This window comes from Streptomyces sp. NPDC098101 (assembly GCF_044760185.1).
Classification (GTDB): domain Bacteria; phylum Actinomycetota; class Actinomycetes; order Streptomycetales; family Streptomycetaceae; genus Streptomyces.
The window spans coordinates 112,085-167,368 of record NZ_JBIWAS010000006.1; the positions used below are offsets into that span (position 1 = coordinate 112,085).

General features: G+C 73.3%; 52 protein-coding genes and 1 tRNA gene (2 of these 53 only partly in view). 26 read left to right on the plus strand and 27 right to left on the minus strand.

What is annotated here, in order from left to right; all coding sequences use genetic code 11:
* Nucleotides 1-511: the beginning of a S8 family peptidase gene (locus ACIQVI_RS25975; RefSeq protein WP_403600014.1), read on the minus strand. 974 nt of this gene lie to the left of the window's left edge; only the first 511 of its 1,485 coding nucleotides appear in the window; the start codon lies at nucleotides 509-511; its stop codon lies off the left edge, out of view.
* Between the two features lie 1,151 nt (nucleotides 512-1,662).
* Between ACIQVI_RS25975 and ACIQVI_RS25980 the strand changes: the two genes are divergently transcribed.
* Entirely contained in the window at nucleotides 1,663-4,629 is a 2,967-nt protein-coding gene (locus ACIQVI_RS25980; RefSeq protein WP_403600017.1) for a LuxR C-terminal-related transcriptional regulator, read from the plus strand.
* Nucleotides 4,630-4,637: 8 nt separating this feature from the next.
* Here ACIQVI_RS25980 and ACIQVI_RS25985 read toward each other — a convergent pair whose 3' ends face one another.
* Nucleotides 4,638-4,946 carry a hypothetical protein gene (locus ACIQVI_RS25985; RefSeq protein ID WP_403600020.1) on the minus strand — a complete coding sequence of 103 codons (309 nt, stop codon included), beginning with the start codon at nucleotides 4,944-4,946 and terminating at the stop codon, nucleotides 4,638-4,640.
* A 501-nt stretch (nucleotides 4,947-5,447) separates the two neighbouring features.
* Between ACIQVI_RS25985 and ACIQVI_RS25990 the strand changes: the two genes are divergently transcribed.
* Entirely contained in the window at nucleotides 5,448-6,653 is a 1,206-nt protein-coding gene (locus tag ACIQVI_RS25990; RefSeq protein ID WP_403600023.1) for a S1 family peptidase, read from the plus strand.
* A gap of 169 nt (nucleotides 6,654-6,822) precedes the next feature.
* Nucleotides 6,823-7,734 carry a hypothetical protein gene (locus ACIQVI_RS25995; RefSeq protein ID WP_351973621.1) on the plus strand — a complete coding sequence of 304 codons (912 nt, stop codon included), beginning with the start codon at nucleotides 6,823-6,825 and terminating at the stop codon, nucleotides 7,732-7,734.
* Between the two features lie 70 nt (nucleotides 7,735-7,804).
* Here the strand turns inward: ACIQVI_RS25995 and ACIQVI_RS26000 are convergent, their stop codons facing one another.
* Nucleotides 7,805-8,500, minus strand: coding sequence for an ArsR/SmtB family transcription factor (locus ACIQVI_RS26000; protein WP_403600027.1), 696 nt, complete (start codon nucleotides 8,498-8,500; stop codon nucleotides 7,805-7,807).
* Between the two features lie 18 nt (nucleotides 8,501-8,518).
* On the minus strand, nucleotides 8,519-9,193 hold the full coding sequence (locus ACIQVI_RS26005) for a TetR/AcrR family transcriptional regulator (RefSeq protein ID WP_351973623.1): 675 nt from the start codon (nucleotides 9,191-9,193) through the stop codon (nucleotides 8,519-8,521).
* Between the two features lie 79 nt (nucleotides 9,194-9,272).
* On the opposite strand from ACIQVI_RS26005, the gene ACIQVI_RS26010 reads away from it, so the two are divergent.
* From ACIQVI_RS26010 to ACIQVI_RS26020, 3 genes are all read left to right on the plus strand, one after another.
* Nucleotides 9,273-10,424: an acyl-CoA dehydrogenase family protein gene (locus ACIQVI_RS26010; protein WP_403600030.1), complete on the plus strand. Its 1,152-nt coding sequence runs from the start codon at nucleotides 9,273-9,275 to the stop codon at nucleotides 10,422-10,424.
* 84 nt (nucleotides 10,425-10,508) lie between these two features.
* Nucleotides 10,509-10,796 (plus strand): YiaA/YiaB family inner membrane protein, encoded by a 288-nt coding sequence (locus tag ACIQVI_RS26015; RefSeq protein ID WP_351973625.1) that lies wholly within the window; start codon nucleotides 10,509-10,511, stop codon nucleotides 10,794-10,796.
* 100 nt (nucleotides 10,797-10,896) lie between these two features.
* Nucleotides 10,897-11,523 (plus strand): TetR/AcrR family transcriptional regulator, encoded by a 627-nt coding sequence (locus tag ACIQVI_RS26020; protein WP_351973626.1) that lies wholly within the window; start codon nucleotides 10,897-10,899, stop codon nucleotides 11,521-11,523.
* Here ACIQVI_RS26020 and ACIQVI_RS26025 read toward each other — a convergent pair.
* On the minus strand, nucleotides 11,514-11,975 hold the full coding sequence (locus ACIQVI_RS26025) for a MaoC family dehydratase (protein ID WP_351973627.1): 462 nt from the start codon (nucleotides 11,973-11,975) through the stop codon (nucleotides 11,514-11,516). The two genes, ACIQVI_RS26020 and ACIQVI_RS26025, sit on opposite strands and share 10 nt — an antisense overlap.
* Nucleotides 11,976-12,120: 145 nt before the next feature.
* On the opposite strand from ACIQVI_RS26025, the gene soxR reads away from it, so the two are divergent.
* The gene (gene soxR / locus ACIQVI_RS26030) at nucleotides 12,121-12,603 is read left to right on the plus strand and encodes a redox-sensitive transcriptional activator SoxR (RefSeq protein WP_121833435.1); all 483 of its coding nucleotides are present in this window, start codon (nucleotides 12,121-12,123) and stop codon (nucleotides 12,601-12,603) included.
* A gap of 51 nt (nucleotides 12,604-12,654) precedes the next feature.
* Here the strand turns inward: soxR and ACIQVI_RS26035 are convergent, their stop codons facing one another.
* The 3 genes from ACIQVI_RS26035 to ACIQVI_RS26045 all read right to left on the minus strand — a co-directional run bounded on the left by ACIQVI_RS26035 (nucleotide 12,655) and on the right by ACIQVI_RS26045 (nucleotide 16,196).
* Entirely contained in the window at nucleotides 12,655-13,269 is a 615-nt protein-coding gene (locus ACIQVI_RS26035; RefSeq protein ID WP_351973628.1) for a hypothetical protein, read from the minus strand.
* Between the two features lie 167 nt (nucleotides 13,270-13,436).
* Nucleotides 13,437-14,807, minus strand: coding sequence for an erythromycin esterase family protein (locus ACIQVI_RS26040; RefSeq protein ID WP_403600035.1), 1,371 nt, complete (start codon nucleotides 14,805-14,807; stop codon nucleotides 13,437-13,439).
* 111 nt (nucleotides 14,808-14,918) lie between these two features.
* Entirely contained in the window at nucleotides 14,919-16,196 is a 1,278-nt protein-coding gene (locus ACIQVI_RS26045) for an exo-beta-N-acetylmuramidase NamZ domain-containing protein (RefSeq protein ID WP_403600038.1), read from the minus strand.
* A gap of 229 nt (nucleotides 16,197-16,425) precedes the next feature.
* Between ACIQVI_RS26045 and ACIQVI_RS26050 the strand changes: the two genes are divergently transcribed.
* Nucleotides 16,426-17,310 (plus strand): SDR family oxidoreductase, encoded by an 885-nt coding sequence (locus ACIQVI_RS26050; RefSeq protein WP_403600041.1) that lies wholly within the window; start codon nucleotides 16,426-16,428, stop codon nucleotides 17,308-17,310.
* Between the two features lie 90 nt (nucleotides 17,311-17,400).
* Nucleotides 17,401-17,994, plus strand: coding sequence for a TetR/AcrR family transcriptional regulator (locus ACIQVI_RS26055; RefSeq protein ID WP_351971018.1), 594 nt, complete (start codon nucleotides 17,401-17,403; stop codon nucleotides 17,992-17,994).
* Nucleotides 17,995-18,030: 36 nt separating this feature from the next.
* On the opposite strand, the gene ACIQVI_RS26060 is transcribed toward ACIQVI_RS26055, so the two are convergent.
* From ACIQVI_RS26060 to ACIQVI_RS26090, 7 genes are all read right to left on the minus strand, one after another.
* A complete protein-coding gene (locus tag ACIQVI_RS26060; RefSeq protein ID WP_403600044.1) occupies nucleotides 18,031-19,245 on the minus strand; it encodes an acyl-CoA dehydrogenase family protein in 1,215 nt (404 codons plus the stop codon).
* Between the two features lie 5 nt (nucleotides 19,246-19,250).
* Nucleotides 19,251-20,309, minus strand: a complete 1,059-nt coding sequence (locus ACIQVI_RS26065) for a phosphotransferase family protein (protein ID WP_403600047.1) — start codon at nucleotides 20,307-20,309, stop codon at nucleotides 19,251-19,253.
* A gap of 205 nt (nucleotides 20,310-20,514) precedes the next feature.
* Nucleotides 20,515-21,426 carry an MBL fold metallo-hydrolase gene (locus ACIQVI_RS26070; protein WP_403600050.1) on the minus strand — a complete coding sequence of 304 codons (912 nt, stop codon included), beginning with the start codon at nucleotides 21,424-21,426 and terminating at the stop codon, nucleotides 20,515-20,517.
* Between the two features lie 93 nt (nucleotides 21,427-21,519).
* Complete coding sequence (locus tag ACIQVI_RS26075) at nucleotides 21,520-21,816, minus strand: hypothetical protein (protein WP_161373503.1); 297 nt, start codon at nucleotides 21,814-21,816, stop codon at nucleotides 21,520-21,522.
* Nucleotides 21,817-21,962: 146 nt separating this feature from the next.
* Nucleotides 21,963-22,265, minus strand: coding sequence for a DUF202 domain-containing protein (locus tag ACIQVI_RS26080; protein WP_403600053.1), 303 nt, complete (start codon nucleotides 22,263-22,265; stop codon nucleotides 21,963-21,965).
* A 23-nt stretch (nucleotides 22,266-22,288) separates the two neighbouring features.
* A complete protein-coding gene (locus ACIQVI_RS26085) occupies nucleotides 22,289-22,681 on the minus strand; it encodes a DUF202 domain-containing protein (protein ID WP_351971012.1) in 393 nt (130 codons plus the stop codon).
* 395 nt (nucleotides 22,682-23,076) lie between these two features.
* On the minus strand, nucleotides 23,077-23,598 hold the full coding sequence (locus ACIQVI_RS26090; protein WP_403600056.1) for an NUDIX domain-containing protein: 522 nt from the start codon (nucleotides 23,596-23,598) through the stop codon (nucleotides 23,077-23,079).
* Nucleotides 23,599-23,681: 83 nt separating this feature from the next.
* Between ACIQVI_RS26090 and ACIQVI_RS26095 the strand changes: the two genes are divergently transcribed.
* The 3 genes from ACIQVI_RS26095 to ACIQVI_RS26105 all read left to right on the plus strand — a co-directional run bounded on the left by ACIQVI_RS26095 (nucleotide 23,682) and on the right by ACIQVI_RS26105 (nucleotide 29,151).
* Entirely contained in the window at nucleotides 23,682-25,337 is a 1,656-nt protein-coding gene (locus ACIQVI_RS26095; RefSeq protein WP_403600058.1) for an FAD-binding dehydrogenase, read from the plus strand.
* Nucleotides 25,338-25,369: 32 nt separating this feature from the next.
* Complete coding sequence (locus ACIQVI_RS26100; protein WP_403600061.1) at nucleotides 25,370-25,792, plus strand: hypothetical protein; 423 nt, start codon at nucleotides 25,370-25,372, stop codon at nucleotides 25,790-25,792.
* 113 nt (nucleotides 25,793-25,905) lie between these two features.
* Entirely contained in the window at nucleotides 25,906-29,151 is a 3,246-nt protein-coding gene (locus ACIQVI_RS26105) for a HEAT repeat domain-containing protein (RefSeq protein ID WP_403600065.1), read from the plus strand.
* Here ACIQVI_RS26105 and ACIQVI_RS26110 read toward each other — a convergent pair.
* From ACIQVI_RS26110 to ACIQVI_RS26120, 3 genes are all read right to left on the minus strand, one after another.
* Nucleotides 29,139-29,570 (minus strand): ASCH domain-containing protein, encoded by a 432-nt coding sequence (locus tag ACIQVI_RS26110; protein ID WP_403600068.1) that lies wholly within the window; start codon nucleotides 29,568-29,570, stop codon nucleotides 29,139-29,141. The two genes, ACIQVI_RS26105 and ACIQVI_RS26110, sit on opposite strands and share 13 nt — an antisense overlap.
* Nucleotides 29,571-29,622: 52 nt before the next feature.
* Nucleotides 29,623-31,020: a gluconate:H+ symporter gene (locus ACIQVI_RS26115; protein WP_403600071.1), complete on the minus strand. Its 1,398-nt coding sequence runs from the start codon at nucleotides 31,018-31,020 to the stop codon at nucleotides 29,623-29,625.
* Between the two features lie 65 nt (nucleotides 31,021-31,085).
* Nucleotides 31,086-31,607, minus strand: coding sequence for a gluconokinase (locus ACIQVI_RS26120; protein WP_403600075.1), 522 nt, complete (start codon nucleotides 31,605-31,607; stop codon nucleotides 31,086-31,088).
* 189 nt (nucleotides 31,608-31,796) lie between these two features.
* On the opposite strand from ACIQVI_RS26120, the gene ACIQVI_RS26125 reads away from it, so the two are divergent.
* From ACIQVI_RS26125 to ACIQVI_RS26140, 4 genes are all read left to right on the plus strand, one after another.
* Entirely contained in the window at nucleotides 31,797-32,498 is a 702-nt protein-coding gene (locus tag ACIQVI_RS26125; RefSeq protein WP_351971004.1) for an FCD domain-containing protein, read from the plus strand.
* A gap of 187 nt (nucleotides 32,499-32,685) precedes the next feature.
* Entirely contained in the window at nucleotides 32,686-34,158 is a 1,473-nt protein-coding gene (locus ACIQVI_RS26130; RefSeq protein WP_351971003.1) for an amino acid permease, read from the plus strand.
* 112 nt (nucleotides 34,159-34,270) lie between these two features.
* Nucleotides 34,271-35,356 carry an S-(hydroxymethyl)mycothiol dehydrogenase gene (locus ACIQVI_RS26135; RefSeq protein WP_351971002.1) on the plus strand — a complete coding sequence of 362 codons (1,086 nt, stop codon included), beginning with the start codon at nucleotides 34,271-34,273 and terminating at the stop codon, nucleotides 35,354-35,356.
* Nucleotides 35,356-35,985 carry an MBL fold metallo-hydrolase gene (locus ACIQVI_RS26140; protein ID WP_389666930.1) on the plus strand — a complete coding sequence of 210 codons (630 nt, stop codon included), beginning with the start codon at nucleotides 35,356-35,358 and terminating at the stop codon, nucleotides 35,983-35,985. Before ACIQVI_RS26135 ends, ACIQVI_RS26140 begins: the two co-directional genes overlap by 1 nt.
* On the opposite strand, the gene ACIQVI_RS26145 is transcribed toward ACIQVI_RS26140, so the two are convergent.
* Entirely contained in the window at nucleotides 35,969-36,895 is a 927-nt protein-coding gene (locus tag ACIQVI_RS26145) for a pseudouridine synthase (protein ID WP_351971000.1), read from the minus strand. The two genes, ACIQVI_RS26140 and ACIQVI_RS26145, sit on opposite strands and share 17 nt — an antisense overlap.
* An 88-nt stretch (nucleotides 36,896-36,983) precedes the next feature.
* A tRNA-Leu gene (locus tag ACIQVI_RS26150) sits at nucleotides 36,984-37,071 on the minus strand.
* Between the two features lie 217 nt (nucleotides 37,072-37,288).
* On the opposite strand from ACIQVI_RS26150, the gene ACIQVI_RS26155 reads away from it, so the two are divergent.
* From ACIQVI_RS26155 to ACIQVI_RS26165, 3 genes are all read left to right on the plus strand, one after another.
* Entirely contained in the window at nucleotides 37,289-38,614 is a 1,326-nt protein-coding gene (locus ACIQVI_RS26155) for a M20/M25/M40 family metallo-hydrolase (protein ID WP_403600081.1), read from the plus strand.
* Nucleotides 38,615-38,806: 192 nt separating this feature from the next.
* Nucleotides 38,807-39,040 carry a chaplin ChpH gene (chpH, locus tag ACIQVI_RS26160; RefSeq protein WP_030218232.1) on the plus strand — a complete coding sequence of 78 codons (234 nt, stop codon included), beginning with the start codon at nucleotides 38,807-38,809 and terminating at the stop codon, nucleotides 39,038-39,040.
* A 140-nt stretch (nucleotides 39,041-39,180) separates the two neighbouring features.
* Nucleotides 39,181-39,879: a chaplin gene (locus ACIQVI_RS26165; protein ID WP_351970998.1), complete on the plus strand. Its 699-nt coding sequence runs from the start codon at nucleotides 39,181-39,183 to the stop codon at nucleotides 39,877-39,879.
* 138 nt (nucleotides 39,880-40,017) lie between these two features.
* Here the strand turns inward: ACIQVI_RS26165 and ACIQVI_RS26170 are convergent, their stop codons facing one another.
* The gene (locus ACIQVI_RS26170; RefSeq protein WP_015032473.1) at nucleotides 40,018-40,206 is read right to left on the minus strand and encodes a DUF5703 family protein; all 189 of its coding nucleotides are present in this window, start codon (nucleotides 40,204-40,206) and stop codon (nucleotides 40,018-40,020) included.
* Nucleotides 40,207-40,253: 47 nt separating this feature from the next.
* Between ACIQVI_RS26170 and ACIQVI_RS26175 the strand changes: the two genes are divergently transcribed.
* A complete protein-coding gene (locus ACIQVI_RS26175; protein WP_403600085.1) occupies nucleotides 40,254-40,940 on the plus strand; it encodes a hypothetical protein in 687 nt (228 codons plus the stop codon).
* Nucleotides 40,941-41,042: 102 nt separating this feature from the next.
* Here ACIQVI_RS26175 and ACIQVI_RS26180 read toward each other — a convergent pair whose 3' ends face one another.
* Both ACIQVI_RS26180 and ACIQVI_RS26185 read right to left on the minus strand, forming a co-directional pair.
* On the minus strand, nucleotides 41,043-43,310 hold the full coding sequence (locus tag ACIQVI_RS26180) for a helix-hairpin-helix domain-containing protein (protein WP_403600088.1): 2,268 nt from the start codon (nucleotides 43,308-43,310) through the stop codon (nucleotides 41,043-41,045).
* Entirely contained in the window at nucleotides 43,307-44,284 is a 978-nt protein-coding gene (locus tag ACIQVI_RS26185; protein ID WP_121828641.1) for an aldo/keto reductase, read from the minus strand. The genes ACIQVI_RS26180 and ACIQVI_RS26185 overlap by 4 nt, the downstream gene beginning before the upstream one ends.
* A 129-nt stretch (nucleotides 44,285-44,413) precedes the next feature.
* On the opposite strand from ACIQVI_RS26185, the gene ACIQVI_RS26190 reads away from it, so the two are divergent.
* Together ACIQVI_RS26190 and ACIQVI_RS26195 are read left to right on the plus strand one after the other, a co-directional pair.
* Nucleotides 44,414-45,463, plus strand: a complete 1,050-nt coding sequence (locus ACIQVI_RS26190; protein ID WP_121828642.1) for an LLM class F420-dependent oxidoreductase — start codon at nucleotides 44,414-44,416, stop codon at nucleotides 45,461-45,463.
* 272 nt (nucleotides 45,464-45,735) lie between these two features.
* The gene (locus ACIQVI_RS26195) at nucleotides 45,736-46,521 is read left to right on the plus strand and encodes a ferritin-like domain-containing protein (protein WP_403600092.1); all 786 of its coding nucleotides are present in this window, start codon (nucleotides 45,736-45,738) and stop codon (nucleotides 46,519-46,521) included.
* 28 nt (nucleotides 46,522-46,549) lie between these two features.
* Here ACIQVI_RS26195 and corA read toward each other — a convergent pair whose 3' ends face one another.
* A complete protein-coding gene (gene corA, locus ACIQVI_RS26200) occupies nucleotides 46,550-47,545 on the minus strand; it encodes a magnesium/cobalt transporter CorA (protein ID WP_351970832.1) in 996 nt (331 codons plus the stop codon).
* A gap of 187 nt (nucleotides 47,546-47,732) precedes the next feature.
* On the opposite strand from corA, the gene ACIQVI_RS26205 reads away from it, so the two are divergent.
* The 4 genes from ACIQVI_RS26205 (at nucleotide 47,733) to mshC (ending at nucleotide 51,317) form a co-directional block, all read left to right on the plus strand.
* Nucleotides 47,733-48,422, plus strand: coding sequence for a histidine phosphatase family protein (locus ACIQVI_RS26205; RefSeq protein ID WP_403600095.1), 690 nt, complete (start codon nucleotides 47,733-47,735; stop codon nucleotides 48,420-48,422).
* A gap of 66 nt (nucleotides 48,423-48,488) precedes the next feature.
* The gene (locus tag ACIQVI_RS26210; RefSeq protein WP_351970830.1) at nucleotides 48,489-49,079 is read left to right on the plus strand and encodes a DUF3090 domain-containing protein; all 591 of its coding nucleotides are present in this window, start codon (nucleotides 48,489-48,491) and stop codon (nucleotides 49,077-49,079) included.
* A complete protein-coding gene (locus ACIQVI_RS26215; protein WP_403600098.1) occupies nucleotides 49,076-49,882 on the plus strand; it encodes an SCO1664 family protein in 807 nt (268 codons plus the stop codon). The genes ACIQVI_RS26210 and ACIQVI_RS26215 overlap by 4 nt, the downstream gene beginning before the upstream one ends.
* 205 nt (nucleotides 49,883-50,087) lie before the next feature.
* A complete protein-coding gene (gene mshC / locus ACIQVI_RS26220) occupies nucleotides 50,088-51,317 on the plus strand; it encodes a cysteine--1-D-myo-inosityl 2-amino-2-deoxy-alpha-D-glucopyranoside ligase (protein WP_403600101.1) in 1,230 nt (409 codons plus the stop codon).
* A gap of 84 nt (nucleotides 51,318-51,401) precedes the next feature.
* Here the strand turns inward: mshC and ACIQVI_RS26225 are convergent, their stop codons facing one another.
* The 3 genes from ACIQVI_RS26225 to ACIQVI_RS26235 form a co-directional block, all read right to left on the minus strand.
* A complete protein-coding gene (locus ACIQVI_RS26225) occupies nucleotides 51,402-52,616 on the minus strand; it encodes a PAC2 family protein (protein ID WP_403600104.1) in 1,215 nt (404 codons plus the stop codon).
* Between the two features lie 141 nt (nucleotides 52,617-52,757).
* Nucleotides 52,758-53,819, minus strand: a complete 1,062-nt coding sequence (locus ACIQVI_RS26230; RefSeq protein WP_351970826.1) for an LLM class flavin-dependent oxidoreductase — start codon at nucleotides 53,817-53,819, stop codon at nucleotides 52,758-52,760.
* Between the two features lie 99 nt (nucleotides 53,820-53,918).
* Nucleotides 53,919-55,284: the 3' portion of a glycerol-3-phosphate dehydrogenase/oxidase gene (locus tag ACIQVI_RS26235; protein ID WP_161372153.1), read on the minus strand. The gene runs 239 nt beyond the window's last position; the window shows 1,366 of its 1,605 coding nt (coding positions 240-1,605); its start codon lies off the right edge, out of view — the gene reads right to left on this strand; it ends in the stop codon at nucleotides 53,919-53,921.

The window sequence follows — 55,284 nt, forward strand, 5'->3', positions numbered from 1 at the left end:
GGGGGACGTTCATGCCGGCCGTGGACTCGTACAGGTCCCACTGGTAGGAGTACTCGGCGGGGTCGACCGCGGTGGCGTGCACCCGGCGGTCGGGGACGACGTAGGCGACGTCGGGGTCGGCCAGGAAGGCCGCCGCGACCTTCTGCGCGTCCCTGGCCTCGTCGGCCTCGGGCAGGTCGACCAGGGCGGCGCCCGTGCCGAGGCGCCGCTCGAACGAGACCGGCTCGCCCGCCTCGTCGGCCTTGGCCCGGGCGTCCTTCGCGACCGCCGTGTTCGAACCGGCCTCTTCCGCGCGGGACTTGTAGCCGACGATGAGGCCCTGGACGAGCTCGGTGGCGCCGGTGACGTCGGCGGCCACGGGGGCGGCGGCCCGGCCGGGGGCGGCGGTGCGGGTCGTCTCGGCGGGGCGGGCGGTGTCGGAGGAGCCGCCGGCGAAGGCGACGCCGGTGCCCATCACCGCGGCGGCGGTCGCGACCGCGAGGGATATTCGGAGGGGGGTAAAACCGCGCACTGTGGTTCCTTTCGGTCCGATCGGGCGGCTGGTCCGCCGTCACGGAAGGGGACAAACAGGGGGGTTGGGACCCACGGACGCGCAAGCGCGTCCGTGGGTCCGGTTCCTGCTCTCCGGATGCCGTCCGTTCTTCTGTGGGGGGTCGGCAGCGGTGCGCACGAAGGGCGGCGGGGCCGGTATGCCCGTGGCCCCTCGTGATGCGGCCGATCGCCAGTGGGTGGCGAGTGATCGACCGGTGAGCGGAAACCTACGAACAGGGGGCTCCGGGCGACCATCCGGAGCCCCCTCTATACGGACACCTATTTATTTCGGGCGCCGTTCACCGCACCGTGGTTTCGCCGGAATCGCGGCGAAACCGGAAGGATTCGTTCGCGAGCCGGTGCGGGGCGGAATCCCTTCGGCGGGACGGTCGCCGCGCGGAAGGCGTCCCCTGGCGAGACGGGCGAACGCCCCGCGGCCTCCCGTGCCCGAACGCCCCGCGGCCTCCCGCGCCCGAACGGCCTCCGGCGGGAGGGGCCCGGCAGGGCGATGAGAGGCACCGGCGCGCCCCCGTACCGCCCCCGGAAGGTTGATTGCGTATCCGTGGAACCGGCGCCCCGGATGTTCGGGAGCGAAACGGAGCCATAGCTTCGGGGCCCGGTCGACCGGACTCGCGGAGTCGTGCGCCAGCCGTACGGGATCCGTCCGGCCTCGGTCGGCCGGCACGTGCACGGGCGTGCGGAACGAGCTGTGCGCACCGCTTTCGGGCAGTCCCGGCCGGATGGCACCGCGCCCCGCTTTTCCGCGGTCGGCGGGATGCGCTCCGCGGTGCGCCTTCCCACCGAAAGCTCTTCCGCGCGCCCGGGCACCCGTGCCCGCCGAATGCCGGGGGAGAAGGCGGGAATACGCGCGACCATCCACGCGATCCGCGCCGCCCACCGCCTTCGATTCGCCTCGTGCGGCCTCCGGGGAATTCACGGAGGGGAACGGGGAAAATGCCGTTCCGTATCTGTGTTCTCGCGTCGCCGCCTTGGTACGGTGCGGGAATCGCACCGCGCGCAACGGTGAGCCGGAAGCGGAATCCGTCGCGCGCGGGCCTGTCGCGGGGGCGGTGCCGACTCCGCGCGCGATGTGCCGGGGCCGCCCGGAAGAAGGAGAGCGAGGAGGCCGGCGTGATCGAGACGCGTGGTTCCGCTCTGCGGCCCCTGGCGCGCGCCCTCGCCGACGAGCGCGCCGAACCGGTGCTGCTCTTCGTCGAAGGCGCCGCGGGCCAGGGCAAGACCCGTCTGCTCCGGGAGCTGGCCGACCTGCCCGGGACGGCGGACGCAGCCCGCGTGTGGTGGCGGTGCGGAGCCGACGCCGGCCCGCCGGACGAGGACGAGCACCGGCGGGGCCCGACCCTCTGGCTGGTGGACGACGTCCACCGGGCGAACGGGGACGAACTCCGGCGGCTGCGCCGGGTCCTCGAAGGCTTGGGGCCGGGCTCGGCCGCCGCCGTGACCTGTCGCCCCGAGGAACTCCCCGCGCCCGGCCTGCCGCTCGGCGCCCCGCCGCCCGCGTACCCCTCCCGGCTGACGGTGCTCCGGCACCGCCTCGCGCCCTGGGACGAGGAGCGCGTCCGCCGGGCCGCCGCGGAGGCGCTGGGCGAGGACTGCACGGCCGAGGCCGCGCGCAGGCTGCGCGAGCTCACCGGCGGGGTCCCCCGGGTGGTCGTCGACCTCCTCGCCGTACTGGGCGAACAGCGGCCGCCGTTCACCGGCACGGCCGCCGAGGTGGAGGCGGCCGACGTGCCCGCCCGGCTCGCGGAGCTGGCGCTGAGCCGTACGCACGCGCTGTCCCCGGCGCACCGGCCGGTGGTCTGGGCGGCCGCCGTCCTCGCCGGGCCCGTCGGCCGCGACGAGCTGATCGCGGTGTCGGGACTCGGAGCCGCCATCGGGAACGAGGCACTGCTGCGGGCCCTGGAGGGAGCCGCCCTGTCCGAGCCCGCCGAGGGCCGTTACGGCTTCGCCGTCCCGCTGGCCGCACGGGCCGTACGGGCCGCCGTGCCCGGCCCCGTCCGCCAGGACCTGCACGGGCGGGCGGCGGCCGTACTGAGCCGCAGACAGCCCGTGCCCTGGGCCGATGTGGCCGAGCACCACAGGGCGGCCGGCGAGACCCGCGGATGGCTCAGGGCGGTGGAGAAGGCGGCCGGGTCCGCCGCGGAGTCCGGCCGGCACCAGGAGGCCGTCACCCTCCTCGAACGGACCCTGGCCACGCCCGGCCTGCCCCCGCGCAGCCGGGCCCGCCTCGCACCGCTCCTCGCCCGCAGCGCGGTGACCGGACTGCGCTCGGACCAGACCGTGGAGGTCCTCGCGCAGATCGTGCGGGACGCGGACCTCCCCCCAGCCGTGCGCGGCGAGCTGCGGCTCGACCTCGGACTGATGCTGTGCAACCAGATGGGCCGGTTCCCCGAGGGATGGCGGGTCCTGGAGACCGCCGCCGCCGAACTGCGCGAGGTCCGGCCCGGCCTGGCCGCGCGCGCCATGGCGGCCCTTTCCAGCCCCTACTGGCCGGGCAGCACCCTCGACGTCCACCGGCGCTGGCTGGCCGAGGCCACCGTCGCGGCGGACGCCAGCGGGGACGAGCCCATGCGCACGGCGGTCCTGGCCGGCCGGACGGGACTCGCCATGAGCTGCGCCGAGCCGGAGGCGTGGGACCTGGTGAAGGAGCTGCCCGCGAAGGACACGGACCCCGCGTGCGCCCGGCAGGCGGCGCGCGGCCTGTGCAACGCCGCGGACTTCGCGGTCTGGCTCGGCTTCTACGAGCGGGCGGAGGACCTGCTGACGGCCGGGGGCGAGCTGTCCGCGCGGAGCGGCGCGCCCTACATCGAGTACAACGCGCTGGGGACGCGGCTGCTCCGGGACTGGTGGACCGGGCGGTGGCCGGGGCTCGCCGAGCGGTGCGAGGAGTTCGTCGCCGCGACCGCCGACATGCCGTTCATCGCCTCCGACGCCCACGTCGTGCGGGGCCTGCTCGCCCTCGCCCGGGGGGACTGGGGCGAGGCGGCCTCCTGGCTGTCCCAGCGGGGAACGATCGGCACCGAGGAGCTGCCCGTTCCCCTGGCCGCGACGACGGCCGGCGCCGTGATCCGCCTCGCCCTGGCCCGCCAGGAGGTGGAGGCCGCGGCGGATCAGGCACGCGCCGCCTGGACGGCGGTCGCCGCGAAGGGGGTGTGGCCGTGGGCCGCGGAACTCGCGCCGTGGGCCGTGGAGGCGCTGGCCCGCGCGGGGGACAGGGCCGGGGCCCGCAGCGTGATCCGGGACTTCTCCCGGGGCCTCGGCCGGCTCGACGCGCCCGCCGCCCGGGCCGCGCTGGTGTGGAGCAGGGCCGTACTCGCCGAGGCGGAGGCCACGGACCGGGAGCGGGACCGGGAGCGGCGGGGCGGACTGCTGCGGGCGGCCGAGCTGTACCGGGAGACCGCGGCGGTCTACGCGGCGATGCCCCGCCCCTACGCCCGGGCCCTGGCCATGGAGGGCGCCGCCCGCTGCGTACTGGCGGCGGACCCCGACCCGGCCACGGAGCCGGGGGACACCGCCACGCCGACGGACCCGGCGTCCGGCCCCTCCACCGCCCCGACGGACCCGGCGTCCAGTCGTCCCTCGACCGCCCCGACGGACCCGGTGTCCGGTCAGCCCTCCACTGCCCCGGCCGATTCGGCCTCCGGTCGTCCCTCCGGCGTGGCGGCGGACACCGCGGCGGACGCCGACCCGGACGCGAAGACCGGGGACACCACCGCCCCGCCCGCCCCGGCCTCCGACCCCTCCTCCCCCCTGGCGGCGGTCGCCGAGCTGGAGTCCTGTGCCCGGCGCTTCGGCGAACTGGGCGCCGTCTGGGACGCGGCGCGGGCCAGGGCCCTGCTGCGCACGCGGCAGCCGGTGAAGAAGGGCCGCCCTCCCGGCCGCCCCTCGCACGCCGACGAGCTGTCCCCCCGGGAGGCGGAGGTGGCCCAGCTCGCGGTCTCCGGCCTGACCAACCGGGAGATCGCCACGACCCTGCACCTCTCGCCCCGGACGGTGGAGCAGCACATCGCCCGCGCCATGCGCAAGACCGGGGCGCTCTCCCGCCGTGACCTCACCCACCGCCTGGGCCGCACCCCCTAAGGGGCCGCCTACCAGGGGAACGGGGAGGTCCCGCCGGTCCGGAACATCCCGTCGTGCTCCCAGGCGTCCACGGTCGCGGCCGTCCAGTCGAACACCCAGCCGGGCCGCAGTCCGCGCGCTCCCCAGCCGTCCGGGCGCCGGCGGGGGATCGGGAAGCCCGCCCGCTGCGCGGCGGCCGCCGTGTCGCAGGTCTCGCGCGCGATGCGGAGGGCCTCCGACCAGCTGTCGGCCGGCCCGGTGAGGATGTGCAGCCCGTACCGTCCGGGCTGCACGGAGCTCCTTATGGGGACATTGACCTGGAAATAGACCTTGGTCATGACGCCGTCTCCTCGGTTCTGCGCTTTCCCGCTCTGCCGGCGCGGACCGCGGTGGATTCACCCGGCGGGCCGCGCGCCCTCACGGCCGCGCCCCTTCGTGTCCGCTCGGCCGCCGATCCGATCGCACCACCCTACGAACCCGGCCGGGCCCTGAATATCCGGAAACGGTCCATCACCTATACGTATCCCGGTCGCACCGCGCCGGCGTGCCGCAGGGCGAGTGAACCGACGTCTTCCGCACCCCCTCGCGACCACGCTCCCATTCCTCGGAAAAGACCACCCGGTTCCCGTTTTCCCGTTCAACAGAGAAGCCGTTATTTCTGTTGAAAACTGCCCGCCGCACGCGTCTTGAAATTCATTCGGCCGCTGGGTGATAGTTCGGGTCGCGGCGAGTCCCCGACTCCCCGTCAGACAGGAACCGCCTTTCGCCGGTGCGTTGTTGGCGCATTCCGGCGATACACCCCCCATCGGGTTCCTGGCTGTCGTCCGGAAGGAATCAACGTGCGCAACTCTCGTAAGTACCGCCTGGCCGCGATGGGCCTCGTGCTCTCGGCCTCGGCGGTCCTGGGCACCCAGACCCTGGCGCAGGCGCAGGACACGGAGTCCACCCCCCGCTACCAGCCCGAGATGGTACGGGCGTTGGCCGCTTCGCTCGGCGTGAGCGAGAAGGCCGCGGCCGACCGCCTGGACCGCCAGGACGCCCAGCAGGCCAGGCTCGCCGAGCTGAGGAGGAGCGGGACGGCCGGCGACGGCGCCTTCTTCGACGCCTCCGGCACGCTGACCGTCAACGCCGGCGGCAAGGCCGAGGCGGCCAGGATCGAGAAGGCCGGCCTCGCCGCCCGGGTGCCCGCCCGCGGCCAGGCCGTGCTCGACGGGATCAAGGCCGAACTCGACGCCCTCGCGGCGAAGAAGGTCCCCTCCGGAGTCGTCGGATGGTCCGTGGACCTGGCCTCCGACAAGGTGACCGTCAAGGTCAACAACGAGCGGGGCGCCGCCGCCCGAGCGTTCCTCGCCGCGGCCGCGAAGCACGGCTCCGCCGTCGAGATCGTGCGGGGCCAGCAGGAGTTCGCCGCCCAGGCGGCGATCTACCCCGGCAGCAAGATGACGTTCAACAACACCAGCAACTACTGTTCCGTCGGCTACGGCGCCCGCGACAGCTCCGGCAAGCAGTACCTGGTGACCGCCGGGCACTGCGTCACCAACACCCTGCGCTACGACGGGACGGCCTTCGCCCAGGGCTACAAGACCCGTTACGCGCTCGGCACCCGCAGCGTCGACATGGGCGTCCTGACCGTCAACTCCGGTCACTCGATCGTCACCGCCGTCGGCACCTGGGGCCAGGGCAGCACCAGCACGGTCGCCGTCAAGGGCGGCAGCCGCGCCTCGTCCGGCGCGGCGATCTGCAAGTCCGGCGCCACCACCGGCTGGACCTGCGGCACGATCGGCTCCTACAACAACACCGTCACCTACAAGGACCTGAACGGCGGCCCCGACACGGTCGTCACCGGTCTGGCCACCTCCAGCGTCTGCACCGAGGGCGGCGACAGCGGCGGCGCGTACATCTCCGGGAACCAGGCCCAGGGCATGACCTCCGGCGGCCCGATCGGCCAGAAGTGCACCGGCGGGGTCAACTCCCGCGGCACCTCGCACTTCCAGCCGCTCGACGACGCCCTGCGCTACTACGGGCTGACGCTCAACACCAACTGAACGCGTCCGTAGAAGGACCGGCCGGGGGTCGCTCGCGGAACGAGGCGAGCGGCCCCCCGGTCGTGCGCCGACGGAGCTCCGGCCGCTCTCCGCCGGAGCCCCGCGTCCCGCCCGTCCGCCGTCCCCGTCCGCCGTTCCCGTCCGCCGTCCCCGTCCGCTGGAAGACGCCATGCCGAACACCCCCCACGACGACGGCACGGACGCGATGTTCGCGGCCGTGCTCAGAGAGGCCCTGCGGCGGCGGGGCCTGCCGCTGGACCGCGTGCGCGACCACCTGGAGTCCTGCGGGATCACCCTCAGCCTCGCCACCCTCAGCTACTGGCAGAGCGGCCGCAGCCTGCCCGAGAGGCCCCAGTCCCTGCGCGCCGTCGACGCCCTGGAGCCCTTCCTCGGCCTTCCGCGCGGCGCCCTGCGCTCCCTGCTCAGGCGCCGGCCGCGCGGCTGGGTCCCGCAGCACGACCCGGCCGCCGTCCGCGGCGTCTACGGCGAGGACTCCGACCTGGAAAGGGTCCTCGGCGACACCTTTCCGCACTTCAACGCCGGTCTGCGGCGCCTGGTCGTCCACGAGGCGGTGCGCGTGAACGAGCGCCGGCTCATCGACGAGATCCGCGTCACCGTCGCGGTCAGGGCCGTCCGCGACGACGCGCGGCACCTGACGGTCATGCACACCCTGGACTCGGCGGAGGCCGCCGCGGTCGACCTCACCGTCCCCCACGGGCCGCCCCCGGCCGTCCGGTCGCAGCCTGAGCCGAACTGCGTGGTCGCCGAGATCCCGCTCGGCCGTCGGCTGGCCAGGAACGAGACCGCCGTCGTCGAGTACACGCTCCGCTGCACCGCCACCGCGGGCGTCTCCCACCACTATGAACGCCGTGTCACCACACCTCTGCGGACCTATCTGCTCCAGGTCCGCTTCCATCCCTCGGCGGTGCCGTCGACGTGTCGGCACTACTACCGCGCGCGGCTCGGCGCCGAGCCCCGGAACCGGCAGCTCGCGCCCCTGGATGCCTCCCACACGGCGCACCTGCTGCCCATGAAGTGCCCGCCGGGCGCGTACGGCGTCGAGTGGCAGTGGGCGGACTGAAGGACTGAGGGGGGCTGAGGGGACCGAGGAGACCGAGGCCCGGCGGAGCTCCGCGCGGCGGCCGGAACCGTCACTGCAGCGCCCCCGGCGCGATCCCCAGCAGGGTTCGCAGCGCGTCCTCGCCCGCCGGGGTCACCTTCACGGCCCGCCCGGACCCGATCCGCACGCACCATCCGGCGTCGAGCGCGTGGCGGCAGAGCGCGGCGCCCGCGACCCCCGCCAGGTGCGGCCGGCGCTCGGTCCAGTCGAGGCAGCCGCGCGCGACGGGCCGCCGCCCCTTCCGTACGAGGGCGATGCCCTGCTCGCCGAACCACGCCAGGCCCCGGTCCGTGAGCGCGAACCCGGCGTCCTGGCACAGCAGTCCCCGCGCCGTCAGCGCCTCGGTGATCGCGATGCCGAGCCGCCCGGCGAGGTGGTCGTAGCAGGTCCGGCCGCGGGCCATCGCCTCCCCGGCGCTCGCCTCCCGCAGCGAGCGGGGCCGTGCGGGCACCGCGGGACCGGACCGGGCGGCCAGCTCCTCGACCAGGTGCGCGATCCCGGGACCGGCGAGCCGCACGTACCGGTGCCTGCCCTGCCGCTCCTCCGTGAGCAGCCCGCCCCCGATCAGCTTCCCGAGATGCTCGCTCGCGGTGGACGGCGCCACCCCGGCGTGCCGGGCGAGCTCCCCGGCGGTCCAGGCCCGCCCGTCGAGCAGGGCGAGCAGGAAAGCGGCGCGGCTCTCGTCCGCGAAGAGCGCCGCGAACGCGGCGAGGTCACTGGCTGCCATGCCCCCAGGCTGCCGCACTCACCCTTCGGCGGCGGCCGAAGCGTCACGGGTTCCGGCCACCCGGGACGCGTACTGCCCGGCGAGGCCGTCGAGGAGCGCCCGCAGGCCCGTCTCGAAGGCGCCCTCGTCGACCTGCCGGCGGCGCTCCGCGAGCAGGTGGGCCTGGCCGAGGTGGGGGTACGCGGCGGGGTCGTAGGCCGTCTCGTCGTCGACGAAGCCGCGGGCGAAGGAGCCGAGCGCGGAGCCGGTGACGAAGTACCGCATCAGGGCGCCGATGTACGTCGCCTGGGCCGGGGGCCAGCCCGCGCGGACCATCGCGCCGAAGACGGCGTCCGCGACCCGCAGACCGGCCGGGCGGCGGCCGGGGCCCTGGGCGAGGACCGGGACGATGTGCGGGTGGTCGGCGAGGGCGGCCCGGTAGGAGACCGCCCAGTCGTGCAGCGCCGTCCGCCAGTCGCGGGGGTCGTCCGCCGCGAACATCGACAGGTCGATCTTCGCGCTCACCGCGTCCGCGACCGCGTCGAGGATCTCGTCCTTGGTGCGGAAGTGGTTGTAGAGGGAGGGCCCGCTCACCCCGAGCTCGGCCGCGAGCCTGCGGGTGGAGAGCGCGGCGAGGCCCTCCGCGTCGACCAGCGCGCCCGCCGTCTCGACGATGCGGTCTCGGCTGAGCAGGGGCTTGCGCGGTCGGGCCATGGCGCACATAGTAGGCCTGCGCTTCGAAAACTAGCAGTGGTAATTAAAGTGGCCGCGGTCGGACGGGTGAGGTGGCACGGTGGATCTGGCGCTGAGCGAGGAGCAGGAGGCCGTACGGCGGCTCGCCGAGGACTTCGTCGCCCGGGAGGTGACCCCGCACGCCACCGCGTGGGACCGCGCGGAGGAGGTGGACCGGGGGATCGTGAAGAAGCTCGGCGCCGTCGGCTTCCTCGGCCTGACGATCCCCGAGGAGTACGGCGGTTCGGGCGGCGACCACCTCGCGTACTGCCTGGTGACCGAGGAGCTGGGGCGCGGCGACTCCTCCGTGCGCGGCATCGTCTCCGTCTCCCTCGGCCTGGTCGCCAAGACGATCGCCTCCTGGGGGAGCGAGGAGCAGAAGCGGGCGTGGCTGCCCCGGCTCGCCTCCGGCGAGGCGCTCGGCTGCTTCGGCCTCACCGAGCCCGGCACCGGCTCCGACGCCGGGAACCTGGCCACCCGGGCCGTCCGGGACGGCGACGACTACGTCGTCAACGGCACCAAGATGTTCATCACCAACGGCACCTGGGCCGACGTCGTCCTGCTCTTCGCCCGCACGAACGACACCCCCGGCCACCAGGGCGTCTCCGCCTTCCTCGTCCCCGCCGACGCCCCCGGCCTCACCCGCCGCCCCGTCCACGGCAAGCTCGGCCTGCGCGGCCAGGCCACCGCCGAACTGGTCCTGGAGGACGTCCGCGTCCCGGCCGCCGCGATGCTCGGCCCCGAGGGCAAGGGCTTCGCCGTCGCCATGTCCGCCCTCGCCAAGGGGCGCATGTCGGTCGCCGCCGGCTGCGTCGGCATCGCGCAGGCCGCCCTCGACGCGGCCCTGCGGTACGCCGGAGAGCGCGAGCAGTTCGGAAAGCCGATCGCCTCGTACCAGCTGGTGCAGGAGCTGATCAGCGACATCTCCGTCGACGTGGAGGCCGCCCGGCTGCTCACCTGGCGGGTCGCCGACCTGATCGACCGCGGCCGGGACTTCGCCACCGCCGCCTCCCGGGCGAAGCTGTTCGCCTCCGAGGCCGCCGTCCGCGCCGCCAACAACGCCCTCCAGGTCTTCGGCGGCTACGGCTACATCGACGAGTACCCGGTCGGCAAGCTGGTCCGCGACGCCCGCGTCATGACCCTGTACGAGGGCACCAGCCAGATCCAGAAGCTCATCATCGGCCGGGCGCTCACCGGGATCTCGGCCTTCTGAGTTCCCGGGCCCGAGTCCCTGAGTACGGGGAATGAGTACGCGGACGGATGTGGCGGGGGCCACATCCGTCCGATGCTTTCGGGCATGAGCGACACACCGGTCAAGCAGCAGAACACCGCCGCCTACTACATGCAGGCCGTCATCTCCTTCGGGATCGCGATCGCGGCCGTGTCCATCGGCGTCTACCAGCTCGACGCCAGCGCCTGGGTGCGCGCCTTCCTCGCGGTCTCGGTCCTCTACCTGACGACCTCGGCCTTCACCCTCGCCAAGGTCGTCCGCGACCGCCAGGAGGCCGGCCAGATCGTCAGCCGCGTCGACCAGGCCCGCCTGGAGAAGCTCCTCGCCGAGCACGACCCCTTCCAGAAGCTCTGAACCCGGGCCCGGACCCGTCCGCCGCCCCCGGTGGATCTAAGCGCTTGCTCACCCTCGTTGTATGGTGTCCGTGCTGACGGGGACCGAAGAGGAGTGTGGGATGAGCGCGGCGGAGGAGACGCCCGGGGGCGAGGACGTGCCCTGGGGCGAGGTCACGCCCGAGGCGGCGCGGCGGCTGCTGGTAGCCGCCGTCGAGGCGTTCGCCGAGCGCGGCTACCACGCCACCACCACCCGGGACATCGCCGGCCGCGCCGGGATGAGCCCGGCCGCGCTCTACATCCACTACAAGACCAAGGAAGAGCTGCTCCACCGGATCAGCCGGATCGGCCACGACAGGGCCCTGGAGATCCTCCGGGCCGCCGCCGACGGCGGGGGCACGGCGGCCGAGCGGCTCGCCGACGCCGTCCGCTCCTTCGTCCGCTGGCACGCCGAGCGCCACACGACCGCCCGCGTCGTCCAGTACGAGCTCGACGCCCTCGGCCCCGAGCACCGCGCCGAGATCGTGGAGCTGCGCCGCGAGTCCGACGCGGCCGTGCGCCGGATCATCAACGAGGGCGTGGCGGCCGGGGAGTTCGACGTCCCCGACGTGCCCGGCACCACGGTCGCCGTGCTGTCCCTCTGCATCGACGTCTCGCGCTGGTTCACCACCCAGGGCCGCCGGACGCCCGACGAGGTCGGCGCGCTCTACGCCGGCCTCGTCCTCAGGATGGTCGGCGCTCAGAAGTAGTAGCGGGAGACCGACTCGGCCACGCAGACCGGCTTCTCGGAGCCCTCGCGCTCCACGGTCACCGCCGCCGTCACCTGCACGCCGCCGGACACCTCCTCGACCTTCGCCAGGACGGCCGTGGCGCGCAGCCGCGAGCCGACCGGCACGGGGGCCGGGAAACGCACCTTCTCCGTGCCGTAGTTGATGCCCATCCTCACGCCCTCGACGGCCAGGATCTGCGGCACGAACACCGGCAGCAGCGACAGCGTCAGATAGCCGTGCGCGATGGTCGTGCCGAACGGCCCTGCGGCCGCGCGCTCCGGGTCGACGTGGATCCACTGGTGGTCGCCGGTGGCCTCCGCGAAGAGGTCGATCCGCTTCTGGTCGACCTCCAGCCAGTCGCTGTGCCCCAGCTGCTCGCCGACCCCCGCGCGCAGCTCCTCGGCGGAGGTGAAGATCCTCGGCTCGGCCATGTCCCTGCTCCCTCTCGTCACGCCTTACCCGGACGCCCCCGCACGCGCCGGTCGCGCTGTCCAAGCGCTTGCTCAGCTTTGTGGTGCGGACGGTCCGCTGTCAACGCCCGGCCGGACGGCGGGACGGTTCCCGTAGGGTCGCGGAGTGCCGCAGATTCCAGAGAAGATCCACGAGCTCACCGTCGGCCAGCTCTCCGCCCGCAGCGGGGCCGCCGTCTCCGCCCTGCACTTCTACGAGTCCAAGGGCCTCATCAACAGCCGCCGCACCAGCGGGAACCAGCGCCGCTACGGCCGCGACACCCTCCGCAGGGTCGCCTTCGTCCGTGCCGCGCAGCGGGTCGGGATCCCCCTGGCCACCATCCGCGAGGCGCTCGCCCGGCTCCCCGAGGAGCGCACGCCCACCAACGAGGACTGGGCCCGCCTCTCGGCGGCCTGGCGCACCGAACTCGACGCGCGCATCCAGCAGCTCGGCCGCCTCCGCGACCATCTGACGGACTGCATCGGCTGCGGCTGCCTCTCCCTGGAGACCTGCGTCCTGTCCAACCCGGACGACGTCTTCGGCGAGCGGATGGCGGGCTCCCGCCTCCTCCCGGTCCGCCGCCCGGCACCGGAGGAGGACGAGGCGTAGGGGCCGTACGGGGCGCTTCGGGGGCCTCCCGGTCCCCGCCGCCCCGGAGGGTCACGCCGCCGACGCCAGCCGGCGGCCCCGGTCGGCGCGGGCCCGGGCCAGGGCGCCCGAGGTGAGCACCGTCCGCGGGACGCCCACGCCGCAGTCGGCGCACACCGGGCCGTGCCACGGCTCGTACCGGTCGCCGGGCCCCGCCCACTCGATCCTGGGCCCCGCGCACACCGGACACGCCTCGCCCGGACCGCGCTCCAGGGCCGTGATCAGCCGCCGCAGCACCTCGGGCAGCGGGTCCGAGGGATGCACCTCGGGATCCCCGCACCGCACCACGCCGTTGCCGCCCCAGACCCGCCGGTGCCAGTCGTCGAGCGCGCCGGGCCGGCGCAGCCCCTCGTGCTTCTCGCGCCGCCGCCGGGCGGCGAACCTCTCCTCGTACGCGAGCCACACGGCCCGCGCCTCCTCCAGTTCGTCGAGCGCCGCCACGAGGCGCCCCGGGTCGAGCTCCCGGTCCTCGGGCCCGAACCTGTGCCTGCGGCACAGATGGTCCCAGGTCGCGCGGTGCCCGTACGGGGCGAACCGCTCCAGGCACTTGCGCAGGGAGTACCTGCGCAGCGCCGTGTCGCACCCCGGATCGCGCACCTGTCTCGCGAGACTCCGGAAACCGGCCATCTCCCGCCACCTCCGTCGCTGGTCCTTCCGCGGTATCAGAGGGACGAACGGGAGGCCCTCTGTGTTCCATCGAAATGCGGATGGCAGCCATCAGCGGGGCGGGAGGGACTCCCGGGACGGAGCGGAACCGTCACCTCCGGCGGTTCCCGGACCCGGCGGCGCGGGGATCAGCGCAGTCGCGCCGCCGAGACCCGGGGGAAGTGGACCAGCAGGTCGTACGAGGCGGAGAGCCGGAGGGGCACGACGGCGCTGGGCCAGGGGTAGGCGGTGCCGATGTGCCGTGTCTGCCGGGGCGTCCCCAGCCAGTCGCGGGCCGTCGGGGTCGTCCGCCGCAGGTCCAGGTAGAACGGCTCGTCCGCGACCCGGTCCAGGGTGTGGGCGCCGCTGTCCGGCCCGAGCGGCCCGACGGTGAAGACCCGCAGCGGCTCGCCCGGGGCCCCGGTGTCGTGCGCGTTGAAGGCCCCCCGCCCGAAGGAGGCGCCCACGCTCACGTAGTCCCGGCCGAGCGCGTCCCGCAGGAAGGCGCCCTGGAGGCGCGGGTACTGGTCCGGCTTCGGCGTCACGTACCCCACGTGCCCGTTGTGCGCGGAGAGCAGGATGCGGTGCCCGGTCCTGCGCTGCCACCACACGGTGTTCTCCGCCATGACCCGGTCGCGGTAGAGCATGGCCGCCGCGACCCCTTCGGGCGTCGCCGCGTCGTGCGCGTACTCGGTACCGACCTGGGCGATCGCGCGTGCGTGCTGCACGGCCCAGGCGTGCGCCTCCCGCGCCCCGGTGCCCCCGCCGGGGCGCTGCCGCTCCAGGAGGGCGAGGGCCCGGTTCACGTCGCCGGCCATCCGCCGCCGCTCGGCGAGCGGCCGGCCCAGGTACCCCTTCATCCACTCCTCGACCCCGCCGACGGGCCGCGACTTCCGGTACAGCTCCCGGAAGCGGGGCAGGAGCGCCGGGCGGGTGCGGGAGACGTACGCGGTGACGGCGTCGAAGAGGTTCGGGCCCGCGTACCCGAGGTCGTTCCCCATGAAGCGGACCTGGCGGTCGGGGTGGAGCCGGTTGTACTCCCGCATCCAGCGGAACAGGTCGAGGTACTCCTCGGTGTTCCAGAGGCGGTACGACTCCTGGAACTCGTCCCGCATGATCGCCTCGATGTCGCCCCGGCCGGTGCGCACCCACGCGTCGATCAGGAGGCCCGTGGACCAGTTGGCCTCCAGGGCGAAGGTGGTGAACCCCTTCTCCTCCACCAGATGTTCGAAGATCCGGTGCTTGGCGGTGAAGAACTCCGCCGAGCTGTGGGTGGCCTCGCCGACGCCGACGACCGTGGCGGAGCCGATCATCCGGTCGAGCGGCCGCAGATCGGCCAGGGGGCGCGCGGAACGGGCGAGTTCGCGCGCCGGGTCGGTGACGGATGCCGGAGCGGTGGCGCCCGGGGGAGCCGCGCCCGCCGGGGCCGGGGCGAGGCCGCCGAGACAGACGGCGAGCAGCAGCCCGGCGACGGAGAGGCGGCGCCGTAAGGACGACTTCGGAAGGGTGACGGTACGCATGGGACCAGCGTGGTCGGCGGGACGCCACCGGGACATCCCGCCCGCCCCCTTCCCCGGCCTCCCGCCCGCCCCCTCGGGACACGGGGGACACCCCCCTTCCCGGGGCGGCCCTCAGCGGTACAGCAGGTACTCCTTCCGCACCGCCCGGAAGGCCTTCAGGTCCGCCTGCCACGCCCCGACGACCTCGTCCGTGTCCGCGCCCGCGTCGATCAGGGTCCGCACCCGCGTCGAGCCGGTCAGCTTGTCGATCCAGTGGTCCGGCCGCCAGGCGAAGCCGGACCACGAGCGGCGGGCGGTGACCAGGAGCCCGATCCCGGTCCGTACCGGATCGAAGGACTCCCGGTCGTGGACGTGCAGTTGCACCCCGCCCACCGTCTTCCCCTGGAACTTGGAGAAGGTCGGCGCGAAGTAGGCCTCGCGGAAGCGGACCCCGGGCAGGCCGAGCGCGTTCGCCGCCTCCGCCCACCGGCGGTCGATCCCCTCGGCGCCGAGGAGTTCGAAGGGGCGGGTGGTGCCCCGGCCCTCGGAGAGGTTCGTGCCCTCGAAGAGACAGGTGCCGGAGTAGACGAGCGCGGTCTCCGGCGTCGGCATGTTCGGGCTCGGCGGCACCCAGGGCAGCCCCGTCGAGTCGAAGAAGTCCGTCCGCCGCCACCCCGTCATCCGCACGGTCTCCAGGGCGACGGGCGCGGCCAGGAACTCGCCGTTGAAGAGCAGCGCCAGCTCGGCCACCGTCATGCCGTGCGCCTGCGCGATCGGCTCGCGCCCGACGAAGGTGGCGAACGCCCGGTCCAGGACGGGCCCGAGGGCCGCGCGCCCGGTCACCGGGTTCGGCCGGTCCAGGACCACGAACCGCTTCCCGGCGAGGGCGGCGGCCTCCATGCAGTCGTACAGCGTCCAGATGTAGGTGTAGAAGCGCGCGCCGGCGTCCTGGATGTCGAAGACGACCGTGTCCACCCCGGAGGCGGTGAAGACGTCCGCGAGCGGTCGCCCGCTCTTCAGGTACGTGTCGTAGACGGGCAGTCCGGTCGCCGGGTCGTCGTACCGGCCCTCCGAGCCGCCCGCCTGGGCGGTGCCCCGGAAGCCGTGCTCGGGGCCGAAGACGGCGGTCAGGTCCACCCGCTCGTCGGCGTGCATCACGTCCACGAGGTGGCGGGCGTCCGGGGTCACCCCGGTCGGGTTGGTGACGACGCCGACCCGCTGCCCGGCGAGCGGCGCGTACCCGTCCGCCGCGAGCCGCTCGAAGCCGGTCCGCACCCGGCGCCGCCCGTCCTCCCGGCCCGCAGCCCCCGGCTCCCGGCCCGGTGTCCCGGCGGTGGCGGGGGACGCGGTCGCCGCCACCGCCCCCAGGGCGCCTCCGGCGGCCAGCAGACTCCGTCGCGACAGACCCATGCGCGAACCTCCTCGATCGCGGCCCCGGCCGGGGCGCATGACAGGGGCACGCACGCTAGCGCTCCCGGTGGCCCGGGGGAACGAGGCGTGCGGGCGGGTCCCTCCGCCGCCGGCCCTCCGCCGACCCTTCCCACCCGGCATACCGACCGGTTAGTCTGCCGAGGTCGCCGTCCCGGGAAGGCCGGGAAGGCCGGGGAAGCCGGAGAGTCGCGGAGAGGTGGGTCCAGACATGGGCGCGGACACGGGCACGGGTACCGGCACGAACGCGGACGCGGACGCGGACACGAGTACGGGTACGGACGTGGACGCGGATACGGCTCCGAGCGCGGGGGCGGCGAAGGCCGCGGCCGTCCTCCGGGGCGCCGGCGTCGTCGTCACCGGCGCGGGCGGCGGCATCGGCGCCGCCCTCGCCCGCCGCTTCGCCGCCGAGGGCGCCCGCGTCGTCGTCAACGACCTCGACGCCGACCGCGCGAAGGCGGTCGCCGCCGAGATCGGCGCCGTCGCCGTCCCCGGCGACGCCTCCGCCGTCGTCGACGAGGCCCGCGCGGCCCTCGGCGGCACCGTCGACGTCTGGTGCGCCAACGCCGGGCTCTCCTCGCCCGGCGACGCCTTCGCCGACGAGGACGTCTGGGCCGCCGCCTGGGACGTCAACGTCATGGCCCACGTCCGCGCGGCCCGCGCCCTGCTCCCGGAGTGGCTGGAGCGCGGCAGCGGCCGCTTCGTCTCCACCGTCTCCGCCGCCGGACTCCTCACCATGATCGGCGCGGCGCCGTACAGCGTCTCCAAGCACGGCGCGTACGCCTTCGCCGAGTGGCTCTCCCTCACCTACCGGCACCGCGGCCTCTCCGTCCACGCCATCTGCCCGCAGGGCGTCCGCACGGACATGCTCACCGCCGCCGGGAGCGCGGGCGAGCTGGTCCTCGCCCCCACCGCCATCGAGCCCGAGGACGTCGCGGACGCCCTGATCGATGCCGTCGGGGCCGACCGCTTCCTCGTGCTGCCGCACCCCGAGGTCGCCGGCTACTACCGCAACCGGGCCACCGATCCCGAGCGCTGGCTCGACACCATGAACCACGTCCAGCGGACCTGGGAGACGGGCTCCCGTCAGCCGTAGTCCCCGGCGGATGGGAAGATCTACCTGGCGGGAACGCGTTCCCGCGACCGAAAACGATCACCGGAGCAGGACGAAGGAAGGCGGCGGAGCATGGCCAGGACGACGGACGGGAGCGGCACCCCCGTCCCCCAGAGGCTCCTCGCCGCCGCCACCCGGCTCTTCGCGGAGCAGGGCTACGACCGCACCTCCGTCCAGGAGATCGTCGAGGCCGCCGGGGTCACCAAGGGCGCCCTCTACCACTACTTCGGCTCCAAGGAGGACCTCCTCCAGGAGGTCTACTCCCGGGTCCTGCGCCTCCAGCAGGAGCGGCTCGACGCCTTCGCCGACGCCGACGCGCCCGTGGAGGAGCGGCTGCGCGCCGCCGCCGCCGACGTCGTCGTCACCACCATCGAGAACCTCGACGACGCCTCGATCTTCTTCCGCTCCATGCACCACCTGAGCCCGGAGAAGAACAAGCGGGTGCGGGCCGAGCGCCGCCGCTACCACGAGCGGTTCCGGGCCCTGATCGAGGAGGGCCAGAAGTCCGGGGTGTTCTCCTCCGCGACCCCGGCCGACCTGGTGGTCGACTACCACTTCGGGTCCGTGCACCACCTGTCCACCTGGTACCGCCCGGACGGCCCCCTCAGCCCCCAGCAGGTCGCGGGACACCTCGCCGACCTGCTGCTCCGGGCCCTGCGCCCCTGACCGCACCCCCTGCGGGGTGCGGTCCGCCGCGACGGCTTACAGGTACTTCTTCAGCTCCCGGTGCGCCAGCGACCGCTGGTGCACCTCGTCCGGCCCGTCCGCCAGCTTCAGCGTCCGCGCCGCCGCCCACAGCTCGGCCAGCGGGAAGTCCTGCGACACCCCGCCCGCGCCGTGCAGCTGCACGGCCTTGTCGATGATGTCGACGACCGCGCGCGGGGTCGCGATCTTGATCGCCTGGATCTCGGTGTGCGCGCCCCGGTTGCCGACGGTGTCCATGAGCCACGCCGTCTTGAGGACCAGCAGCCGCAGCTGCTCGATCGTCACCCGGGCGTCCGCGATCCAGTTCTGCACGACGCCCTGCCGGGCGAGCGCCTTGCCGAAGGCGGTACGGGAGGCCGCGCGCCGGCACATCAGCTCCACGGCCCGCTCCGCCATGCCGATCAGCCTCATGCAGTGGTGGATGCGGCCGGGGCCGAGCCGGGCCTGCGCGATGGCGAAGCCGCCGCCCTCCTCGCCCACCAGGTTCGCGGCCGGGACGCGCACGCCGTCGAAGACCACCTCGGCGTGGCCGCCGTGGTAGTGGTCCTCGTACCCGTACACCCGCATCGCGCGCCGGACCTCGACGCCCGGGGTGTCGCGCGGCACCAGGACCATCGACTGCTGGCGGCGGAGGTCGGTGCCGTCGGGGTCGGTCTTGCCCATGACGATGAAGACCTTGCAGTCGGGGTTCATCGCCCCGGAGATGTACCACTTGCGCCCGTCGATCACGTACGCGTCGCCGTCCCGCCGGATCCGGGTCTCGATGTTGGTGGCGTCGGAGGAGGCGACCTCGGGCTCGGTCATCGCGAACGCCGAGCGGATCTCGCCCGCGAGCAGCGGCTCCAGCCACTGCTTCTTCTGGGCCTCGTCGCCGAACTGGGCGAGCAGCTCCATGTTCCCGGTGTCCGGGGCCGCGCAGTTGAGGGCGGTCGGGGCCAGCTGGGGGCTGCGGCCGGTGATCTCGGCGAGCGGCGCGTACTGGAGGTTGGTGAGGCCCGCCCCGTACTCGGCGTCGGGAAGGAAGAGGTTCCACAGGCCCTGCCGCTTGGCCTCGGCCTTCAGCTCCTCGACCACCGCCGGGGTGTCCCACGGGGAGGCGAGCAGCGCCCGCTGCTCCTCGGCGACGGCCTCGGCCGGGTGGACGTGCTCGTCCATGAAGGCGAGCAGCTTCGCGCGCAGCTCCTCAGTGCGGGCGTCGTAGGCGAAGTCCATGGGGGTCAGCCCTCCTGAAGGGTGGTCAGGCCGTGCTCGATGAAGACGGGGACGAGTTCGCCGATGCGGTCGAACCCGGCGCCGACCGTCTGGCCGAGGGTGTAGCGGTAGTGGATGCCCTCCAGGATCACGGCGAGCTTGAACCAGGCGAAGGCCGTGTACCAGGCGAGGGCGGAGGTGTCGCGGCCCGAGCGGGCCGCGTAGCGCTCGACCAGCTCGGCGGCGCTCGGGTGCCCGGCGGCCGTGGCGGTCGTGGAGAGGGGGGAGCCCGGCAGGTCCAGCGGGGTGCTGTACATGACGAGGAGGCCGAGGTCGGTGAGCGGGTCGCCGAGCGTGGACATCTCCCAGTCCAGGACGGCCCGGATCCGGTCGTCGGGGCCGACGAGGACGTTGTCGAGCCGGTAGTCGCCGTGGATCACGGTGGGCGGGGGAGACGTCGGCAGCTCCCGGCCGAGGGCGGCGTGCAGCTCGTCGATCCCGGCCAGCTCGCGGCCGCGCGAGGCGTCGAGCTGCTTGCCCCAGCGCCGCAGCTGCCGGTCGAGGAAGCCCTCGGGCCGCCCGAAGTCCCCGAGCCCGACCGCGTCGGGGTCCACGGCGTGCAGGTCGACCAGGGTGTCGACCAGGCCGAGGACGGCGGCGCGGGTGCGCTCGGGGCCCAGCGGGGCGAGCTCGCGGGCCGAGCGGTACGGGGTCCCCTCCACGAACTCCATGACGTAGAACGGCGCGCCGAGCACCGACTCGTCCTCGCAGAGCAGGACCGTCCCGGGCACGGGCACGTCCGTCGCGTCCAGGGCGCTGATCACCCGGTGCTCGCGCCGCATGTCGTGGGCGGTGGCCAGGACGTGGCCGAGCGGGGGCCTGCGGACGACCCAGCGGCCGGCGGGGGTGCCGTCGGTCACCGCGTACGTCAGGTTCGACCGGCCGCCCTCGATCAGCCGGGCTTCGAGGGGACCGGCCACCAGGCCGGGCCGCTCGCGGTCGAGGAAGCGGCGCAGCCGCTCGGGGTCGAGACCCGGCGGGGTCGCCTCCCGCGTCGTCGCCTGCGGGTCAGGGGCGGAGCTCATCGGGCGTACCTCCGGGTCGGCTGCGGTCGGTCCTCATGATGACCGACCAGTCGGTATGTCGTCCAGAGGGGTGTCCGCCACACTCCCGGGCGCGGTCGCCGGACGCGCGGAAGGCGTACGCCGAGGGCGCGCCCCGGCGCGCGCCCTCCGCGCGGAGGAGGAGCCGGGAGGGCCGGTCGGCCCCGGCGCGCGCTCCCCGTACGGCTCAGGCGTGGCAGGCCACCGGCACCCCGCCGTTCATCGCCGCCATGTCGCCGAAGACCGCCACCGGGTCGAGCGGGTGCCCCTCCGGCAGGCCCGCCAGCTCCGCGTGGGCCCGGTGCAGGTTCGCCACCAGGCGCTCGCTCTCCCGCCACGCGGCGAACTCGCCGGGCTCCGCCCGCCGCGCCGTCTCCAGGGGCGTCTCCCCCTTCGCGTACCCCTCGGCGGCCAGCTCCCGCACCCACAGCAGGTACCGCTCCGTCGCGTCGTACGCGGAGGGGTCGGTCACCCGCCCGTGCCCCGGCACCACCGTCGGCGCGTCGAGCGAGCGCAGCAGGGCGAGCGCGCGCAGCGAACCGGCGAGCGAGCCCATCGGCAGGAACGGCGTCCCGCCGTGGAAGACCAGATCGCCCGTGAAGACCACCCCCTGCTCCGGGAGGTGCACGATCGAGTCGCCCGTGGTGTGCGCGGCGCCCGGGTGGATCACCCGCACCTCGATCCCGCCGACGTGCAGCGTCAGCCGGTCGGTGTAGGTGACGGACGGCGGCAGGACGTCGATCCGGCCGAAGTCGGTCCGCGGCCAGATCAGATGGAGCTGGTGTCCGGCCGCGAGCTGTTCGGTCCGGCAGTTCTCGTGCCCCACGATCCGCGCCCCGGGGGCGAACACCCCGTTCCCGTAGGTGTGGTCCCCGTGGTGGTGGGTGGAGACGACGGTCCCCGGCAGCGGAAGCCCGGCGGCGAGGACGGCCTCGCGCAGCAGCAGGGCCCGCCGTTCGGTGGCGGCGGTGTCGACGAGCAGCGACTCGCCCGCGTCGCCGAGGAAACCGGCGTTGTTCAGGCACCAGCCCCCGTCGGGCTGGACGAAGGCGTGGACGTTCGGGGCGAGGGTGACTACGTAGGGGTCGGTGGAAGACAAGGGATTCCCCCGGGTGAGAGCCGGACCTGACAGGGGGGAAGCGTGTCAGTCGGCCCCGGGCCGGGGGAAGGAGGAGCGGGTCCGTTCACCGGATCAGTGGTCGTCCCAGTGTCCGTCGTGCGCCGCGTGCCGGTGTCCGTCGTGCACGTAGTCGAGGTGGTCGCCGTGCGTCACCGACGGGTGGCCGCAGTCGGGCCCGTGCTCGTGCGCGTGCGCCTCGTGGGAGACGTGACCGGCCGGCTCGCACTCGTCCCAGTGGCCCGAGTGCTCGCGGTGCAGGTGCCCGTCGTGCGCGTAGTCGACGTGGTCCCCGTGGTCCACCGCCCGGTGGCCGCAGTCCGGACCGTGGGCGTGGGCGTGCGTGGGGTGTTCGTGGTGGAGAACGGTCATCACATGGCCTCTGTGAGGGAGCGGCTGACCTTTCCAGGCTAGTCCGATACGCCCCTATCGTCCTGATTCGAAAGGCCCGCCGTGTCCGTGTCCTCTCCTCCGCTGCGTCTTCCCCGACGTCTTCCCTTACGGGGATCCCGCCGGGCTCACCAGATCAGCGCCGCCCCGAAGAAGGCGAGCCCGATCGTGCACAGGGCGGCGAGCAGCGCGCCCCGGTGGGTGAGCGGGTGCGGCCGGGCCGCGTCCAGGGAGCGGATCCGGCGGTGGGCCACCACCAGGAACAGGATCCACGCGAGCGCGGAGAGGGCGAGTCCGGCCAGACCCCTGGGCGTGGTCTCGTCCTGGACGGCCAGCTTGACGGCGAGCACCGCCACGACCGTGCAGGAGAGCGTGGTGCGCCGCCAGGCGAGCCGGGTCCGCTCCGGCTGGAGCCCGGGGTCCCGGGTCACCACCGCGTCCGGCGGACCCCCCACTACCCGGCCCAGCCGAAGAGCACGACCACCACCATCGCCAGCGCCACCACGGCCACCGCGAGGCTGAGCACCGCCGGGAACCGGGACACCGGAAGGTCCTCGCCGCGCCGCATCGCGCGCTCGCAGCGGATCCAGTGGTTCACCGCGCGCAGGGCGCACAGCACCCCGGCGGCGAGCAGCGCGAGCGCGAGCCCGACCCGCACCCCCCACCGCAGGTCGGGAAGGAACTGGTCGACGGCGAAGCCGCCGCCGACCAGGGCGAGCGCGGTCCGGATCCAGGCGAGGAAGGTCCGTTCGTTGGCCAGGGAGAAGCGGTAGTCGGGGGTGTCCCCCTCGTCCCGGATCCGCTGCGGCGCGAACCAGAGCCGCAGACTCTGCACGAAATCGCTCACACGTGCACCCTAACGGCCTGATCATCACACCGCCCGACACCCGAAGCCCCCTGGGGTGCCGGCCCCGGGCCCTCCGCTCTGCCGCACCCGCAGCCGCTCGTACGAACGAAACCGAGCCTTCGGCCTCGACCCCACCACATCTGCCCGCAGCCACTCGCACACACGGGACCGGACTCTCGGCCGCACCCTGCCGAGTCCGCCCGTACCTGCTCGTACGCGCGGAACCGGACCCCCGGGCCCCGCCCCCACCGCGTCCGCCCGCAGCCGCTCGTACGCGCAAGACCAGGCGCGCGGCCCCACCCCACCGCCTCCACCCACAGCCGCTCGTACGAGCAGGACCGCACGCGCGGAACCGGCCCCCCGGGCCCCCGGCCTCGACCCCCGGCCCTGACCCCTCAGCCCCGCCCCTCGCCCTCCGCCCGCAGGCGCTCGTACGCGGCGAGTCCGTCCGGCACCCACTCCCACTCGCCCAGTCGCGCGGCCAGCTCGTCCTCCGTCAGGAAGGCGTGCCAGGCGACCTCCTCCGCCTGCGGGTCCACCGGCAGCTCGCAGCGGACCTCGTACACCGCCGACCACCACTTCCCGGCCACGCCCCCGGAGTCGTACAGGAAGCGCAGCACCGGCTCGGGGCGGGGGAGCCCCCGTACCCCCAGCTCCTCCTCGGCCTCGCGCAGCGCGGCCTCGTCGTAGGACTCGCCGGCGCCGACGACACCGCCGACGAACATGTCGTACATCGAGGGGAAGACCAGCTTCGTGGGCGTCCTGCGGTGCACGAAGACCCTGCCCCCGGCGTCCCGGACCCGGACGAAGACGCAGCGGTGGATCAGCCCCCGCGCGTACACCTCGCCGCGCGGGGCCCGCCCGATCACCCGGTCCTGCTCGTCGACGACGTCGAGAATCTCTTCAGCGGAACTCATGCGGCCATCCAAACAAACCCGCCCGGCGAAACCGCGCGTCCGAACGGTTGACTCGATACACCGGTGTATCCAAGATGCGGTCCATGTCCTATGACGCTGATGTGATCGTGATCGGGGCCGGTCTCGCCGGACTCGTCGCCACCGCCGAGCTGGTCGACGCCGGCCGCACCGTGATCCTCCTCGACCAGGAGCCCGAGCAGTCCCTCGGAGGCCAGGCCCACTGGTCCTTCGGCGGCCTGTTCCTGGTCGACTCGCCCGAACAGCGCCGGATGCGCGTCAAGGACAGCCACGCCCTCGCCCTCCAGGACTGGTACGGCACCGCCGGCTTCGACCGGACCGAGGACCACTGGCCGAGGAAGTGGGCCGAGGCGTACGTCGACTTCGCGGCCGGCGAGAAGCGCGCCTGGCTCCACGCGCGCGGGGTGCGGTTCTTCCCCGTCGTCGGCTGGGCCGAGCGCGGCGGCTACGACGCCACCGGGCACGGCAACTCCGTCCCCCGCTTCCACATCACCTGGGGTACGGGCCCCGGCCTCGTCGCCCCCTTCGAGCGGAAGGTCCGCGAGGGCGTCGCCCGGGGCCTCGTCCAGCTCCGCTTCCGCCACCGCGTCACCGGCCTCGGCCGCACCGCCGGGGCCGTCGACACCGTCACCGGCGAGATCCTGGAACCCTCCACCGCCGCCCGGGGCACCGCGAGCGGACGCGGGATCGCCGGCTCCTTCGAGCTGCGCGCCCAGGCCGTGATCGTCACCACCGGCGGCATCGGCGGCAACCACGACCTCGTCCGCGCCCAGTGGCCCGCCCGCCTCGGCACCCCGCCCGCCAAGCTGCTCTCCGGCGTCCCCGCACACGTCGACGGCCTCATGCTCGGCATCGCGGAGAAGGCCGGCGCCCGTCACATCAACCGCGACCGGATGTGGCACTACACCGAGGGCATCGAGAACTGGAACCCCATCTGGGCCCGCCACGGCATCCGCATCCTGCCCGGCCCGTCCTCCCTCTGGCTCGACGCCACCGGCAAGCGGCTGCCCGTGCCGCTCTTCCCCGGCTTCGACACCCTCGGCACCCTCGAACACATCACGCGGACCGGGTACGACCACACCTGGTTCGTGCTCGACAAGAAGATCATCGGCAAGGAATTCGCCCTCTCGGGCTCCGAGCAGAACCCGGACCTGACCGGCAAGTCGGTCCGCGACGTCATCGGACGCGCGCGGGCGGACGTGCCCGGCCCCGTCCAGGCCTTCATGGACAAGGGCGTCGACTTCGTCGTGGAGAAGGACCTCTCCGCCCTCGTCCGGGGCATGAACGCGCTCACCGAGGAGCCGCTGATCGACGAGGCCGCCCTGCGCCGCGAGATCACCGCCCGCGACCGCGAGATCGCCAACCCCTTCACCAAGGACCTCCAGGTCACGGCGATCCGGGGCGCCCGCAAGTACCTGGGCGACAAGCTCATCCGTACGGCGACCCCGCACCGCATCCTGGACCCCGGCGCGGGCCCGCTGATCGCCGTCCGCCTCAACATCCTCACCCGCAAGTCCCTCGGTGGCCTGGAGACCGACCTCGACTCCCGCGTCCTCACGGAGGGCGGCACCCCCCTGGAGGGCGTCTACGCGGCGGGCGAGGCGGCCGGCTTCGGCGGCGGCGGCGTCCACGGCTACCGCTCCCTCGAAGGCACCTTCCTCGGCGGCTGCATCTTCTCGGGCCGCGCGGCGGGGAGGGCGGCGGCGAGGGCGGTGAGCTGACGGGGAGTCCCGTACCGGGGCAAGATGACGGTGTGACAAAACGTGTACTGCTGATGCTCGTCGGCGGCGTCGCGGCCCTCGGTGGCCTCGCGACCTTCCTGGTACTCCAGGGCCTGGACGCCGCCGACAAGTGGAGCAGCGTCCTCAGCCTGTTCTTCACGGTGGCGGGGTTCGCCCTGGCTCTGGTGGGCCTCTTCTCCCGGGGCTCCCAGCAGTCGGCGGACCACGCGGTCACCGGCGGCTCCCTCCACCAGGTCAGGAACGTCACGGGCGACGTCGTCATCACGGCAGGGAGCGGCGGCGGTACGGCCGCCCCGCCCACGGCCGCCTCCGCCGAGGGCCAGGGCGGCGGAACGCAGTCGGCCCACGGAGCCCGTACGGCGGGGGACCTGCACCAGATCGACGGGGTGGGCGGTTCGGTCCGCGTCGAGCCGCCGGCGCCCCCCACGCCGTGAGGGGGTTCTTCAGGCGCCGGAAGGCGCCGCAGACGGCGTCCGGAGCCTCCGTCCAGGGGCCCCTCACCCAGATCAGCGGGGTCCGGGGCGACGTCCACGTCACCGTCGGATCCGTGCCGCCCCAGCCGGCCGCGCCGGAGGTCGAGTCCGCCCGCCAGGCCTATGCCACCCGCGTCCGCCAGCGCTACGGCCGCCTCGACCTGGAGGTCCTCACCCCGCTCCGCGAACAGGACGAACACCCGGTCCTCCAGCTGCGGGACGTCTTCGTCCCCCAGTCCGTACGCGCCGACCCGCCGCCCGTGGAACTTCCGCAGGAACTCCTGCGCCGCCTCATGGACCCGGCCGAGGCGGAGCTCCACGACCTGCCGCCCGGCATCGACCGGGAGACGGTCGACCGCGTCCGCCGCGCGTACCAGGAGCGGCCACCGCTCCCCGTACTCGACGTCCTGACCGCGCCCGAGCACGACCGCGTCGTCCTGCTCGGCCACCCGGGCTCGGGCAAGTCCACCCTGGCCCGCTACCTGGCGCTCACCCTCACCTCTCCCGAACCTCCGGCGGGCCTCCAGGCGCTCCACGGCAGCCTCCCCCTGATCGTCGAACTCCGCGAGTACGCGCAACCCGCCTGGCGCGAGCGGACCTTCGAGGACTTCCTCGCCCACCAGCACGCGACGGAGGGCCTCGGGCTTCCGCCGGAGACGCTCGCCGCTCTGCTCGCCGGGGAGGGCCCGTACACGGCCCTGGTGGTCTTCGACGGTCTGGACGAACTCTTCGAGAAGGACGTCAGGGACGCGGTCGCCCGCCGCATCGCGGGCTTCGCCGCCCGCCACTCCCGGGCCCGGATCGTCGTCACCTCACGCGGCTACGGCTACCAGCGGGCCGTCCTGGACGGCGCCGGCTTCACCAACTTCATGCTCCAGGACCTGGACCGGGAGCAGATCGGCGCGTTCGCGGAGCAGTGGTTCTCGCTCGCGTGCCCCGACGACCCGACCCGGGCGCGGAAGCTGATCGAACGCGTCACGACGGCCGTGGACGCCTCCACCTCGGTCCGCGAACTCGCGGGCAACCCGCTCATCCTCACGATCCTCGCCATCATCGGCCGCCGCCGCGAACTCCCGCGCGACCGGCGCACGGTGTACGAGCACGCCGTCGACGTCCTGGTGGAGCACTGGGACCCCAGCAAGTACCTCAAGGACCGTCAGGTCGAGGAGCACCTTCCGTACCTCGGCCCCGAGGACAAGCGCGAACTCCTGCGCCTCATCGCCCGGCAGATGCAGGAGGGGCACGGCGGCATCTCCGGCAACCACATCGCGGGCCCCGACCTCCTCAAGAGCTTCGAGGAGTACCTGAAGGACCGCTACGCCCTCCCACCGGACCGCGCGGCACCGGCGGCCCGCGTGATGCTGGACCAGTTCCGCCACCGCAACTTCATCCTCAGCCGCTACGGCGGCGAGATCTACGGCTTCGTCCACCGCACGTTCCTGGAATACCTGGCGGCGACGGACCTGGCCCACCGCTTCAACCAGGAACGCAGCCTCTCGGAACAGGACCTCCAGGACCTCTTCGCGGACAAGGTCCACGACCCGACGTGGCACGAGATCCTGCTGTTGCTGGTGGGGCTGCTGGACGAGCGGTTCGTGGCGGGGGTGATCGACCGGTTGCTGGGGCCGAGGACGATCGCCGTTCCCCTCGGGAACGAAGAGGACCAGGCGTTCGCCGCAGTGGTCTTCGTGGCCCGTTGCCTGGGAGAGGCGCGCCGCATCGGTGTGCTGGCCCCGCAGAGCAGGGCGATGATGCGGCAGATCGTCCGACTCTTCCGACTGGCCGGGCTGCTGGAGGTGACCTCCTTCTCTCCCCCGTGCGACATCGTGGAGTCGCTGTTCCCGGCGATTGCGGCACTGGGAGAGAACTGGGAGGGCGGGGACGACTACCTGTCGTGGTGGGAGCGATGGCGTCGTGCCGAAGGACACGGCGACGAAGTCCCCCCGTCCGGCTCTGTCCGACAGTTCGCCGCGGACCTCGCCATGCTCCTCCGGGGGAGGAGAAGTACCGGCGATGCCGTGCGTACGGTGGAAGAGGCCCTGATCGGCGACGACGCCGCGGCACGGATCGGAGCGTTTCGTATGCTCCTCCGTCGTCCGGGCCGCGACCCCGGACTCCTGGAGGTGTTCGAGCGCTGCGTACGGGAGGAAAGAGACCCCGCCGTACGGGCGCTGTTTCTTCGGGAAGCGGCATACAGCAGCGACATCGATCCCCACTGGATCCCCCGCATCGCGGCTGAGAGGCTGGCCCACGACACCGTCCCGGAGGTACGCCTGGCCGCGATCGACGGTCTGTCGGACCGAGAAATCGACATCGCGGACACATACGCGGCGCTCGACATCGCTCTCAACGACCCCGTCCAGCTGGTCCGCCTGGGCGGAACGTGTTGGCTCATCGCTTACGGAGAAGACAGGGCGAGGGCGATGTCGCTGCTGCGGGAAGGGCTGCGCGACAAAGAGCCCGAGGTGCGGGCCACCGTCCTGGTCGGCGTGGACATGGGGACGGACGACGGGCCGGCCGTCCGCGCGCTCGTCCGCGAGCGGCTGAGGGACGACGAGAGCGCCGCGGTCGTGGCCGCCGCCATCCGCGCCGCCCGGTCGATCGGGGACGACGATCCCGAGACGCTGGCGTTGCTGCGCACCCTGCACGACCATGACAGTCCCATGGTCCGGAGGGCTGTTCTCCGATACCTTGCCGAGATCCGGACGGGGGACGAGGACCTTACCGGGCTGCTCTTCCAGTATGTGCTGCACGACGAGGAGCAGGAGATCCGGGTGGCTGCGCTGGCCTCCCTCAAGCGCTTCGACCGGAACACCACGGCACTGTGCGACGAGCTTCTCGACCGTGCCGTACGGGCCTCGGATCTCCAAGCCCAGGACGAGGCCCTGGCCATGCTCGTGGAGCTGGCCCCCGACCGCGCGCGGGACCTGGTCATCGACCGGGCCGGGAACCACGCCGACGAAAACATCAGGGCAGGGTCGCTTTTCAGTCTGATCGCGGATTACCGGAACGACGCCGAGGCGATGCGTGTGGTCCTCGACCGAGCAGCGGAGGACAGCATGGGGATACGGCTCTCCATCCTCCAGGATTTCATCCAGCACGGCGTTGAGGGCCCGGAGTGCCTGGACCTCGCCCAGGACCGCTTCGACCACGATCCCGACCCGATCGTCCGGCTTGCCGCTCTCGGCATCCTCGTCGACCTCCGTCGCGACGACCCGGAGTTCCTGTTCCTGCTCCGCCGCGCGATCAAGGACGAGGCGCCGAAGATCCGTGACCTCGCCACCGCGGCCCTGGCCGTCCTCGCTCCTCAGGACGCCTGACCCACCTCCACCACCCGGAACCACTCCACCACCAGCATCGTGTCCTCATCCACCACGAACCCCGGGTCCCCCAGCGCCTCCCGCATCTCCTCGCCGTGCCAGAAGTCCTCGTGGCCCGCGCGCCACTCCGCGACCGAGCGGTAGCCCTCGCCCTCGCCGAGGGCCAGGCGGAGGTCCGCGTCGCGCAGGGGGAGGACCTGGACCTCCGTGATCTCCACGACCGCCACCTCGCGGCCGTCCGAGTCGATGACCGCCGAGCGTTCGCCGACCTCGGGCAGCTCCTCGTTCTCGGCCTCGTACTCCAGGAGGAGCCCGGTCGTGGCGGTCTTCTCGCCGGAGAGGACCGCCGCGACGAGCCGGTCCCGCAGGGGGCCGGGGAAGGCGAGCAGGAAGGGCTTGAGCGCGTGAGGGCCGGTCATGGCCGACAGTCTGTCAGCCGTGACCGGCCCTCACCGTTCGTTTTCAGCGGTGCTACAACACCAGCGACAGCAGCAGCACGAACACGATGCCCACGACCGAGATGATCGTCTCCATCACCGACCAGGTCTTGATCGTCTGGCCGACGTTCATGCCGAAGTACTCCTTCACCAGCCAGAACCCGGCGTCATTGACGTGGCTGAAGAAGAGCGAACCGGCACCGATCGCGAGGACCAGCAGCGCCGTCTCGCCCGTCGACATGCCCTCCGCCAGCGGAGCCACCAGGCCCGCCGCCGAGATCGTCGCCACCGTCGCGGAGCCCGTCGCGAGCCGGATCACGACCGCGATCAGCCAGGCGAGCAGCAGGGCCGGGATGGACCAGCTCTTGGAGAAGTCCAGGATCATCTGGCCGACGCCGATGTCGATCAGGGTCTGCTTGAAGCCGCCGCCCGCGCCGACGATCATCAGCACGCCCGCGATCGGGGCGAGGGACTTCTCGACGGTCGAGGACAGCCGCTCCTTGGTGAAGCCGGCCGCCCGGCCCAGCGTGAAGAGCGCGACTATGACGGCCGCGAGCAGCGCGATCAGCGGCGAGCCGATGACGTCGGTGACCTTCTGGACGCCGTTCTCCGGGTCGTCCACGACGATGTCGACGAGCGCCTTCACCAGCATCAGGACGACCGGCAGCAGCACGGTCGCGACGGTGACGCCGAAGCCGGGACGCTTCTCCAGGTCCTCGGAGGGACGCGTGGGGATCATGTTCTCGGGGGCCGGGATGTCCACCCAGCGGGCCGCGTACCGGGAGAAGAGCGGACCGGCGATGATCACGGTCGGGATCGCGACGACGAGGCCGAGGGCGAGGGTGACGCCCAGGTTGGCGCCGACCGCGTCGATCGCGACGAGCGGGCCGGGGTGCGGCGGGATCAGGCCGTGCATCACGGAGAGGCCGGCGAGGGCCGGGATGCCGATCCGCATCAGCGAGTAGTTGCCGCGCTTGGCGACGAGCAGCACCACCGGGATCAGCAGCACGATGCCGACCTCGAAAAAGAGCGGCAGGCCGATCACGGAGGCGATGAGCACCATCGCCCACGGCATGGCCCGGCCGCTCGCCCTCGCCAGGATCGTGTCGACGATCTGGTCCGCGCCGCCGGAGTCCGCGAGCAGCTTGCCGAGGATGGCGCCGAGGGCGATCAGGACGCCCACGCCGGCGACGGTGGCACCGAGTCCGGTGGTGAAGGACTTGATGGTGTCCGCGAGCGGCGCGCCCGCGAACGCGCCGAGCGCGAGGGACCCGATGGTCAGCGCCAGGAACGCGTGCAGCTTGAACTTGGTGATGAGCAGGACGATGACGGCGATGCCGGCGAGCACGGCGATTCCGAGCTGGGCGTTGCCTGCCGAGGTGATCGGTTCGGCGGCGTCCGCTGCCAGGATCTCGACGCTGAGACTGGTCACGGTGGTGTCCTTCGTACGGGCAGGAGGAGGAGCAGGAGGAAGAGAAGAGAAGGGGGCGGAGGGGGTCAGGCGGTCCGGCCGCACAGGGCGGCGACGGCGCGGGCGGTGATCTCCTCGGGGGTGCCGGACACGTCGACGGCGACGCCGGCCTCGTCGTCCTGGAGCGGCTCCAGGGTGGCGAACTGGGAGTCGAGCAGCGCCGTCGGCATGAAGTGCCCCTTGCGCGCGGCCATCCGGCCCTCGATGAGCTCCCGGTCACCGGTCAGATGCAGGAAGACGACGCCGGGCGCGGCGGCACGCAGCCGGTCCCGGTACGCCCGCTTCAGCGCGGAGCTGCTCACCACGCCGCCGAGCCCGGCCCGGCCGTGCGCCCACGCCCCGATGGCGTCCAGCCAGGGCCCCCGGTCCTCGTCGTCCAGCGGGACGCCGGCCGACATCTTGGCCACGTTCGCCGCCGGGTGGAAGTTGTCGCCCTCGGCGTAGGGGAGGCCGAGGGCCTCGGCGACCAGCGGACCGATGGTGGTCTTGCCGGTCCCCGCGACGCCCATCACGACGACGACGGGAGGGGCCTGGGGTGGAGTGCTCATGGGGTGCCTCGCTGTCTTCTTCGACATCGATTCCGTTGTCCGTCGCGCTCATGAAACCCATTGGGTACGACGTATTCAAGAGACTGTGACATAAAAGTCGTACTTTTGATTCCGGATCTTGCTCCGAGGGCCGCCCCGGCCCCCGCTCCCGCTGTGTCCGTCCCCGCGTACCCGCATAGGCTGGCCCTCATGACGACACAGGCCCAGGGGCTCCACTCCCACGTCCTGGCCACCCTGGGCCTCGCGATCACCGCGGGGGAGTACCCGCCCGGCACCGTGCTGCGCACCGATGAACTCGCCCGGCGCTTCGACGTCTCCCGGACCGTGGTCCGCGAGGTCGTCCGGGTCCTGGAGTCCATGCACCTGGTCGAGTCCCGCCGCCGCGTCGGCGTGACCGTGCTCGCCACCGCGCGCTGGAACGTGTACGACCCCCAGGTCATCCGCTGGCGCCTGGCCGGCGCCGACCGGCCCCGCCAGCTCCGCTCGCTCACCGTGCTCCGCTCCGCCGTCGAGCCGGTCGCCGCGGGACTCGCGGCCCTGAACGCCACGCCCGAGCAGTGCCGCGAACTCACCGAGGAGGCCCTCGGCATGGTCGCCACCTCGCGCGGCCGGCGCCTGGAGGAGTACCTCGTCCACGACATCGCCTTCCACCGGGTCGTCCTCAACGCCTCGGGGAACGAGATGTTCGCCCGCCTCGGCGACGTCGTCGCCGAGGTCCTCACCGGCCGCACCCACCACCACGTGATGTTCGAGGACCCGGACCCGGCCGCCGTCACCCTCCACGTCCAGGTCGCCGAGGCCGTACGGGAGCGGGACGCGGCCCGCGCCGAGGAACTGACCCGCCAGATCGCGGTCGGCGCCCTCCAGGAGCTGGACGTCCTCGCGCCCTGACGACCGGACGCAAGCCCTGACGACCGGACGCAAGCTCTGAACTAGCTCAAATATGGGCGTTCAGTGACATGCGCCACAGTCAGTCACCGCCCCGTGCCGTGAGGATGTGCGCTGGTCGTACCGGGGAGACCCCCCACCGGGTGCGACCGGGTACCGCACAGCCCCCCTCACGAAGGCGAACAACTCCATGAGTGACCGCGTCACCGCGGCCGACCCGCTGTCCGCCGCACCGGCGGCATCCGGCGGGCCCACGGCCGCCACCCCCCACGTCGACGCCGGCGACGCCGGATACCGCAAGGACCTCAAGTCCCGGCACATCAACATGATCGCCATCGGCGGCGCCATCGGCACCGGGCTCTTCCTGGGCGCCGGCGGCCGCATGTCCCAGGCCGGGCCCTCCCTCTTCATCGCCTACGCCGTCTGCGGCGTCTTCGCCTTCTTCGTGGTCCGCGCCCTCGGCGAGCTGGTGCTCTACCGCCCCTCCTCCGGCGCCTTCGTCTCCTACGCGCGCGAGTTCATGGGCGAGAAGGGCGCCTACACGGCCGGCTGGCTCTACTTCCTCAACTGGTCGACCACCGCCGTCGCCGACATCACCGCGGCCGCCACCTACGCCCACTTCTGGTCGATGTTCAGCGACGTCCCGCAGTGGATCCTCGCCCTGATCGCCCTCGCGGTCGTCCTCGCCGCCAACCTCATCTCCGTGAAGTACTTCGGCGAGATGGAGTTCTGGTTCGCCATCGTCAAGGTCGCCGCCCTGGTCGCCTTCATGCTGGTCGGCATCTTCCTCGTCGTGACCTCCCACGACATCGGCGGCCACACCCCCGGCCTCGCCACCGTCACCGACAACGGCGGGATCTTCCCGAACGGCATGATGCCGATGCTGCTGCTCATCCAGGGCGTCGTCTTCGCCTACGCCTCCGTCGAGCTGTGCGGCGTCGCCGCCGGCGAGACCGAGAACCCCGAGAAGATCATGCCGAAGGCGATCAACTCGATCATGTGGCGCGTGGGCCTCTTCTACGTCGGCTCCGTCGTCCTGCTCGCCCTCCTCCTGCCGTACACGGCCTACTCCGGCGACCAGAGCCCCTTCGTCACCGTCTTCGACAAGCTGGGCATCCCCGGCGCCGCCGGCGTGATGAACCTCGTCGTCCTCACCGCCGCCCTCTCCAGCCTCAACTCCGGCCTGTACTCCACCGGCCGCATCCTGCGCTCCATGTCGCTGGCCGGCTCCGCGCCCCGCTTCACCGGCGTCATGAACAAGGGCGGCGTCCCCTACGGCGGCATCCTGCTCACCGCCGCCTTCGGCGTCCTCGGCGTCGCCCTCAACTACGTCATGCCCGGCGAGGCCTTCGAACTGGTCCTCAACTTCGCCTCGATCGGCATCATCGGCACCTGGGCCATGATCATGGTCTGCTCGCTGCTGTTCTGGCGCCGGGCCGAGGAGGGCAAGCTCGCCCGCCCCGGCTACAGGCTGCCCTGGGCCCCGTACACCCAGATCGTCACCCTCCTCTTCCTCGGCTCCGTCCTCGTCCTCATGTGGATGGACGAGGGCATCAGCCGCACCACCGTGAACTGCCTGCCGCTCATCGCGGCCGCGCTCGTCGGCGGCTGGTTCCTGGTCCGCCGCCGGGTCCGCGACACCGCCGCGACCCCGCGCGACTGACGTACCGTCACAGGACCCCCGCGGGCACGGCCTGCGGGGGTCTCGCCTTTTGTCAGGAGATAGTGGTACGCAGGAGCCTTACAAGATCCGTTCGCAGAAAAGGAAGTTCGCGATGCCGCAGCACGTCCAGGGGGTCATCGCCCCCGGCAAAAACGAACCCGTACGGGTCGAGACGATCGTGATCCCCGATCCCGGCCCCGGCGAGGCCGTCGTGAAGATCCAGGCGTGCGGCGTCTGCCACACCGACCTCCACTACAAGCAGGGCGGCATCAACGACGAGTTCCCCTTCCTCCTCGGCCACGAGGCCGCCGGAATCGTCGAGTCGGTCGGCGAGGGCGTCACCGACGTCGCCCCCGGCGACTTCGTGATCCTCAACTGGCGCGCCGTGTGCGGAAACTGCCGCGCCTGTCTGCGCGGCCGCCCCTGGTACTGCTTCGACACCCACAACGCGAAGCAGAGGATGACCCTGCTCGACGGCACCGAGCTCTCCCCGGCCCTCGGGATCGGCGCCTTCGCCGAGAAGACCCTCGTCGCCTCCGGCCAGTGCACCAAGGTCGACCCCGCCGTCGCCCCCGAGGTCGCGGGCCTCCTCGGCTGCGGCGTCATGGCCGGCATCGGCGCCGCGATCAACACCGGGAACGTCGGGCGCGGCGACACCGTCGCCGTCATCGGCTGCGGAGGCGTCGGCGACGCGGCGGTCGTCGGCTCCCGCCTCGCCGGAGCCGCGAAGATCATCGCCGTCGACATCGACGACCGGAAGCTGGAGACGGCGAAGGCGATGGGCGCCACCCACACCGTCAACTCCCGCTCCACCGACCCCGTCGAGGCGATCCGCGAACTCACCGGCGGCTTCGGCGCCGACGTCGTCATCGAGGCCGTCGGCCGCCCGGAGACGTACGAGCAGGCCTTCTACGCCCGCGACCTCGCGGGCACCGTCGTCCTCGTCGGCGTCCCCACCCCCGAGATGAAGCTCGAACTGCCCCTCCTGGACGTCTTCGGCCGCGGCGGCGCGCTCAAGTCCTCCTGGTACGGCGACTGCCTGCCCTCCCGGGACTTCCCGATGCTCGTCGACCTCCACCGGCAGGGCCGCATCGACCTCGCCGCCTTCGTCACCGAGACCATCGGCCTCGGCGAGGTAGAGAAGGCCTTCGCCCGGATGCACGAGGGCGACGTCCTGCGCTCGGTGGTGGTGCTGTGATGGCCGCCCGGATCGACCACCTCGTCACCTCCGGCACCTTCAGCCTCGACGGCGGCACCTGGGACGTCGACAACAACGTCTGGATCGTCGGCGACGACACCGAGGCGATCGTCATCGACGCCGCCCACGACGCCGGGGCCATCCTCGCCGCGCTCGACGGACGCACCCTGCGCGCCATCGTCTGCACCCACGCCCACAACGACCACGTGGACGCGGCCCCGGCGCTCGCGGCCGCCACCGGAGCCCGCATCCTGCTCCACCCCGCCGACCTGCCGCTGTGGAAGCAGACCCACCCCGACCACAGCCCGGACGGCGACCTCGCCGACGGCCAGGTCCTCACCATCGCCGGCACCGACCTCACGGTCCTGCACACCCCGGGCCACGCCCCGGGAGCGGTCAGCCTGTACGCGCCGGAGCTCGGCACGGTCTTCACCGGCGACACCCTCTTCCAGGGCGGCCCCGGCGCCACCGGCCGGTCCTTCTCGGACTTCCCCACGATCGTCGACTCGATCCGGGACAAGCTCCTCGCCCTGCCGCCGGAGACGGTGGTGCGCACCGGCCACGGCGACACCACCACCGTCGGCGCCGAGGCGCCCCACCTCCAGGAGTGGATCAGCCGGGGCCACTGAGCCGCAGCCGGCTCTCGAAGCGCACCGCGCGGCCCGAGAACGGGTCGGTGAACTCCAGCGTCCGCGCCAGCAGGTGCAGCGGCCGCCCGAAGTCCTCCGGCCCGTCCTCACGGACCACCGGATAGACCGGATCGTGCAGGATCGGCAGCCCGAGCGCGTTCATGTGCACCCGCAGCTGGTGCGTCCGCCCGGTCACCGGCACCAGCCGGTACCGGCCGAGCCCGCCCGCGTGCGCGACCGGCTCGATCCGGCTCTCGGCGTTCGGCTCGCCCGGCACCTCCCGGGCGGCCATCACCCCGCGCTCCTTCTCGATCCGGCTCCGCACCGTCACCGGCAGCCCCACCGCCGGGTCGTACGGCGCCACCGCCTCGTACTCCTTGCGCACGGCCCGGTCCCGGAACAGCGTCTGGTACGCCCCCCGGTCCTCCTCCCGCACGACGAAGAGGACGAGCCCCGCCGTCAGCCGGTCGAGCCGGTGCGCGGGCTGCAGCCGGGGCAGCCCCAGGTCCCGCCGCAGCCGCGCCGTCGCGGTCTCCGTGACGTGCCGCCCCCGGGGCATCGTCGCCAGGAAGTGCGGCTTGTCGGCCACCACGATCCGCTCGTCCCGGTACACGACCCCGACCCCGAAGGGCACCGGCACCTCCGGCGGGAAGTCCCGGTGGAACCAGAGCCACCGCCCCACGGCGTACGGCTCGTCCCCGGCGACCGGCCCGTCGGTCCCGACGAACCGCCCCTCCCGCAGCATCTCCTCGACCCGCCCGACCCCGACGGCCGCCCCGTACCGCTCCACCAGGTGGTCCCGCACGGTCGCCCAGGCGCCTTCCGGATCCTCCGGCAACCGCACCCGCACGGGATCGATCCCGTCCCGCTGGGGCAGCGGCGACACCGGGGGCCTGCTCCTGCGTCTCACCGCTCCGCCTCGTGGCCGTCCGTACGCGTGCGCGCGTGCGCGCCCATGCGAAAGTCCCGGTCGAGAAGATCTCGACCGGGACTCCGTGTGGTGTCCGAGGGGGGACTTGAACCCCCACGCCCGATAAAGGGCACTAGCACCTCAAGCTAGCGCGTCTGCCATTCCGCCACCCGGACAAGGTGTCTGTCTTCCTGGCCGCTGGGCCCTTCCGACGAGGAAAACCATAGCAAACATTCGGGGTGGTCGATCACCACCCCCGGCGGCCTCGACGGCCCCCGGCATGTGACGGGCGCATGACGGTCGGCGGGCGGCCTTGGGCCGCGAGGGGGCCGCGCGGGAGGATGGGGGGAGACCACCAGCAATCACGTGGGGCACGTAGTGGGAGGAAGCAGCGTGAGCGAGTCGAACACGGCCGGGAGCGTCCGCGGCGAGGACGAGGTAGTCGACCTCTGTCGCGACCTCATCCGCATCGACACCAGCAACTACGGCGACCACTCGGGGCCGGGCGAGCGGGCGGCGGCGGAGTACATCGCGGAGAAGCTCGCCGAGGTCGGCCTCGAGCCGAAGGTCATCGAGTCGCACCGCGGGCGGGCCTCCACCGTCGCCCGGATCGAGGGCGAGGACCCGTCGCGGCCCGCCCTGCTGATCCACGGCCACACCGACGTCGTCCCGGCCAACGCCGAGGACTGGACCCACCACCCCTTCTCCGGGGAGATCGCCGACGGCTGCGTCTGGGGGCGCGGCGCCGTCGACATGAAGGACATGGACGCGATGACCCTCGCGGTCGTGCGGGACCGGCTGCGCAGCGGCCGCAAGCCCCCGCGCGACGTCGTCCTCGCCTTCCTCGCCGACGAGGAGGCCGGCGGCACCTACGGCGCCCGGTACCTGGTCGACGAGCACCGGGACCTCTTCGAGGGGGTCACCGAGGCGATCGGCGAGGTCGGCGGCTTCTCCTTCACCGTCAACGAGAACCTGCGCCTGTACCTGGTGGAGACGGCCCAGAAGGGGATGCACTGGATGCGGCTGACCGTCGAGGGCACGGCGGGCCACGGTTCGATGACCAACAACGACAACGCCATCACCGAGCTCTGCGAGGCCGTGGGCCGCCTCGGCCGCCACCAGTGGCCGGTGCGGGTCACCAAGACCGTCCGGTCCTTCCTGGACGAGCTCTCGGACGCCCTGGGCACCCCGCTCGACCCCGAGGACATGGACGCCACCCTCGCCAAGCTCGGCGGCATCGCCAAGATGATCGGCGCCACCCTGCGCAACTCGGCCGCCCCGACCATGCTCGGCGCCGGCTACAAGGTGAACGTGATCCCCGGCCAGGCCACGGCGCACGTCGACGGCCGCTTCCTGCCCGGGTACGAGCAGGAGTTCCTGGCCGACCTCGACCGGATCCTCGGCCCCCGGGTGAAGCGCGAGGACGTGCACGGCGACAAGGCCCTGGAGACCAGCTTCGACGGCGCCCTGGTGGACGCCATGCAGCTGGCCCTGCGCGCCGAGGACCCGATCGCCCGCGCCGTGCCGTACATGCTCTCCGGCGGCACCGACGCCAAGTCCTTCGACGACCTCGGCATCCGCTGCTTCGGCTTCGCCCCGCTCCAGCTGCCGCCGGAGCTCGACTTCGCCGGCATGTTCCACGGCGTGGACGAGCGGGTCCCGGTCGACGGCCTCAAGTTCGGCGCCCGCGTCCTGGACCGCTTCCTGGACGCCTGCTGAGACCGCCCGCCATCACCGTCCACCACCACCGCCCGGCGCCCTCGCCCATTTCCGGTGCGCGCCGAATTCGTCCGCGCGTTTGCCTTTGCCCGAAAAGAGTGAATGAACCCGGGGGCTCGTAGCCCCCACCCTTCCCCCTCGTTACAGGTGTGCGGTCCGCGGCTGGGGCCGCATTGCCAACTAGGAGGAATAATGATCAAGAAGGTCGTCGCTGCTGCGGCTGCCACTGGCGGTCTCGTTCTCGCGGGTGCGGGCATGGCCGTTGCCGACGCGGGTGCCCAGGGTGCGGCCATCGGTTCCCCCGGTGTCCTCTCGGGCAACGTCGTCCAGGTGCCGGTTCACGTTCCCGTGAACCTGTGCGGCAACACGGTCTCCGTGATCGGCCTGCTGAACCCCGCCTTCGGCAACACCTGCGTCAACGCCTGACGTTGTGCCCCGCCCCCTGAGGGCGTGAGCCGGTCCGGCCCCGGAGTGCGTGCCATGCACTCCGGGGCCGGTGGCCATTTCCGCCCCGGGCCCTTCGCCCGGTGGCACTTCTTCGAAGCCGAGCAGGCAGGGAACAAGCTATGCGACAGGTCACGCGCAAGGGCCTCATCACCGTTGCGGCCGCCGGCGGCGTCTTCGCCGCGGTCGGCGGCGGTTATGCGCACGCCGACTCCGGTGCGAACGGTGCGGCCACGAATTCCCCGGGCGTCGCGTCCGGGAATTCCGTCCAGGTCCCGGTGCACGTGCCGGTGAACGCCTGCGGGAACACCGTCAGCGTCGTCGGGCTGCTGAACCCGGCGATGGGCAACAAGTGCGCCAACGTCTCCGACTCCGGCAAGCCGGGCAAGCCCGGCGGATCCTCCGCCGGGGGCCACACGAGCGGCTCGCCCGGCGTGGGCTCCGGCAACAACGTCCAGGTGCCCGTCGACGTCCCGGTGAACGTCTGCGGCAACAGCGTCTCGGTCATCGGACTCCTCAACCCGGCCGCGGGCAACGACTGCGGCAACGGCGTCGAGCCGACGCGTCCGGGGACCCCGGAGACCCCCGAGACGCCGGAGACCCCCGGAAACCCGGGCACCCCGGGGAACCCCGGCACCCCCGGAAACCCCGGCACCGACGGCGGGTCGAACAACCCCGACACGCACGTCGTGGCGCCGCCCCGGGCCGTCGAGGAGCTCGCCGAGACCGGCTCCGGACCGCTCGGCGTGATCGTCCCCGCCGGCGCCGGACTGCTGCTCGCCGGTTCGCTGATCTACCGCCGCGCCCGCCGCGCCGCCTGAGACCGCCGTACGGCCCGGGGCCGCGCCTCCTGAGGCCGCCGCGTCGCTCGCGGACCGGAGCGCGGCCCGAGGCCGTGTGACACGCGCCACGCACAGGGGCCCCGCACACCGCGGGGCCCCTTCTCGTCGTTCTCCCGGCTACCAGGTCGCCCTGACCTGGCGGATGATCCGCCGCTTCAGCCGCACTCTGCGGCTCCCGTCCCGGTGCAGGCTCAGACGGTCCAACTCCCAGTGTCCGTACTCGGCATGATCGGTCAGCAGCCGCGTCGCCTCCTTGCGGGAGACACCGCGCGGCACGTACACGTCGACAAATTCGTATTCCGGCATCGCATCTATTGTGCGGGCACCGCCCCGGTACGGATAGCGTCTGTCCCATGTCTGATGCTGCGCAGCCCACCGCTGCCGAGGTACGTGCCGCCGCCGAGGCGGTCAAAGCCGCACTGGACCGTCACCTCGCGGCGGTCGAACGCCGCACGGGGGACGACGACCCGGCCGTCTACGAGGCCTTCAACGCCCTGGCCTCGGCGGCCGAGACCTACGACGAACTCCTCTACGACCACTACGACGAGGTCACCCCCTTCGAGATCCCCGGCGCGGACGGCTCCCTGCCGCCGTACACCGGGCCCGACGAGCCCCACGCCCTCAGCCTCCTGATCCGCCGCGACTACGCCGTGGCGGAACCCCGGCGCCTGCTCGCCCAGGCCCGCCGCGTCGCCGAGAGCGGCGGCGAGGACGTCACCGGGGCGGCCGCCAAGGCCGGGGTCTCGCCCCTCGCCGCGCTCGGCGTGCTCTTCGGCGAGTACGAACCGGACGAGATCGCCTCCCGGCACAAGGACTTCGGTCTGGAGGAGGGCGACTCCACGCTCTGGGTCGTCGCGGCCGACGAACTCCCCGAACCGGGGGAGTGGCTCAACGCCCCCTTCGAGCACGCCGATCCGGAGCGGATCGTCTGCCGCTTCGACGTCAGCGCCGTCTTCGACGAGGACGCGGACGAGGACGGGGGCGGGGACGATGGTGAGGGCGGCAACGGCCGCGGCCCGTCCGGGAGGGCCCGCGCCTGACCCCCCGGGCCGACACGGAGACGCGGGACGGAGACAGGGGAGGGCCGGGACACCGTACGAGGTGTCCCGGCCCTCCCGCCGCTCCCGGTGCCTTCCCGCTCCCTACTCCTCGGAGGCGGCGAGCAGCGCCTCCAGGAGCGGCCGCAGCCGTGTCGTGCGCTCCGGGGCCACCCCCTCGGCCACCGCGCGGGGCAGCGCCTGGTCCACCCCGTGCACGACCGACAGATGGCGCTCCGCCCGGCCGAAGGCCGTGTACACCCAGGACCGGCTCAGACCCCCGGCCGCGTCCCCGGGCAGCACCGCGACCACCGCGGGCCAGCGCGTCCCGGCCGCCTGGTGCGCGGTGAGCGCCCAGCCGTGCCGCAGCGCCGACTCCACCCGCTCCTTCGGTACGAGGACCTCCTCGTCCCCGCACCGCAGCCGCAGGCCCTCGGCGTCGGCCGACAGGACCGTGCCGGTGACCGTCCGCCCGGGCACGGGCGCGTACGCCACCCGGTCCCCGGGGTCGTAGCCGCCGAACCGGCCGGGCCCCGGGTTGAGCCGCTGCTTGAGGGCCGCGTTCAGCGCGCGCGTGCCCGCCGAGCCGCCGTGGCCGACCGTGACGACCTGCGTCCGCTCCGGCGGCACCCCGAACGCCCGGGGCACCGAGTCGGCCACCAGCTGGACGGTGCGGTGCACGGCCTCGCCCGCGTCCCGCACCGGGACGATGACGATCTCCTTGCCGGGCGCCTCGACCTGGTTCAGCTCACCGGCGCCGATGCCCGACACCAGCTCGCCGAGCGGCCCCGGGTCGGGGACGCGCGAGGCGATCCGGGGGCACACCCGGGCCGCGAGCGCGTCGGCGAAGACCCGGCCCGCGCCCGGCGCCCCGAGGACCTCCGGGTCGCCGCTCAGGACCAGGCGGCAGCCGTCCGGAAGCGACTCCACGAGGATCGCGGCCGTCTCCACGTCCAGCTGCGGCGCGTCCAGCACCACCAAGAGGTCCAGGGCGAAGGCGCCGTCCTCGTCCCGGCCCGGTCCGGCCGCCCCGGACAGCAGGGCGGCGACCGTCACGGCCTCCGTCCCCGGGGCGCCGAGCGCGCGCCGCCCCTCGTCGGAGTGGACCGCGACCAGGGCGCGCAGGCCCCGCTCGCGGGCCGCCGGGGCGAGCGCCACCGGCTCGGCGCGGGCGGCCTCGCCGCCGGTGTGCAGGACGAGGCCGTGAGCCCCGGCGGCGCGTTCGAGCTCGGAGCCCTCCCAGGTGTCCGCCGTCGCCGTCCTGACGAGACGGGCGAGGCCCTCCGCGAGGCTCTCCTCCGCGAGCGCGTACCGGTCGAGGCCGAGCAGCGCGGGCGGCTCCTCGCCGCCCTCGCCGTTCTCCCCGCTCTGGCCGGGCTCCTCTGTCTCCGCGTCCTCCTCCGTCTCCTCCGGGGCCTCCGGCTCCTCCTGGAAGAGGAGGACCGCTCCCTCGGAGACCGCCGTCTCGATCGCCCCGTCGGGGTCGGGCACGGAGTGCGCGGCGAGCCCGGCGCGCACCGCCCCGGCCTCCAGGGCAGTGTCCCCCCGGAGCGCGGCCCGCTCCAGGAGCCACACGGTGAGGGCGACCGTCCGGCGCGGGTCGCCGGGGCCGCAGTCGGGGCCGAGCAGCGCCCGCGCGAAGCCGTCGGCCTGCTCCGGCCGCACTCCCGCCACCGCGAGGAGCTGCCAGGGGTCGTCGGCCAGCGCCGTCGCCGCGCCCTCGCCGAGCGCGGCGGCCACCTGCCCGGCCAGCGCCTCCGGGGCGCCGCCCCGTGCGAGGACCTCGCGGACGGCGGCCGTGGTGCCGGGCGCCGGGACCGTGGTCGGGTCCGATGCGGGGGGCCGGGGGGCGGCCACCGGGGCCGGTCCGGGGGCAGGGGGCCCGGGCACCGGCTCGGCAGCCTCGTAGAAGGCACTGCCCTTGGCCGCGCCGCCCTCCACGGCCCGGACCGCCGCGAGGAGGTCCGCCGCGGTGCCGCTCAGCTTGGCGCCGGCCGCCACCGGGCCGTCCTTCCCGGCCTTCCGCGCCTCGATCCTCGCCCGCAGCTCCCGCTGCGCGGCCAGCTCGGCCTGCGCCTCGCTCAACCCGGACGCGTCGGCGTCCCCGGCCGGCTGCTCAGAGGCTTCTCCGGCGCCCTCGGCAGGCTTCCCGGAGGTCTCTCCGGCCTCCTCGACCGGCTTCCCGGAGACCTCCCCGGTCTCCTCGACCGGCTTCCCGGAGGCCTCCCCGGTCTCCTCGGCAGGCCTCTCGGAGGTCCCCCCGGCCTCCCCGGCGGCCTCGGTCTCGGCCGGCCCGGTCTCCTCCCGTACGTCCTCGGTGGGCTCCACGTCCTCGGGTGCCTCGGGCGCGGTCTCCCCGGAAGGCTCGGTCACAAGGTGCTCCAGTCGTGATCCGGATAGCGGTGCACGGGCGCCGACACGTCGTCCAGCGCCCGACAGATCTCGTCAGGAAGACTAAGGGTCTCCACCGACAGAGCGGCCGCGAGCTGGCGCGCCGTGCGCGCGCCGACGATCGGGGCGGTCACCCCGGGCCGGTCGCGGACCCAGGCGAGCGCCACGTGGAGCGGGGTCGTCGCGAGGCCGTCGGCCGCCGTCGTCACCGCGTCCACGATCCGGCTCGCCGCGTCGTCCAGGTACGGCTCCACGAACGGCGCCATCCGCTCCGACGCGCCCCGCGAGTCCGACGGCGTCCCGCTCCGGTACTTCCCCGTCAGGACGCCGCGCCCCAGCGGGGAGGAGGGCAGCAGGCCGATCCCGAGGTCCAGGGCGGCCGGCAGCACCTCGCGCTCCACGCCCCGCTGGAGCAGCGAGTACTCCAGCTGCGCGCCCGCGAGCCGGGTCCGGTCCCCGCCGAGCTGCCAGGTGCCCGCCTTGGCGAGCTGCCAGCCGCAGAAGTTCGCCACGCCCGCGTACCGGGCCCGTCCGCTGCGCACGGCGATGTCGAGCGCCTGGAGGGACTCCTCCAGGGGCGTGTGCGGGTCGAAGGCGTGCAGCTGCCACAGGTCCACGTGGTCCGTGCCGAGCCGGGCGAGGGAGGCGTCGAGCGCGGCGAGCAGGTGTCCGCGCGAGCCGTCCGTGCGCCGGTCGGGATCGGGGACGCTGCCCGCCTTGGTCGACAGGACGAGGTCCTGCCGGGGCACGAGCCGCTCCATGAGGCGTCCGAGCAGGTACTCCGCCTCGCCCCCGCCGTACACGTCGGCGGTGTCCACGAGCGTCCCGCCGGCGTCCCAGAACGCCTTCAGCTGCTCGGCGGCGTCGTGCTCGTCGGTGTCCCGGCCCCAGGTGAGGGTGCCGAGTCCGACGCGCGACACGCGCAGGCCCGTACGTCCGAGATGCCTCTGCTCCATGGGCGCGAGATTACTGGCCGGGGCACCGCGCGGAGAGAGCCTGTGGACAACCACGTCCTGTCGGAGGCGCCGACCGCGCGCTAGAGTCCGGCCCAGAGAGACGTTACCGATGGGTAAGGGGTGTGTGGAATGCGGCTCGGCATCAACCTCGGCTACTGGGGCGCCGGTATGGACGGCGACAACCTCGCCGTCGCGCAGGAGGCGGACCGCCTCGGATACGACGTCTGCTGGGCCGCCGAGGCCTACGGCTCCGACGCGCCCACCGTCCTCGCCTGGGTCGCGGCGAAGACCGAGCGGATCGACGTCGGCTCCGCGATCATGCAGATCCCGGCCCGGCAGCCCGCCATGACGGCGATGACCGCCGCCACCCTCGACTCGCTCAGCGGCGGCCGCTTCCGCCTCGGCCTCGGCGTCTCCGGACCCCAGGTCTCCGAGGGCTGGTACGGCGTGAAGTTCGACAAGCCGCTCGCCCGGACCCGCGAGTACGTCGAGATCGTCCGCAAGGCCATGACCCGCGAGCGCCTCAGCTACGAGGGCGAGCACTGGACCCTCCCGCTCCCGGACGGCCCCGGCAAGCCCCTCAAGCTCACCGTGCACCCGCAGCGCGAGCACATCCCGCTCTACATCGCCGCGATCGGCCCCAAGAACCTGGAGCAGACCGGCGAGATCGCCGACGGCGCCCTGCTGATCTTCCCCTCCGCCGACCACCTGGAGGACACGGCCCTGCGGCACATCCGCGCGGGCCGCGAGAAGGCCGGCCTGACCATGGACGGCTTCGACGTCTGTCCCACCGTGCCGCTCGCCCTCGGCGACGACGTCGACGCGCTCGCCGACGTGTTCCGCCCGTACACCGCCCTGTACGTCGGCGGCATGGGCAGCCGCAAGCAGAACTTCTACAACCAGCTCGCGCGGCGCATGGGCTACGAGAAGGAGGCCGCCGAGGTCCAGGACAAGTACCTGGCCGGCGACAAGACGGGCGCCGCGGCCGCCGTGCCGCACTCGCTGATCGACCGCACCACCCTGCTCGGCTCCGTCGAGCGGATCGCGGACCGGATGGCGGCCTACGCGGCGGCCGGGGTCACCACCCTCACCGTCGCCCCGGCCGGCTTCACCCTGGACGAGCGGGTGGCGGCCCTGCGGGCGGGCGTCGAGGCGCTGGAGCGGGCCGGACTCGCGTGACGCGCCGGTGGCTCCGTACGGAACGTCCCGTACGGAGCCACCGGAGAGGTCTGCGGCCGTGGTGGGGGCTCGGGGGTCTTCCCCGCCACGGCCGTCACGCAGCACAACGGCCGCGGAGGGCCCCTGGTTACGCCCCCGGGGGTCACTCTTTCGGCCGAGTCCCGCCCGCCCCCGTGTTGCCCGCCGTCCCGGACCGGACTTGACTCGTTCTCCCCGGACGGGGTGCTCCCCGGACGTACCGGAGTGCGAACGTCCGCACGGAGGTGGCGGCGATGCTCACGGCCAAGGGCCTGTTCCAGGAAATCATCGACAACGACGAGTCCTTCCGGCTCTTCTGCTCGATCGCGGCGAGCGGCGAGACCCAGGGCGGCTGGGAGAACGCCCGGATCGCGGCCCTCGTCGCCCCCGGGATGCGCGAACTCGCGCCCAAGATCGTCCGGCACGGCGCCGACGAGGACAAGCACGGCCGGATCTTCAACGCGTTGATGAAGAAGCGCGGCCTCGAACCCGTCCCGGTGCCCCCCGACACCGACTACACGATGCTGCTCGAACAGCGCGGCATCGGCCTCGCGCACGACAAGCTCCGCCGCGACGAGCCGCTGACCGAGCGGGACATCATCGTCTACCTCGCCCACAGCCGGGTCACCGAGCAGCGGGCCGCCGACCAGATGGACATGCTCGTCACGTACTTCGGGGACCACCCCGAACTGGGCAGGGCCATCCACATGATCGACAACGACGAGGCGAACCACCTCGCCTACTGCCACGAGGAACTGCTCCGGCTCGCCCGCCTGGGCCACGGCCGGCTGATCCAGCGGACCCTGCGCGAGTCCGCCCTCGTCGAGATCCAGGTCTACCGCGACGTCAGCCTCGCCGTGATGCGCCACATGGGCCGCATCCTGGAGTGGCCGAAGCCCAAGGCCCTGGCCCTCGCCGCCGGCATCCACGCCATGTACGCGTACGAGCGCCTCGCCGGATGGCACAAGATGATCGACCTCAGGACGCCCGAGCGGCTCGACGCCCTCGGAGGCCCGGCGACCCCCGCCCCCGCCTTCTGAGCCGGCGACCGGCGCGGCGGGACGTGCCCTACATCCAGCCGCGCCGCTTGAACATCCGGTACAGGACCACGACGATGCCCGTCATCACCAGGATCACCGCCGGATACCCCATCCCCCAGCGCAGCTCCGGCATGTGCTCGAAGTTCATGCCGTAGATCCCCGCGACCATGGTGGGGACCGCGGCCATGGCCGCCCACGCCGAGATCTTCCGCATGTCGTCGTTCTGCCGCACCCCCATCTGCGCCAGATGGGCCGAGAGCACGTCGGACAGCAGCCGGTCCAGGCCCTCCACCTGCTCGTTGGAGCGCATCAGGTGGTCGTTGACGTCCCGGAAGAACGGCTGGGAGTGCTCGTTCACGAACGGCACCGAACCGGCCGTGAGCCGGGCCATCGGACCGGCCAGCGGACCGCTGGCCCGGCGGAACTCCAGGACCTGCCGCTTCGCCGTGTAGATCCGCGCCGCCGTGTTGGAGGCCGCGTCCCCGCTGGGCGCGAAGACGTCCGCCTCCAGCTCCTCCAGGTCCACCTGGAGCTCGCCCGCGATCTCCAGGTAGTGGTCCACGATCGCGTCGCTCACCGCGTACAGGACCGCCGTCGGCCCGTGCTTCAGGACCTCCGGGTCGGCCTCCAGGCGCCGGCGCACCTCCGCCAGCGGGGCCCCCTCGCCGTGCCGGACCGTGACCACGAACGAGTCGCCCACGAACAGCATCAGCTCGCCGGAGGAGACCCGGTCGCTCTCCGGCTCGTACACGACCGGCTTGAGCACCATGAAGAGCGAGTCGTCGTAGACCTCCAGCTTGGGCCGCTGGTGGGCCTTCAGGGCGTCCTCGACGGCCAGCGGGTGCAGCGCGAACTCCGAGGCGACGTGGTCGAACTCCTCCTCCGTGGGCTCGTGCAGCCCCACCCACAGGAACGCGTCGTCACCCGTCGACCGCGCCTCCCCCAGGGCGTCGGAGAGGTCGGAGGGGCCGTCCATGCGGTGCCCGTCCCGGTAGATGGCAGAGTCCACGATCACGGGGCGCATTCTCCCCCCGAACGGCCCGGCCATGCATGTGCGCGGCCCGCGCGGGCCTCCGGCCGTTCCGCACGCGCGCGTGCCCGACGCCGGCAGCACCGCCCCCGATCCGAAGGCCGTTCCGCACGCACGCGTGCGCGTACCGACGTCCCCCGAGGCGCCGGGTCCGCGCCGGGCACCCCCTAGGCTGGCCGGCATGGCCACGTTGATCCTCGTCCGGCACGGACGCTCCACCGCCAACACCTCCGGGGTCCTCGCCGGGCGCACGCCCGGGATCGCGCTCGACGAGCGCGGGGCCGCGCAGGCCGCCGCCCTCCCCGGCCGCCTCGCGGACGTCCCGCTCGCCGCCGCCGTCTCCAGCCCCCTCCAGCGCTGCCGGGAGACCCTGCGCCCCCTCCTCGACGCCCGCCCGGACCTCCCGCTCCACGTCGAGGACCGGATCAACGAGTGCGACTACGGCGACTGGTCGGGCCGCAAGCTCGCCGAGCTCAACGACGAGCCCCTGATGGAGGTCGTCCAGGCGCACGCCTCCGCCGCCGCCTTCCCCGGCGGCGAGTCCATGCGCGCCATGCAGAACCGCGCCGTCGAGGCCGTACGGGACTGGAACGCGCGGATCGAGGCCGAGCACGGCGAGGACGCCTGCTACCTCATGTGCTCGCACGGCGACATCGTCAAGTCGCTCGTGGCCGACGCCCTCGGCCTCCACCTCGACCTCTTCCAGCGCGTCCACGTCGACCCCTGCTCCGTCACCGTCATCCGCTACACGCGCCTGCGTCCCTTCCTCGTCCGGCTCGGCGACACGGGGGACTTCGCCGGATTCGCCCCCCGCGAGCGCGCCGGAGGAGCCGGGACGGCCGAGGTCGGTGGCGGTGCGGGCGCACCGTGATCCCTTCGCGCAGTAGGGTGGACGCGCCGTTGTAGTACGACCGTCGAGACGCAAGGAGCCGGGAACGTGTCCCGTCAGGTGTTCCTCTACGACCCACCGGAGCGTTTCGTGGCCGGCACGGTCGGGCTGCCTGGCCGCCGTACGTTCTTCCTCCAGGCGTCCGCCGGCGGCCGGGTCACCAGCGTCGCCCTGGAGAAGATGCAGGTCGCCGCCCTCGCCGAGCGCATCGACGAACTCCTCGACGAGGTCGTGCGGCGCACCGGCGGCAACGCGCCCGTGCCCGCCGTCGCCCCCGCCGAGATCGCGGACACCGCCCCCCTCGACGCGCCCGTCGAGGAGGAGTTCCGGGTCGGCACCATGGCGCTCGCCTGGGACGGCGAGGAACAGCGCATGATCGTCGAGGCGCAGGCCCTCGTGGAGCTCGACGCGGACTCCGAGGAGGACCTCGCCGAGGCCGAGGAGCGGCTGCTCCAGGACGAGGAGAACGGCCCGCCGATGCTCCGGGTCCGCCTCACCGGCGCCCAGGCCCGGGCCTTCGCCAAGCGGGCCCTGGACGTCGTCAACGCCGGCCGCCCGCCGTGCCCGCTGTGCAGCCTGCCGCTCGACCCCGAGGGGCACGTCTGCCCCCGTCAGAACGGATACCGCCGCGGAGCATGAGCAGCAGCCCCCAGACCCTGCCGGGCGCGGAACTGCTCGCCCGCGGTGAGCTGACCGTACGCGGAAGGATCCGCGAGGCCTCCAACGCCGTGCTGTACTGCTCCGTCTCGTACGAGGGCCTGGAGGCGGCCTGCGTCTACAAGCCGGTCGCGGGGGAGCGGCCGCTGTGGGACTTCCCCGACGGCAACCTCGCCCGGCGCGAGGTCGCCGCGTACGAGGTCTCCGAGGCCACCGGCTGGGGTCTCGTCCCGCCGACCGTGCTCCGCGACGGCCCGCACGGGGAGGGCATGGTCCAGCTGTGGATCGAGGCCGACCCCGGGGCGCGGCTCCTGGCCCTCACCGAGGACGAGGAGCCGGGGGAGGGCTGGAAGGCCGTCGGGGAGGCCGAGGTCGGCGAGGGCCGCACCGCCCTCCTCGTCCACGCCGACACCCCCGGACTGCGGCGGCTCGCCGTCCTGGACGCCGTCGTCAACAACGGCGACCGCAAGGGCGGCCACCTGCTGCCGGCCCCCGGCGGGCACCTGTACGGCATCGACCACGGGGTCACCTTCCACGTCGAGGACAAGCTGCGCACCCTGCTGTGGGGATGGGCGGGCGAGGAACTGCCCGCCGAGGCGGTCGAGGTCCTCGCCCGCCTCGACCGGGACCTGGCGCCCGGGGCGCCGCTCGCCACCCGACTGGCCGAACTGCTCACCGCCGCCGAGGTGACGGCGGTACGCGCCCGCGTGGCGGCCCTGCGGACGGCCGGACGCCACCCGGAGCCCTCGGGCCTGTGGCCCGCCATCCCCTGGCCGCCCGTCTGAGAACCGCTGTCCCGGGCCCCGCTTCCGGTCCCGTACGGCTCCGGCGCCCCAGATGTTCGACCGAAAGGTTTCGGCCAAGCCGCGCCTCCGGGAAAGGCACCCCCCAGGGGTACGCACGAGCGCATTCGCCCCGCAAGACCGCCTAATCGGTCAAGATCCCGGATCCGGTTCGTATCCGGAACACCTGTCCGGTTACGCTCGGGTCATGTATGCCTGGCCCGCTTCTGAGGTCCCCGCCCTTCCCGGCAAGGGCCGCGACCTCCGGATCCACGACACCGCGACCGGCGGACGAGTCACCCTCGTCCCCGGCCCCGTCGCCCGTATCTACGTCTGCGGCATCACCCCGTACGACGCGACCCACATGGGTCACGCGGCGACCTACAACGCGTTCGACCTCGTTCAGCGCGTGTGGCTCGACACCAAGCGGCAGGTCCACTACGTCCAGAACGTGACGGACGTCGACGATCCCCTCCTGGAGCGCGCGATCCGCGACGGCGTCGACTGGGTCGGCCTCGCCGAGCGCGAGACCGCCCTCTTCCGCGAGGACATGACCGCCCTGCGGATGCTGCCCCCGCGGCACTACATCGGCGCGGTCGAGGCCATACCGGGCATCGTCCCGCTCGTCGAGCGCCTGCGGGACTCCGGCGCCGCCTACGAGCTCGACGGCGACGTCTACTTCTCCGTCGACGCCGACCCGCACTTCGGCGGGGTCTCGCACTACGACGCGGAGCTGATGCGCCACCTCTCCGCCGAGCGCGGCGGCGACCCAGAGCGCCCCGGCAAGAAGAACCCGCTCGACCCGATGCTCTGGATGGCCGCCCGCGAGGGCGAGCCGAGCTGGGACGGCGGCAGCCTCGGCGCTGGCCGCCCCGGCTGGCACATCGAGTGCGTCGCCATCGCCCTCGACCACCTCGGCATGGGCTTCGACGTGCAGGGCGGCGGCTCCGACCTGATCTTCCCGCACCACGAGATGGGCGCCTCGCACGCCCAGGCCCTCACCGGCGAGTTCCCGATGGCCAAGGCGTACGTCCACGCCGGGATGGTCGGCCTCGACGGCGAGAAGATGTCCAAGTCCCGGGGCAACCTGGTCTTCGTCTCGCAGCTGCGCCGCGACGGCGTCGACCCGGCCGCCGTCCGGCTCGCGCTCCTCTCTCACCACTACCGCGCCGACTGGGAGTGGACCGATCAGGTCCTCCAGGACGCCGTGGAGCGCCTCGGCCGCTGGCGCGCCGCCGTCTCCCGCCCCGACGGGCCGTCCGCCGACGCCCTCGTCGAGGAGGTCCGCGAGGCCCTCGCCGACGACCTCGACGCGCCGGCCGCGCTCGCCGCGGTCGACCGCTGGGCCGCGCTCCAGGAGGCCGAGGGGGGCACCGACGACTCCGCGCCCGGACTCGTCTCCCGCACCGTCGACGCGCTCCTGGGCGTCGCTCTGTAGGGCGTCGGAGAGGTCCGTACGACGTGACGGCACGAGGGAGGGGCGCCCGGTTCCGGACGCCCCTCCCGTACTGCTGACCGCTCGTTACGCGCCGGAGCCGCCGTCCGGGTCCTCGCCACGCTCCGGGGTCTCACCGGACGGGCTCTCGCCGGTCGGGTCCTCGCGGATCGGCTTTTCGCGGGTCGGCTTTTCGCCGGGCGGGCGTTCGCCGGGCGGGTTCTCTCGCTCCGGGTTCTCGCCGGACGGGCTTTCACCGGAAGGACCCTCACCGGAAGGGCCCCCGCCGTCCTCCGCCTCCGGGACCGCCTCCGTCTCCGGCCCCGGGACCGCCTCCGCGCCCGGGACCGACTCCGGTCCCGGCTGCTCCGGCTTCGGCGGGCGGGTGCGGCCGCTGCCGGGGTCCCGCAGGAACGGGGAGTCCCCGCCCTCCGTCGCCACCCCGGGCCCGGGCCCCGCGCCCGGCTCGCGCCGCCGCAGGTACCGCTCGAACTCGCGGGCGATCGCCTCGCCGGACGCCTCCGGAAGCTCCGCGGTGTCCCGCGCCTCCTCCAGGGTCTGCACGTACTCGGCGACCTCGCTGTCCTCGGCGGCCAGCTGGTCCACGCCCAGCTGCCAGGCCCGCGCGTCCTCGGGCAGCTCGCCCAGTGGGATGCGCAGCCCGATCAGGTCCTCCAGCCGGTTGAGCAGCGCCAGCGTCGCCTTCGGGTTCGGCGGCTGCGACACGTAGTGCGGCACCGCCGCCCACAGGCTCACGGCCGGCACGCCCGCGTGCGTGCACGCCTCCTGGAGGATGCCCACGATGCCCGTCGGACCCTCGTACCGGGTCTCCTCCAGGTCCATCGTGCGCGCCAGGTCCGGGTCGGAGGTCACTCCGCTGACCGGCACCGGCCGGGTGTGCGGGGTGTCGCCGAGCAGCGCGCCCAGGATCACCACCATCTCCACGCCCAGCTCGTGCGCGAAGGCGAGCAGCTCGTTGCAGAAGGAGCGCCAGCGCATCGAGGGCTCGATCCCGCGCACGAGCACCAGGTCACGGGGCTTGTCTCCGCCCACCCGGACCACGGAGAGCCTGGTCGTCGGCCAGGTGATCTTCCGCACGCCGTTGTCCAGGAAGACCGTGGGCCGGTTCACCTGGAAGTCGTAGTAGTCCTCGGCGTCGAGCGCCGCGAACACCTCGCCCTTCCACTCCCGGTCCAGGTGATCGACCGCGGTGGAGGCGGCGTCCCCGGCGTCGTTCCAGCCCTCGAACGCGGCCACCATGACCGGGTCGATCAGCTCGGGCACCCCCTCGAGCTCGATCACCCAGCGCCTCCTTCACGAAGTTCCTGTCGTACGGACCAACCTTACGGCTTTCCGGCGGTCCGTCCGCAGCCTCCGGACATCCCCGAAAACCCGTGCGGCCTTGATCGACTACCCAGGAACTCGCCTCCGCACACGGCGGCGTCACTCCTCCCAGAGCGTGCTGGGCGCCTCCCTCCGGACCACCGGGGCGATCTCCTCGGCGAACCGCTGGAGCGTCTCGGCCTGCTCGGCCGTCGACTGCCCGAAGGTGTCGACCGTGACGGACTGGAGGTCGTGCCCGTAGTGCTCGTGGTAGCCGAGGATCTTGTCGATGATCTGCTGCGGCGAGCCGATCAGCTGCGGGCCGCCCGCGACGGCGTCCTCGATCGTGCGGAACGGGGTGTTGTAGCCGGCCTTCCCCTCCAGGTCCGGCCGGAAGCTCTGCCGGATCCTCGCCTCGTACAGGTCCTTGTAGCGGGTGACCGCCTGCTCGGGGGTGTCGGCGATGAGCAGGCCGCCGGAACCGGCCGCCACGCGCGCGTGGGCCGGATCGTGCCCGTACTCCTCGAACTTCTCCCGGTAGTGGGCGATGAGCCGCGCGTACGCCTCTCGGGGCTGGATCGCGTTGGCGGTGAAGAGCGGGTCGCCGTGCTTGGCCGCGAGCTCGGGGGAGTTGAGGCTGGTGGCCGAGCCGTGCCAGATCCGGGGCGGACCGGCGTACGGGCGCGGCACCGTGGTCACACCCTTCAGGGCGGGCCGGAACTCGCCCTCCCAGTCGACGCCCTCCTCGGTCCAGAGGCGGCGGAGCAGCTCGTACTTCTCCTTCTGGAGGTCCCACTGCCGCTCCTCGTCCAGGCCGAAGAGGTCGAAGTGACCGGCCTCCGCGCCCTTGCCGACGACGAGTTCGAGCCGGCCCCGGGAGAGCTGGTCGAGGGTGGCGTAGTCCTCTGCGACCCGGACCGGGTCGAGGATCGCGACCACGGTCACGCCGGTGAGGAGCCGGATCCGGGTGGTGCGGGCGGCGAGCGCGGCGAGCAGCACGGTCGGGGCCGAGGAGAGGAACGCGCCCGCGTGCCGCTCGCCGACCGCGTACGCGTCGAAGCCCAGCCGTTCGGCGGTCTCGCCGAGCGCGACGACCTGCTCCAAGCGGTCCGCGGCGGAGAGCAGTTCGCCGGTGAGCGGGTGCGGGGAGTGGTGGACGATCGTGAGCACTTGAAACTTCATGCTTCAACTCTGCGCGCGCAGTGTTGCGGGCGTGTGGACGCGATGTGGCACGCCGAAGGGGCGGCCCCCGAAGAGGAACCGCCCCTGTGCGTCGGCGAGTTACTCGCCCAGCATCGACTCGACCCCGGCGCGGACCTCGTCCGTCGCCAGGCCGCGGATGGTCAGCGTCGTGCGGCGGCGCAGCACGTCGTCGGCCGTCTCGGCCCACTCGTGGTCGCGGGCGTAGGCGACCTGGGCCCAGATCTCCGGCGCGTCCGGGTGGATGCGGCGGGCCAGCTCCGGGTTCTCGTTCGCCATGCGGGCGATCTCGAAGGAGAGCGAGCCGTAGTGCGTCGCCAGGTGCTTGGCGGTGTCGGCGGCCATGCGCGGACCGGGCGCCGGGCCGTCGACGAGCAGCCGGTGGGCGACCGCGTTCGGGTTGGCTATGCCGGGCAGCGGCAGCCGCTTCGGCAGCGCCGACACCGGCTCGTAGTCCTCGCCGAGCGGGTGGCCCGGCAGCTGCTCCAGCTTCTTCATGACCGTGCGGCCGATGTGGCGGAAGGTCGTCCACTTGCCGCCGGCCACCGACAGCATCCCGCCGCGGCCCTCGGTCACGACCGTCTCGCGCTTGGCCTTGGAGGTGTCGCCGGGGCCGCCGGGGAGCACCCGCAGACCGGCGAAGGCGTAGGTGATGAGGTCGCGCGACAGCTGCTGGTCGCGGATGGAGAAGGCGGCCTCGTCCAGGATCTGGGCGGTGTCCTTCTCGGTGACCTCGACCTGGCCGGGGTCGCCCTCGTACTCCTCGTCGGTGGTGCCGAGCAGCAGCATGTCCTCCCAGGGGAGGGCGAAGGTGATGCGGTACTTGTCGATCGGGGTGGCGAGCGCGGCCTTCCACGGCGAGGTCCGCTTCAGGACCAGGTGAGCGCCCTTGGAGAGGCGGATGGAGGGGGCCGCGTTCGGGTCCTCCATCCTCCGCAGGTGGTCGACCCACGGGCCGGTCGCGTTGAGGACCAGACGGGCGCTCACGCCGAACTCGTCGCCGCTGGTGCGGTCCTTCAGCTCGGCGCCGGTGACCCGGCCGCGGGTGAAGCGCAGACCGGTGACCTCGGCGTGGTTGAGGACGGTGGCGCCGGCGTCGACCGCGGCGCGGACCGTCATCAGGGCCATCCGGGCGTCGTTCATCTGGTCGTCGCCGTAGACGGCCACGGCCTTCAGGTTGTCGGTCCGCAGCTCCGGCACGTCCTGCGCGGCCTTGGCGGGGGAGAGCAGGTGGCCGACGCCGTCGCCGAACGCCGAGAGGGCGGAGTACGCGAAGACGCCCGCGCCCAGCTTGGCCGCGCCGTGCGGGCCGCCCTTGTAGACGGGCAGGTAGAAGGTGAGGGGGTTGGCGAGGTGCGGGGCCACCTGGCGGGAGACCGCGCGCCGCTCGAAGTGGTTCTCCGCCACCAGCTTCACCGCGCCGGTCTGCAGGTAGCGCAGGCCGCCG

What these genes read in the sequence shown, in the direction of transcription:
- ACIQVI_RS26130 (WP_351971003.1), top strand. Translation starts at nt 32,686, where the DNA reads ATGAGTGACCGCGTCACCGCGGCCGACCCGCTGTCCGCCGCACCGGCG.
- ACIQVI_RS26095 (WP_403600058.1), top strand. Translation starts at nt 23,682, where the DNA reads ATGTCCTATGACGCTGATGTGATCGTGATCGGGGCCGGTCTCGCCGGA.
- ACIQVI_RS26170 (WP_015032473.1), bottom strand. Translation starts at nt 40,206, where the DNA reads ATGCCGGAATACGAATTTGTCGACGTGTACGTGCCGCGCGGTGTCTCC.
- ACIQVI_RS26205 (WP_403600095.1), top strand. Translation starts at nt 47,733, where the DNA reads ATGGCCACGTTGATCCTCGTCCGGCACGGACGCTCCACCGCCAACACC.
- mshC (WP_403600101.1), top strand. Translation starts at nt 50,088, where the DNA reads ATGTATGCCTGGCCCGCTTCTGAGGTCCCCGCCCTTCCCGGCAAGGGC.
- ACIQVI_RS26110 (WP_403600068.1), bottom strand. Translation starts at nt 29,570, where the DNA reads ATGACCGGCCCTCACGCGCTCAAGCCCTTCCTGCTCGCCTTCCCCGGC.
- ACIQVI_RS26025 (WP_351973627.1), bottom strand. Translation starts at nt 11,975, where the DNA reads ATGGCCGAGCCGAGGATCTTCACCTCCGCCGAGGAGCTGCGCGCGGGG.
- ACIQVI_RS26065 (WP_403600047.1), bottom strand. Translation starts at nt 20,309, where the DNA reads ATGAGCTCCGCCCCTGACCCGCAGGCGACGACGCGGGAGGCGACCCCG.
- ACIQVI_RS26165 (WP_351970998.1), top strand. Translation starts at nt 39,181, where the DNA reads ATGCGACAGGTCACGCGCAAGGGCCTCATCACCGTTGCGGCCGCCGGC.
- chpH (WP_030218232.1), top strand. Translation starts at nt 38,807, where the DNA reads ATGATCAAGAAGGTCGTCGCTGCTGCGGCTGCCACTGGCGGTCTCGTT.
- ACIQVI_RS26125 (WP_351971004.1), top strand. Translation starts at nt 31,797, where the DNA reads ATGACGACACAGGCCCAGGGGCTCCACTCCCACGTCCTGGCCACCCTG.
- ACIQVI_RS26005 (WP_351973623.1), bottom strand. Translation starts at nt 9,193, where the DNA reads ATGGCCCGACCGCGCAAGCCCCTGCTCAGCCGAGACCGCATCGTCGAG.
- ACIQVI_RS26090 (WP_403600056.1), bottom strand. Translation starts at nt 23,598, where the DNA reads ATGAGTTCCGCTGAAGAGATTCTCGACGTCGTCGACGAGCAGGACCGG.
- ACIQVI_RS26015 (WP_351973625.1), top strand. Translation starts at nt 10,509, where the DNA reads ATGAGCGACACACCGGTCAAGCAGCAGAACACCGCCGCCTACTACATG.
- ACIQVI_RS26140 (WP_389666930.1), top strand. Translation starts at nt 35,356, where the DNA reads ATGGCCGCCCGGATCGACCACCTCGTCACCTCCGGCACCTTCAGCCTC.
- ACIQVI_RS25995 (WP_351973621.1), top strand. Translation starts at nt 6,823, where the DNA reads ATGCCGAACACCCCCCACGACGACGGCACGGACGCGATGTTCGCGGCC.
- ACIQVI_RS26060 (WP_403600044.1), bottom strand. Translation starts at nt 19,245, where the DNA reads ATGGACTTCGCCTACGACGCCCGCACTGAGGAGCTGCGCGCGAAGCTG.
- ACIQVI_RS26195 (WP_403600092.1), top strand. Translation starts at nt 45,736, where the DNA reads ATGCTCACGGCCAAGGGCCTGTTCCAGGAAATCATCGACAACGACGAG.
- ACIQVI_RS26075 (WP_161373503.1), bottom strand. Translation starts at nt 21,816, where the DNA reads ATGACCGTTCTCCACCACGAACACCCCACGCACGCCCACGCCCACGGT.
- ACIQVI_RS26215 (WP_403600098.1), top strand. Translation starts at nt 49,076, where the DNA reads ATGAGCAGCAGCCCCCAGACCCTGCCGGGCGCGGAACTGCTCGCCCGC.
- ACIQVI_RS26055 (WP_351971018.1), top strand. Translation starts at nt 17,401, where the DNA reads ATGGCCAGGACGACGGACGGGAGCGGCACCCCCGTCCCCCAGAGGCTC.
- ACIQVI_RS25985 (WP_403600020.1), bottom strand. Translation starts at nt 4,946, where the DNA reads ATGACCAAGGTCTATTTCCAGGTCAATGTCCCCATAAGGAGCTCCGTG.
- ACIQVI_RS26135 (WP_351971002.1), top strand. Translation starts at nt 34,271, where the DNA reads ATGCCGCAGCACGTCCAGGGGGTCATCGCCCCCGGCAAAAACGAACCC.
- ACIQVI_RS26120 (WP_403600075.1), bottom strand. Translation starts at nt 31,607, where the DNA reads ATGAGCACTCCACCCCAGGCCCCTCCCGTCGTCGTCGTGATGGGCGTC.
- ACIQVI_RS26040 (WP_403600035.1), bottom strand. Translation starts at nt 14,807, where the DNA reads ATGCGTACCGTCACCCTTCCGAAGTCGTCCTTACGGCGCCGCCTCTCC.
- ACIQVI_RS26190 (WP_121828642.1), top strand. Translation starts at nt 44,414, where the DNA reads ATGCGGCTCGGCATCAACCTCGGCTACTGGGGCGCCGGTATGGACGGC.
- ACIQVI_RS26185 (WP_121828641.1), bottom strand. Translation starts at nt 44,284, where the DNA reads ATGGAGCAGAGGCATCTCGGACGTACGGGCCTGCGCGTGTCGCGCGTC.
- ACIQVI_RS26045 (WP_403600038.1), bottom strand. Translation starts at nt 16,196, where the DNA reads ATGGGTCTGTCGCGACGGAGTCTGCTGGCCGCCGGAGGCGCCCTGGGG.
- corA (WP_351970832.1), bottom strand. Translation starts at nt 47,545, where the DNA reads ATGCGCCCCGTGATCGTGGACTCTGCCATCTACCGGGACGGGCACCGC.
- ACIQVI_RS26020 (WP_351973626.1), top strand. Translation starts at nt 10,897, where the DNA reads ATGAGCGCGGCGGAGGAGACGCCCGGGGGCGAGGACGTGCCCTGGGGC.
- ACIQVI_RS26230 (WP_351970826.1), bottom strand. Translation starts at nt 53,819, where the DNA reads ATGAAGTTTCAAGTGCTCACGATCGTCCACCACTCCCCGCACCCGCTC.
- ACIQVI_RS26000 (WP_403600027.1), bottom strand. Translation starts at nt 8,500, where the DNA reads ATGGCAGCCAGTGACCTCGCCGCGTTCGCGGCGCTCTTCGCGGACGAG.
- ACIQVI_RS26050 (WP_403600041.1), top strand. Translation starts at nt 16,426, where the DNA reads ATGGGCGCGGACACGGGCACGGGTACCGGCACGAACGCGGACGCGGAC.
- ACIQVI_RS26035 (WP_351973628.1), bottom strand. Translation starts at nt 13,269, where the DNA reads ATGGCCGGTTTCCGGAGTCTCGCGAGACAGGTGCGCGATCCGGGGTGC.
- ACIQVI_RS26175 (WP_403600085.1), top strand. Translation starts at nt 40,254, where the DNA reads ATGTCTGATGCTGCGCAGCCCACCGCTGCCGAGGTACGTGCCGCCGCC.